General features: G+C 65.0%; 57 protein-coding genes, 1 tRNA gene, 1 other RNA gene and 1 pseudogene (2 of these 60 only partly in view). 28 read left to right on the top strand and 32 right to left on the bottom strand.

All coding sequences use genetic code 11. The annotated features are described in order from the left end of the window. Positions 1-423, top strand: partial view of an MFS transporter gene (locus ACVISU_RS18810; protein WP_456707912.1) — the end only. Its footprint begins 807 nt before the window's first position; 423 of the gene's 1230 nt are visible here — the last part of the coding sequence; its start codon lies beyond the left edge, outside the window; it ends in the stop codon at positions 421-423. Between the two features lie 337 nt (positions 424-760). Here the strand turns inward: ACVISU_RS18810 and ACVISU_RS18805 are convergent. Both ACVISU_RS18805 and ACVISU_RS18800 read right to left on the bottom strand, forming a co-directional pair. Then, positions 761-1243 (bottom strand): annotated as a pseudogene (locus tag ACVISU_RS18805) (VOC family protein); the annotation flags it as partial. A gap of 135 nt (positions 1244-1378) precedes the next feature. Then, the gene (locus ACVISU_RS18800) at positions 1379-1924 is read right to left on the bottom strand and encodes a carboxymuconolactone decarboxylase family protein (RefSeq protein WP_456707911.1); all 546 of its coding nucleotides are present in this window, start codon (positions 1922-1924) and stop codon (positions 1379-1381) included. Positions 1925-2091: 167 nt separating this feature from the next. On the opposite strand from ACVISU_RS18800, the gene ACVISU_RS18795 reads away from it, so the two are divergent. Further along, positions 2092-3276, top strand: coding sequence for an acyl-CoA dehydrogenase family protein (locus tag ACVISU_RS18795; protein WP_456707910.1), 1185 nt, complete (start codon positions 2092-2094; stop codon positions 3274-3276). Between the two features lie 158 nt (positions 3277-3434). Next, complete coding sequence (locus ACVISU_RS18790) at positions 3435-4574, top strand: acyl-CoA dehydrogenase family protein (protein WP_456707909.1); 1140 nt, start codon at positions 3435-3437, stop codon at positions 4572-4574. A 115-nt stretch (positions 4575-4689) separates the two neighbouring features. Here ACVISU_RS18790 and ACVISU_RS18785 read toward each other — a convergent pair whose 3' ends face one another. The 9 genes from ACVISU_RS18785 to ACVISU_RS18745 form a co-directional block, all read right to left on the bottom strand. Next, positions 4690-5727, bottom strand: coding sequence for an amino acid ABC transporter substrate-binding protein (locus tag ACVISU_RS18785; protein ID WP_050406053.1), 1038 nt, complete (start codon positions 5725-5727; stop codon positions 4690-4692). Between the two features lie 64 nt (positions 5728-5791). Continuing rightward, positions 5792-6385: a L,D-transpeptidase gene (locus ACVISU_RS18780; protein WP_050406054.1), complete on the bottom strand. Its 594-nt coding sequence runs from the start codon at positions 6383-6385 to the stop codon at positions 5792-5794. A 223-nt stretch (positions 6386-6608) separates the two neighbouring features. Next, positions 6609-6737, bottom strand: a complete 129-nt coding sequence (locus ACVISU_RS18775) for a DUF2474 domain-containing protein (RefSeq protein WP_157113521.1) — start codon at positions 6735-6737, stop codon at positions 6609-6611. Beyond that, positions 6737-7738, bottom strand: a complete 1002-nt coding sequence (gene cydB, locus ACVISU_RS18770; protein ID WP_456707908.1) for a cytochrome d ubiquinol oxidase subunit II — start codon at positions 7736-7738, stop codon at positions 6737-6739. The genes ACVISU_RS18775 and cydB overlap by 1 nt, the downstream gene beginning before the upstream one ends. Then, the gene (locus tag ACVISU_RS18765; RefSeq protein ID WP_456707907.1) at positions 7735-9138 is read right to left on the bottom strand and encodes a cytochrome ubiquinol oxidase subunit I; all 1404 of its coding nucleotides are present in this window, start codon (positions 9136-9138) and stop codon (positions 7735-7737) included. Before ACVISU_RS18765 ends, cydB begins: the two co-directional genes overlap by 4 nt. 76 nt (positions 9139-9214) lie before the next feature. Next, complete coding sequence (locus ACVISU_RS18760; RefSeq protein WP_456707906.1) at positions 9215-9793, bottom strand: redoxin domain-containing protein; 579 nt, start codon at positions 9791-9793, stop codon at positions 9215-9217. Between the two features lie 17 nt (positions 9794-9810). Continuing rightward, on the bottom strand, positions 9811-10518 hold the full coding sequence (locus ACVISU_RS18755; RefSeq protein WP_456707905.1) for a cytochrome c biogenesis CcdA family protein: 708 nt from the start codon (positions 10516-10518) through the stop codon (positions 9811-9813). Between the two features lie 415 nt (positions 10519-10933). Then, positions 10934-11545 carry a sigma-70 family RNA polymerase sigma factor gene (locus tag ACVISU_RS18750; protein ID WP_050406060.1) on the bottom strand — a complete coding sequence of 204 codons (612 nt, stop codon included), beginning with the start codon at positions 11543-11545 and terminating at the stop codon, positions 10934-10936. 234 nt (positions 11546-11779) lie between these two features. After that, the gene (locus tag ACVISU_RS18745; RefSeq protein ID WP_456707904.1) at positions 11780-12847 is read right to left on the bottom strand and encodes an acyltransferase family protein; all 1068 of its coding nucleotides are present in this window, start codon (positions 12845-12847) and stop codon (positions 11780-11782) included. Between the two features lie 214 nt (positions 12848-13061). Between ACVISU_RS18745 and hrpB the strand changes: the two genes are divergently transcribed. The 4 genes from hrpB to ACVISU_RS18725 all read left to right on the top strand — a co-directional run bounded on the left by hrpB (position 13062) and on the right by ACVISU_RS18725 (position 18013). After that, a complete protein-coding gene (hrpB, locus tag ACVISU_RS18740; RefSeq protein WP_456707903.1) occupies positions 13062-15530 on the top strand; it encodes an ATP-dependent helicase HrpB in 2469 nt (822 codons plus the stop codon). 99 nt (positions 15531-15629) lie between these two features. Then, a complete protein-coding gene (locus ACVISU_RS18735) occupies positions 15630-15809 on the top strand; it encodes a hypothetical protein (protein ID WP_456707902.1) in 180 nt (59 codons plus the stop codon). A 47-nt stretch (positions 15810-15856) separates the two neighbouring features. Beyond that, a complete protein-coding gene (locus ACVISU_RS18730; protein ID WP_456707901.1) occupies positions 15857-17323 on the top strand; it encodes an NCS1 family nucleobase:cation symporter-1 in 1467 nt (488 codons plus the stop codon). Positions 17324-17500: 177 nt separating this feature from the next. Beyond that, entirely contained in the window at positions 17501-18013 is a 513-nt protein-coding gene (locus ACVISU_RS18725) for a TIGR02281 family clan AA aspartic protease (protein WP_157113523.1), read from the top strand. Positions 18014-18257: 244 nt separating this feature from the next. Here the strand turns inward: ACVISU_RS18725 and ACVISU_RS18720 are convergent, their stop codons facing one another. Continuing rightward, the gene (locus ACVISU_RS18720; RefSeq protein ID WP_456707900.1) at positions 18258-18545 is read right to left on the bottom strand and encodes a DUF6881 domain-containing protein; all 288 of its coding nucleotides are present in this window, start codon (positions 18543-18545) and stop codon (positions 18258-18260) included. After that, on the bottom strand, positions 18542-19162 hold the full coding sequence (locus ACVISU_RS18715; protein WP_456707899.1) for an HYD1 signature containing ADP-ribosyltransferase family protein: 621 nt from the start codon (positions 19160-19162) through the stop codon (positions 18542-18544). Before ACVISU_RS18715 ends, ACVISU_RS18720 begins: the two co-directional genes overlap by 4 nt. Before the next feature lie 87 nt (positions 19163-19249). Here ACVISU_RS18715 and ACVISU_RS18710 point away from each other — a divergent pair, with 87 nt between their 5' ends. Continuing rightward, the gene (locus ACVISU_RS18710) at positions 19250-20749 is read left to right on the top strand and encodes a phosphomannomutase/phosphoglucomutase (protein WP_456707898.1); all 1500 of its coding nucleotides are present in this window, start codon (positions 19250-19252) and stop codon (positions 20747-20749) included. A gap of 89 nt (positions 20750-20838) precedes the next feature. Here ACVISU_RS18710 and ACVISU_RS18705 read toward each other — a convergent pair whose 3' ends face one another. From ACVISU_RS18705 to ACVISU_RS18680, 6 genes are all read right to left on the bottom strand, one after another. After that, a complete protein-coding gene (locus ACVISU_RS18705; protein WP_456707897.1) occupies positions 20839-22305 on the bottom strand; it encodes a methyl-accepting chemotaxis protein in 1467 nt (488 codons plus the stop codon). After that, positions 22286-22597, bottom strand: coding sequence for a hypothetical protein (locus tag ACVISU_RS18700; RefSeq protein WP_456707896.1), 312 nt, complete (start codon positions 22595-22597; stop codon positions 22286-22288). The genes ACVISU_RS18705 and ACVISU_RS18700 overlap by 20 nt, the downstream gene beginning before the upstream one ends. A gap of 160 nt (positions 22598-22757) precedes the next feature. Further along, complete coding sequence (locus ACVISU_RS18695) at positions 22758-23258, bottom strand: Lrp/AsnC family transcriptional regulator (RefSeq protein WP_024578797.1); 501 nt, start codon at positions 23256-23258, stop codon at positions 22758-22760. A gap of 76 nt (positions 23259-23334) precedes the next feature. Then, positions 23335-24282 carry a sugar kinase gene (locus ACVISU_RS18690; RefSeq protein WP_063695481.1) on the bottom strand — a complete coding sequence of 316 codons (948 nt, stop codon included), beginning with the start codon at positions 24280-24282 and terminating at the stop codon, positions 23335-23337. A gap of 79 nt (positions 24283-24361) precedes the next feature. Then, positions 24362-25312 (bottom strand): NAD(+) diphosphatase, encoded by a 951-nt coding sequence (nudC, locus tag ACVISU_RS18685; protein WP_050406069.1) that lies wholly within the window; start codon positions 25310-25312, stop codon positions 24362-24364. Positions 25313-25318: 6 nt separating this feature from the next. Next, a complete protein-coding gene (locus ACVISU_RS18680) occupies positions 25319-25738 on the bottom strand; it encodes an HIT domain-containing protein (protein ID WP_050406070.1) in 420 nt (139 codons plus the stop codon). A 110-nt stretch (positions 25739-25848) separates the two neighbouring features. On the opposite strand from ACVISU_RS18680, the gene ffs reads away from it, so the two are divergent. From ffs to ACVISU_RS18655, 5 genes are all read left to right on the top strand, one after another. Beyond that, positions 25849-25945: signal recognition particle sRNA small type (gene ffs / locus ACVISU_RS18675), an RNA gene on the top strand. Between the two features lie 112 nt (positions 25946-26057). Then, positions 26058-27911, top strand: coding sequence for a DNA polymerase III subunit gamma/tau (locus ACVISU_RS18670; RefSeq protein ID WP_456707895.1), 1854 nt, complete (start codon positions 26058-26060; stop codon positions 27909-27911). Between the two features lie 21 nt (positions 27912-27932). Beyond that, positions 27933-28253: a YbaB/EbfC family nucleoid-associated protein gene (locus ACVISU_RS18665; RefSeq protein WP_456707894.1), complete on the top strand. Its 321-nt coding sequence runs from the start codon at positions 27933-27935 to the stop codon at positions 28251-28253. A 1-nt stretch (position 28254) separates the two neighbouring features. Then, positions 28255-28860, top strand: a complete 606-nt coding sequence (gene recR, locus ACVISU_RS18660) for a recombination mediator RecR (RefSeq protein ID WP_028335942.1) — start codon at positions 28255-28257, stop codon at positions 28858-28860. Between the two features lie 147 nt (positions 28861-29007). After that, complete coding sequence (locus ACVISU_RS18655; RefSeq protein ID WP_456707893.1) at positions 29008-29451, top strand: hypothetical protein; 444 nt, start codon at positions 29008-29010, stop codon at positions 29449-29451. Positions 29452-29656: 205 nt separating this feature from the next. Here ACVISU_RS18655 and ACVISU_RS18650 read toward each other — a convergent pair whose 3' ends face one another. Beyond that, on the bottom strand, positions 29657-31027 hold the full coding sequence (locus ACVISU_RS18650; RefSeq protein WP_456707892.1) for an AmpG family muropeptide MFS transporter: 1371 nt from the start codon (positions 31025-31027) through the stop codon (positions 29657-29659). Between the two features lie 53 nt (positions 31028-31080). Further along, the gene (locus tag ACVISU_RS18645; RefSeq protein ID WP_050406073.1) at positions 31081-32289 is read right to left on the bottom strand and encodes a DNA recombination protein RmuC; all 1209 of its coding nucleotides are present in this window, start codon (positions 32287-32289) and stop codon (positions 31081-31083) included. A 170-nt stretch (positions 32290-32459) separates the two neighbouring features. Between ACVISU_RS18645 and def the strand changes: the two genes are divergently transcribed. From def to truA, 3 genes are all read left to right on the top strand, one after another. Continuing rightward, positions 32460-32987, top strand: a complete 528-nt coding sequence (gene def, locus ACVISU_RS18640) for a peptide deformylase (RefSeq protein ID WP_076864526.1) — start codon at positions 32460-32462, stop codon at positions 32985-32987. A 154-nt stretch (positions 32988-33141) separates the two neighbouring features. Then, the gene (gene fmt, locus ACVISU_RS18635; protein WP_050406139.1) at positions 33142-34077 is read left to right on the top strand and encodes a methionyl-tRNA formyltransferase; all 936 of its coding nucleotides are present in this window, start codon (positions 33142-33144) and stop codon (positions 34075-34077) included. Next, complete coding sequence (gene truA / locus ACVISU_RS18630; protein ID WP_050406075.1) at positions 34077-34814, top strand: tRNA pseudouridine(38-40) synthase TruA; 738 nt, start codon at positions 34077-34079, stop codon at positions 34812-34814. The genes fmt and truA overlap by 1 nt, the downstream gene beginning before the upstream one ends. Before the next feature lie 107 nt (positions 34815-34921). Here truA and dapE read toward each other — a convergent pair whose 3' ends face one another. The 10 genes from dapE to rpmH all read right to left on the bottom strand — a co-directional run bounded on the left by dapE (position 34922) and on the right by rpmH (position 43739). Further along, entirely contained in the window at positions 34922-36076 is a 1155-nt protein-coding gene (gene dapE, locus ACVISU_RS18625; RefSeq protein WP_456707891.1) for a succinyl-diaminopimelate desuccinylase, read from the bottom strand. Positions 36077-36246: 170 nt separating this feature from the next. Next, entirely contained in the window at positions 36247-37092 is an 846-nt protein-coding gene (gene dapD / locus ACVISU_RS18620) for a 2,3,4,5-tetrahydropyridine-2,6-dicarboxylate N-succinyltransferase (protein ID WP_021079579.1), read from the bottom strand. Positions 37093-37234: 142 nt separating this feature from the next. Next, positions 37235-37927: a pyrimidine 5'-nucleotidase gene (locus ACVISU_RS18615; protein WP_050406077.1), complete on the bottom strand. Its 693-nt coding sequence runs from the start codon at positions 37925-37927 to the stop codon at positions 37235-37237. A 161-nt stretch (positions 37928-38088) separates the two neighbouring features. After that, on the bottom strand, positions 38089-39075 hold the full coding sequence (locus ACVISU_RS18610; protein ID WP_456707890.1) for a DUF1036 domain-containing protein: 987 nt from the start codon (positions 39073-39075) through the stop codon (positions 38089-38091). Between the two features lie 59 nt (positions 39076-39134). Next, positions 39135-40028 (bottom strand): acetylglutamate kinase, encoded by an 894-nt coding sequence (gene argB / locus ACVISU_RS18605; RefSeq protein ID WP_456707889.1) that lies wholly within the window; start codon positions 40026-40028, stop codon positions 39135-39137. A 92-nt stretch (positions 40029-40120) separates the two neighbouring features. Continuing rightward, on the bottom strand, positions 40121-40489 hold the full coding sequence (locus ACVISU_RS18600; protein ID WP_456707888.1) for a DUF423 domain-containing protein: 369 nt from the start codon (positions 40487-40489) through the stop codon (positions 40121-40123). Beyond that, on the bottom strand, positions 40486-41139 hold the full coding sequence (yihA, locus tag ACVISU_RS18595; protein WP_063695482.1) for a ribosome biogenesis GTP-binding protein YihA/YsxC: 654 nt from the start codon (positions 41137-41139) through the stop codon (positions 40486-40488). The genes ACVISU_RS18600 and yihA overlap by 4 nt, the downstream gene beginning before the upstream one ends. A 174-nt stretch (positions 41140-41313) precedes the next feature. Continuing rightward, positions 41314-43185: a membrane protein insertase YidC gene (gene yidC, locus ACVISU_RS18590; RefSeq protein WP_456707887.1), complete on the bottom strand. Its 1872-nt coding sequence runs from the start codon at positions 43183-43185 to the stop codon at positions 41314-41316. 3 nt (positions 43186-43188) lie between these two features. Next, positions 43189-43572 (bottom strand): ribonuclease P protein component, encoded by a 384-nt coding sequence (gene rnpA, locus ACVISU_RS18585; protein WP_456707886.1) that lies wholly within the window; start codon positions 43570-43572, stop codon positions 43189-43191. A 32-nt stretch (positions 43573-43604) separates the two neighbouring features. Beyond that, a complete protein-coding gene (rpmH, locus tag ACVISU_RS18580; protein ID WP_008542748.1) occupies positions 43605-43739 on the bottom strand; it encodes a 50S ribosomal protein L34 in 135 nt (44 codons plus the stop codon). Between the two features lie 365 nt (positions 43740-44104). Between rpmH and ACVISU_RS18575 the strand changes: the two genes are divergently transcribed. From ACVISU_RS18575 to ACVISU_RS18535, 9 genes are all read left to right on the top strand, one after another. Beyond that, positions 44105-45583, top strand: coding sequence for a sensor histidine kinase (locus tag ACVISU_RS18575; RefSeq protein ID WP_050406083.1), 1479 nt, complete (start codon positions 44105-44107; stop codon positions 45581-45583). A gap of 148 nt (positions 45584-45731) precedes the next feature. Next, positions 45732-45808, top strand: a tRNA-Arg gene (locus ACVISU_RS18570). A 160-nt stretch (positions 45809-45968) separates the two neighbouring features. Continuing rightward, a complete protein-coding gene (locus ACVISU_RS18565; RefSeq protein ID WP_456707885.1) occupies positions 45969-46235 on the top strand; it encodes a hypothetical protein in 267 nt (88 codons plus the stop codon). A gap of 477 nt (positions 46236-46712) precedes the next feature. Beyond that, the gene (locus ACVISU_RS18560) at positions 46713-47372 is read left to right on the top strand and encodes a sterol desaturase family protein (RefSeq protein ID WP_456707884.1); all 660 of its coding nucleotides are present in this window, start codon (positions 46713-46715) and stop codon (positions 47370-47372) included. Then, a complete protein-coding gene (locus ACVISU_RS18555) occupies positions 47359-47646 on the top strand; it encodes a DUF5658 family protein (protein WP_244522063.1) in 288 nt (95 codons plus the stop codon). Before ACVISU_RS18560 ends, ACVISU_RS18555 begins: the two co-directional genes overlap by 14 nt. Before the next feature lie 138 nt (positions 47647-47784). After that, positions 47785-48723 (top strand): phosphatase PAP2 family protein, encoded by a 939-nt coding sequence (locus ACVISU_RS18550; protein WP_456707883.1) that lies wholly within the window; start codon positions 47785-47787, stop codon positions 48721-48723. A 125-nt stretch (positions 48724-48848) separates the two neighbouring features. Next, positions 48849-49223 carry a hypothetical protein gene (locus tag ACVISU_RS18545; protein ID WP_456707882.1) on the top strand — a complete coding sequence of 125 codons (375 nt, stop codon included), beginning with the start codon at positions 48849-48851 and terminating at the stop codon, positions 49221-49223. A 392-nt stretch (positions 49224-49615) separates the two neighbouring features. Continuing rightward, on the top strand, positions 49616-50749 hold the full coding sequence (locus ACVISU_RS18540) for a GNAT family N-acetyltransferase (protein WP_456707881.1): 1134 nt from the start codon (positions 49616-49618) through the stop codon (positions 50747-50749). A 13-nt stretch (positions 50750-50762) separates the two neighbouring features. Further along, positions 50763-51761: a glycosyltransferase family 2 protein gene (locus ACVISU_RS18535; protein WP_456707880.1), complete on the top strand. Its 999-nt coding sequence runs from the start codon at positions 50763-50765 to the stop codon at positions 51759-51761. On the opposite strand, the gene ACVISU_RS18530 is transcribed toward ACVISU_RS18535, so the two are convergent. Next, entirely contained in the window at positions 51684-53030 is a 1347-nt protein-coding gene (locus ACVISU_RS18530) for a lipopolysaccharide biosynthesis protein (RefSeq protein ID WP_456707879.1), read from the bottom strand. The two genes, ACVISU_RS18535 and ACVISU_RS18530, sit on opposite strands and share 78 nt — an antisense overlap. 551 nt (positions 53031-53581) lie before the next feature. Between ACVISU_RS18530 and ACVISU_RS18525 the strand changes: the two genes are divergently transcribed. The 3 genes in view from ACVISU_RS18525 to ACVISU_RS18515 are tightly spaced (at most 45 nt apart) and all read left to right on the top strand, a layout consistent with a single transcriptional unit that may run on beyond the window. Beyond that, positions 53582-53752 carry a hypothetical protein gene (locus ACVISU_RS18525; RefSeq protein WP_456707878.1) on the top strand — a complete coding sequence of 57 codons (171 nt, stop codon included), beginning with the start codon at positions 53582-53584 and terminating at the stop codon, positions 53750-53752. 45 nt (positions 53753-53797) lie between these two features. Then, positions 53798-55237 carry a GumC family protein gene (locus ACVISU_RS18520; RefSeq protein ID WP_456707877.1) on the top strand — a complete coding sequence of 480 codons (1440 nt, stop codon included), beginning with the start codon at positions 53798-53800 and terminating at the stop codon, positions 55235-55237. Then, positions 55234-55779: the 5' portion of an O-antigen ligase family protein gene (locus ACVISU_RS18515; RefSeq protein WP_050406090.1), read on the top strand. 780 nt of this gene lie beyond the right edge of the window; the window shows 546 of its 1326 coding nt (coding positions 1-546); the start codon lies at positions 55234-55236; its stop codon lies off the right edge, out of view. Before ACVISU_RS18520 ends, ACVISU_RS18515 begins: the two co-directional genes overlap by 4 nt.

Here is a 55779-nt window from a genome sequence, read left to right as displayed (position 1 = left end):
CTGACCGCGATGGCGGTGGTCGGCCGGGTTTCGTTTTCCTTCGTGATCGACCGGCTCAACCAGCGGCTGGCGTCGGCGCTGTCCTTTGTCAGCCAGGCGATCGCGCTCGTCGTCATCATCAACGTGCACAACGACATCGCGCAGATCGCCGCCTGCGCGCTGTTCGGCTTCTCGGTCGGCAATCTGATCACGCTGCCGGCGCTGATCGTGCAGCGCGAGTTCGATTCGCGCGCGTTTGGCGTGCTGGTCAGCCTGATCACCGCGATCAACCAGATCACCTACGCGTTCGGCCCCGGCGTGATCGGTCTGCTGCACGATCTCTCCGGCGGCTACGCGCTGCCGTTCTACGGCTGCATCTGCCTTGAGCTGATCGCGGCGGCGACGATCATGGCGAAGGGGAAATCGCTTCCGACCTCCCCTTGAAAAGGGGAGGTCGCTTTGCTCGCAGAGCAAAGCGGGTGGGGATCCGCTCTCTCCACTTGCAGCGGAGCCCGCGGCTGAACCCCCATCCCGGCCTTCCCCTTTCAGGGGGAAGGGGAATAAAACCTGTAGCCCGGATCAAGCGAAGCGCAATTCGGGAACAGTATCACCATGGCGCAACCCCGGATTTCATTGCGCTTCATCCGGGCTAAAGCGCGATGCGATTAGGTTGAATCGTCATCGCGCTTTAGCTCTTTGACTGAGCATGATCTTTTCGGAAAACCGCTTCGCACTTTTCCGGATCATGCTTTAGAATCCGCGCTGCGGAATTACGCGGCCCCTGCTTCAGCAGGTCCTCCAGGTCCAGTCGCCGCGTGAACATCGACAGCTTGCCGTCCGCGCTGCGCGGCCATTCGGCTTCGGGGCGGTCCCAATAGAGCTCGACGCCGTTCTCGTCAGGATCGCGCAAATACAGCGCCTGGCTGACGCCGTGATCGCTGGCGCCGTCGAGCTGGATGCCGGCCGACAGCACCCGGTGCAGCGCATCGGCGAGCGCCGGGCGGGTCGGGTAGAGGATGGCGGTGTGGAACAGGCCGGTGGTGCCCGGCGGCGGCGGATGGCCGCCCTTGCTCTCCCAGGTGTTGAGGCCGATATGGTGGTGATAGCCGCCGGCCGAGATGAAGGCCGCGTCCGTCCCCAAGCGCTGCTGCAGTTCGAAGCCGAGCACGCCGCAATAGAAGCCGAGCGCGCGCTCGAGATCGGCGACCTTGAGGTGCACATGCCCGATCCGCGTGCCCGCGATGATGGGAGGATTTTGCGGCATGAGCTGGCTCCGTTGGCATCAACGCCGTGCCGTCGGCGGCAGGGCTCCGCCTTCTGATATAGTCCGGATTTGCGGGAGCGAGAGCAACCCATCCAGAAACGCAGCGTTTCCGAATGGCGCCACGGCCCGCCGAGCCTAGCAGAGCTCCGACAACTCGCCGCCGGGCAGCTGGAACTCGAACGTGTTCAGCGTCATCGATACCATGGTGTAGTAGCCGCAGAGGCCGATCACCTCGACTAGGCCGCGCAGGCTCAGCACCTCGACCGCCTCGTCATACAGCGCCTTCGGCAGGCCGTGACCTTCGTGCAGCGCCTTGGCGACGTCGTAGATCATCCTGGCCTTGGGGTCGTCGAAAGTCGGCGTCCGGCGCACGCGAATGTCCTCGATGATCTTCGGGTCGAGGCCGCCCTTCAGCGCGAGGCGCTTGTGGGCATACCATTCGTAATGCGCGGTCCAGTGCCGCGCGGTGACGAGGATCGCGATTTCCGACAGTTTTGCCGGGAAGACCGTGTCGAAGCGCAGCACCTCGCCGAGCCGCGTGGCGTGCCGTGCCATCTCCGGGCTGTTCAGCCAGGCCATCATCGGCGCCGGTGGCGCGCCGCGCTTGCCGGCGATCGACTCGTCGTAGGTTTCTTTCTGGGCGGCGTTCATTTCGCTAGGCGAAAGCAGCTTCAGCCGCATGTCCGTTTCCTCTTGTTTTTCAAGCGTTACCCATCTCGGCGATACACCCGATCGCGCAAGCTGAGTAGCGACGCCAGAGCATGGCGCGGTCGCGAGGCATATTGAATTCGGCGGCTGCGCAGGTCTAAGGTCGAATCCAATCCGACGATTTTGACTGGAAACGCACCATGGCTGACCTTGAGACATTCCGCGCCGAGACCCGCGCCTGGCTGGAGCAGAACTGCCCGGCGGAGATGCGCAAACCGATGACCTCGGATGGCGACACCTTCTGGGGTGGCCGCAATGCGAAATTCTCCTCCGAAGCGCAGCGCGTCTGGTTCGAGCGGATGCGCGACAAGGGCTGGACCGTGCCGCATTGGCCCAAGGAATACGGTGGCGGAGGCCTCGACGGCGAGGAGGCCAAGATCGTGCGCCAGGAGATGGCGGCGATCGGCGCGCGGGCGCCGCTGACCTCGTTCGGCATCTCGATGCTCGGACCGGCGCTTTTGAAATACGGCACCGAGGAGCAGAAGAAGGAGCATCTGCCGAAGATCACCGCGGGCTTGATCCGCTGGTGCCAGGGCTATTCCGAGCCAAACGCCGGCTCCGACCTCGCCTCGCTGCAGACCCGCGCTGTCGCCGACGGCGACGATTACATCATCAACGGCCAGAAGATATGGACCTCCTACGCCAACTATGCCGACTGGATCTTCTGCCTGGTGCGCACTGATCCCGCGGCGAAGAAGCACGACGGCATCAGCTTCATCCTCTTCGACATGACCTCGAAGGGCGTGTCGACCAAGCCGATCCTCTTGATCTCCGGCTATTCGCCGTTCTGCGAGACCTTCTTCGACAATGTCCGGGTGCCGAAGTCGCATGTCGTGGGTACCGTCAATCGCGGCTGGGACGTCGCAAAATACCTGCTGCAGCACGAGCGCGCGATGATCTCGGGCATGGGCGAGCGCGGCGTCGGCCGTCCGCTCGGCCAGATCGCCGCCGACTCGGTCGGCGCGGACGCGCAAGGGAAGCTCGACGACGCGCAGCTGCGCAGCCAGATCGCGAGCTTCGAGGTTGACGAGGCCGCGCTCGCCGCGGCGGCGGAGCGCGCGGTCGATCTCGCCAAGGCCGGGCAGTCGCATCCGGCGTTCTCCTCGGCGATGAAATATTACGGCACCGAGCTCAACAAGCGCCGCTACGAGATCCTGATGTCGGCGGGCGGCATCGACGCGCTGGAATGGGAGAGCGACCGCTCCCGGGGCGGCGCCCGTCCGCGCGCCTGGCTGCGCACCAAGGCCAACTCGATCGAGGGCGGCACCTCGGAGGTGATGCTCGGAATCGTCGCCAAGCGCATCCTCGATCTGCCTGGGGCGTGAGGCACGATCTCTCCACCCGTCATTCCGGGGCGCGACGCAGTCGCGAGCCCGGAATCCATACTCCCGATCGTGGTTATGGATTCCGGGCCTGGCCCTTCGGGCCATCCCGGAATGACGAACTCAATATCGTTTGATTTATCGAAGAGCGGAATCCATCCATGGCCCTCGTCCTCACCGAAGAACAATCCATGCTGCGCGACAGTGCGCGCGGTCTCATCAGCGACAAGGCGCCGGTGGCGCATCTGCGCGCCTTGCGCGACAGCAAGGACTCGACCGGCTTCTCGCGCGAGCTCTGGAAGACCTTTGCCGAGATGGGCTTCTCCGGCCTGTTGGTGCCGGACCAGTTCGGCGGCAGCGGCCTCGGCTGCGTCGAGGCCGGCATCGTCATGGAAGAGATCGGTCGCACCTTGATGCCGTCGCCATTCCTCGCGACCTCGGTGCTCGCGGCCTCGGCGCTGTCGCGCGGCGGCAGCGAGGCGCAGAAGGCGCAGCATCTGCCTGGCATTGCCGGCGGCTCGCTGCTGGCTGCGCTGGCGATCGATGAGGGCGCCAAGCATCGCCCGCTGCAGACCAAGTTGCAGGCCGCGCGTTCCGGCAACGGCTTCAAGCTGTCCGGCGACAAGGCCTTCGTGGTCGACGGCCACACCGCCGATCTGTTGATCGTCGCGGCGCGCACGGCGGGCAGCGCAGGCGACGAGAGCGGGCTGACGCTGTTCCTGGTCGATCCGAAGGCCAAGGGTCTCGCGGTCGAGCGCACCGCGATGGTCGATTCGCACAACGCGGCGCGCATCGTGTTCGACAATGTCGAGGTCAATGCCGACAGCGTGCTCGGCGAGGTCGATCAGGGCTTTGGGCTGCTCGAGGGCGTGCTCAATATCGGCCGCGGCGCGGTCGCCTCCGAAATGGTCGGCCTCTCCGACGAGGTGTTCGGCCGCACCGTGGCCTATCTGAAGGAGCGCAAGCAGTTCGGCAAGGCGATCGGCGAATTCCAGGCGCTGCAGCACCGGGCCGCCCAGCTCTATATCGACATCGAGATCACCCGCGCCGCTGTGCTGAAGGCGCTGCAGGCGCTCGACGCCGATCTCGGCAAGGCGGGCAATGCGGTCGCCGTCGCCAAGGCGCGCGCCGGCACGACCGCGACGCTCGCCGTCCAGGAAGGCGTGCAGATGCACGGCGGCATGGGCATGACCGACCAGTTCGACATCGGCTTCTTCATGAAGCGCGCCCGCGTCTGCCAGGAGCTGTTCGGCGACAGCAATTTCCACACCGACCAGCTCGCGCGCGGCAAGGGCTACTGATTGTCATTCCGGGGCGCGCGAAGCGCGAGCCCGGAATCCATTGCGCCACCGTTCTTGTCGCCGATGGATTCCGGGCCTGCGCCTATGGCGCATCTCGGAATGACGACATCTGTGATCACCGGATCGGCGGGGCGTACTGGACGCCGCCGGCGTTCCAGAGCTGGTTCATGCCGCGTGGAATCTTCAGCTTGGAATCGGCGCCGACGTTGCGGTCGTAGACCTCGCCGTAATTGCCGACATGGCGAATGATGCGCACCGCCCAGTCCTTGGTCAGCCCGAGATCCTCGCCATAGGAACCCTCGGTGCCGACCAGCCGCATCACCTCCGGCTTCTTCGACTTCAGCGCCTCGTCGATATTCTTCGAGGTGATGCCGAGCTCCTCGGCGTTGATCATGGCGTACAGCGTCCATTTCACGATCATCATCCAGTCGTCGTCGCGCAAGCGGACCACCGGCGCCAGCGGCTCCTTGGAGATGATGTCGGCCAGGATCATGTGGTCGTTCGGCTTGGACAGATTGAGCCGCAGCGCATAGAGCTGCGAGGCGTCCGACGTCAGCGTGTCGCACTGGCCGCTGTCATAGGCCTTCACGACGTCGTCCAGCTTGTCGAACTTCATCTCCGTGTACTTCATGTTGTTGGCACGGAAATAGTCGGAGAGGTTGAGCTGCGTCGTCGTGTTGGCCTGCACGCAGACCTTGCTGCCGTTGAGGTCGAGCGCGGAATCGATGTTTCGCGCGCGGGGAATCATGAAGCCCTGGCCGTCATAATAGGCGACCGCCGGGAAATAGAGATCGTAATTGGTCTCGCGCGACATGCTCCAGGTGGAGTTGCGCGAGAGGATGTCGACCTTGCGGTTCTGCAGCTCCTTGAAGCGCTCGCTGGCGTCGAGCGGGACGAACTTCGCCTTCGACGGATCGTCGAAGATCGCCGAGGCCACCGCGCGGCAGAAGTCGACGTCGAAGCCGGTCCAGTTGCCCTTGTCGTCCGGGTTCGAGAAGCCCGGCAGGCCCTTGTTGACGCCGCACAGCACCTCGCCGCGGCGGATGGTGCGCTTCAGGGTGCGGGTGTCGTAACGCTCATAGGTGACGGCGGCGGCCGCAACCAGGGCGGCGACCGCGAGCCCGATCGTCAGGCCGCCTCGAAATGTACGCATGGGTTCTCTCTCGCGAATGATCGGGGGAAAAGCGGGTCGATATCGAAGGCGGGGCAGGTGGAGATTACAGTTCGGGCTTCTGGCGGATGATCACCTTGGTGCCGACGGGAACGCGGTTGTAGAGATCGGCGACGTCGGCGTTGACCAGGCGGAAGCAGCCGGACGAGATCGCGGTGCCGATGGTGTCGGGCCGGTTGGTGCCGTGGATGCGGTACACCGTGGTGCCCAAATACATCGCGCGCGCGCCGAGCGGGTTGCCCGGGCCGCCCGCCATGAAGCGCGGCAGATAAGGCTGGCGGGCGATCATTTCCGGCGGCGGGGTCCAGTCCGGCCACTCGGCCTTGCGGGTGATGGTCACCAGGCCCTGCCACGTGAAGCCATCGCGGCCGACACCGATGCCGTAGCGGAGCGCGCGGCCGTTACCTTGCACGAGGTAAAGATGGCGTTCGGCGGTCGAGACGATGATGGTGCCCGGCGCCTCGTTGGTCCGGTAGTAGACGACCTGCTTCTGCCATTCCGGATCGAGCTCGTAGCTGTCGTCGGCGATCAGGCCCGGCTCGTCGGCATCCGGGCGGCTCTGGGCGAAGCCCTGCGACGTCGACAACACGAGCGCGCCCGTGGCGATCGCCATCCAGACCAGGTGACGAAGTTTCGTCATGCAAAGCTCTCCTTGTTGGCGCGCGGCCAAATGGTTGCTCCACCCAAATGCGCATGATCCGCCAAAGTGTGAGCGGTTTGGCGATCAGATCATGCGCCACTTTTAACTTGGGCATCAAATCTCAGCGGCAGCTTGATGGCAAGTTTAGGGCGGGCATCACACTATATCACTGTAATGCTTCTGTTTTTTGTCAAGGGCCTTGTGGCACGCCGGGTGGGCGGCCTTATTTCGGCGCAATCCAGAGTCGCAGCGCGAAAGAGACCAGGGTCACGGTGCCGACGCCGCCGAGCCAGAGCGCTGCGAACCACAGCAGGCGCTGGCTGAGCGGCCGCTGATTCGGACGGGGTTGCATCAGTGGTATCCGTGGCCGGGGCGCACCTTGCCGCGGAACACCCAATAGGCCCAGGCGGTGTAGCCGAGGATCAGCGGCACCAGGATCGAGACCCCGAACAGCATGAAGATCTGGCTGTTGGCGGGCGCTGCCGCCTGCCAGATCGTGATGCTCTGCGGCACGATGTACGGATACATGCTGATGCCGAGCCCGGCATAGGACAGGGCGAACAGGGCGAGCACCAGGAAGAACGGCTGATGATCGTTCTTGTTGCCGAGCGCGCGCAGCAACAGCGCGGTGACGGCGGCGACCGCGATCGGCACCGGCGCGGTGAGGATGATGTTGGGCCAGGCGAACCAGCGCTGGGTGTATTGCACGGCGAGGAAGGGCGTTGCGATGCTGACGGCGCCGATCGCGCACAGCATCGCGACCAGCAGTATCCAGCTCAGGTGATAGGCGCGCTCGCGCAGCTCGCCTTCGGTCTTCATCACCAGCCAGGTCGCCCCCAGCAGCGCATAGCCGATCACCAGCGCGATGCCGGTCAGCACGCTGAACGCCGTCAGCCAATCCCACCAGCCGCCGGCATAGTGGCGTCCCTCGACATGGATGCCCTGCAGGATGGCGCCGAGCGCGATGCCCTGCGCCAGCGTCGCGACCAGTGAGCCGCCGGCGAAGGCGAGATCCCATTTGTTGCGCGCCTTCTGGGTGCGCCAGCGGAATTCGAAGGCGACGCCGCGGAACACGAGGCCGAGCAGCATCGCGATCATCGGCGTGTAGAGCGCCGGCATCAGCACCGCATAGGCCAGCGGAAACGCCGCCATCATGCCGCCGCCGCCGAGCACCAGCCAGGTCTCGTTGCCGTCCCACACCGGCGCCACCGTGTTCATGATGACGTCGCGGTCGGCCTTTTGCGGAAACAGCGGAAACAGGATGCCGAGGCCGAGATCGAAGCCGTCCATCACGACATAGACGAACACGGCAAAGGCGATGATGAAGGCCCAGATGATGGTGAGATCGATCATCGCGCGCCCTCCACGGCGCCGGCCGCCGGCGTGATGCCGGCCGCGCGGGCGGGAAGGTCCTTGGTCGGGCCTTGCTCGCCGGGGTGCGGCGGCTGCGCCATCAGCCGCAGGATGTAGGTCACGCCCGCGATGAACACGACGAAGTAAACGATGATGAAGGCGATCAGCGACGAGCCGACGGCGGGCGCTGCCAGCGGCGATACCGAATCGACGGTGCGCAATAGCCCGTAGACGGTGAAGGGTTGCCGCCCGGTCTCGGTGGTGATCCAGCCCGCGAGCACGGCGATGAAGCCGGCCGGGCCCATCGTCACCGCGAAGCGGTGCAGCAGCGGCGACTGGTACAGCAGGCCGCGCCAGCGCATCAGCAGGCTGAACAGGCCGAGCCCCATGATCAGGAAGCCGAGCCCGACCATGATGCGGAACGACCAGAAGGTGATCGGCACCGGCGGCCAGTTTTCACGCGGCACGGTATCCAGGCCGGCGAGCGGCGCGTCGAGCGAATGCTTCAGGATCAGCGACGACAGCTTCGGCACCTCGATCGCGTATTTCACCCTGGCCTCGCGCTGGTCGGGCCAGCCGAACAGGATCAGCGGCGCGCCATCCTTGTGGCTCTGGTAATGGCCTTCCATCGCCATCACCTTGGCCGGCTGATGCTCCAGCGTGTTGAGGCCGTGCTGGTCGCCGGCAAGGATCTGGATCGGCGCCACCAGGGTGGCCATCCACATCGCCATCGAGAACATCACCCGCGCGCCCGCCAGATGCTGGTCGCGCAACAGGTGCCAGGCGCCGACCGCGCCGACCACCAGCGAGGTGGTGAGATAGGCCGCCAGCACCATGTGCACCAGGCGATAGGGGAACGACGGATTGAAGATCACCTTGAGCCAGTCTGCGGCGACGAACTGGCCGTCGGCATTGACGGCATGACCGGCCGGCGTCTGCATCCAGGAATTGGCCGACAAAATCCAGAACGCCGAGATCAGCGTGCCGATCGCCACCATCAAGGTCGCCAGGAAGTGCAGCCGCGGGCCGACCCGCGACAGCCCGAACAGCATCACGCCGAGGAAGCCGGCCTCGAGGAAGAACGCGGTCAACACCTCATAGGCCATTAGCGGGCCGATCACCGGCCCGGTCTTGTCGGCAAAGGACGACCAGTTGGTGCCGAACTGGTAGGACATCACGATGCCCGACACCACGCCCATGCCGAACGCGACCGCGAAGATCTTCAGCCAGTAATTGAACAGGTTGATGAAGACCTCGCGCCTGGTGATCAGCCATAGCGCTTCCAGCACCGCGAGATAGCTCGCAAGCCCGATCGAGAATGCGGGAAACACGATGTGGAACGACATCGTGAAAGCGAATTGCGCGCGGGCGAGTACGACCGCATCCCAGCCTTCGAACATGATCCACCACCTGCCGTCGAGCTGACGTGGAGCTTACCACGTCAGGTGTGACGACAACACAGGGCGGATTGTCCGATCAGCTGTTGGCGTTGAGCAGGCGCGCGACGGTGCGGTCGATTTCGTCGTACTGGCCCTCGCCGGCGTGCTGGAACACGATCTTGCCGTTCTGGTCGATGATGTATTGCGCCGGCCAATACTGGTTGCCGTAGGCGTTCCAGGTCTGCGAATTGTTGTCCTGCGCCACCGGATAGAGGATGCCGTGCCGCTTCAGCGCCGCCTGCACGTTGGTGGCGGAATGCTCGAACGGGAATTCCGGCGTGTGAACCCCGATCACGACGAGGCCGCGATCCCGGTACTTTGAATAAAGTTGGGTGACGTGCGGCAGCGTATTGACGCAGTTGACGCAGCCATAGGTCCAGAAATCCACCAGTACGACCTTGCCGCGCAGGTCGGCGAGCTTCAGCGGCTGCGAATTGAACCAGTTGCTGATCCCGGCAAATTCAGGCGCGGCCTGGCTCTGTCCGGTGGTCATGGCGACGGCCCGCGGCACCGGCACGGCCGGCGCGTCGGACTCGGTGCAGAGACCAGGGATGACGGCGCCGCCGAGACCAAGGGCCGCAACCACGGCGGATACAGCAATCAAGCGCAGGGACATCGAACTCTCCTTATGGCTCACAGGCCGATCTGGCCGTTGGGATAGAACTGGGTCAGCCACGCCACGATCAGCGTGTCGTATTGCAGATAGGACACAGCGGCGAAGCCGATGATCACGACGCCGAAGCCTTGCTGCAGGCGCGGCGCGATCCGCGCCAGGCCGCGCACGCGTGTGGTGACGGCTTGCCCGCCATAGGCAATGGCCAGCATCGGGATCGCAGCACCGATCGCGTAGGTCACGAGTTGCAGGCTCGCCCATGCGGTATCCTTCGAGGTCGCGACGATGGTCAGGATCGAGCCGAGCACCGGACCGGCGCAGGGCGTCCACACCAGGCCGAGCGTCGAGCCGAGCACGAAGCCACCGAACAGGCTCTGCGATGGGACGGCCTGGCCGAGGCTGCCGGCGGCACCGCCAAGCCGGATCGCCAGCCATTCGAACGGCGCCGGCCAGATCATCAGCAGGCCGGAGCCCGCGAGCAGCACGGCCGCGCCGGTCCGCAGCAGGTTCGGATCGAAGTCGAAGGCGCGGGTGATCGCGCTCAGCAGCAATGCCACCGCGGAGAATGACATCACGAAGCCGAGCGCGATCATCGCGGGCCGCGCCTTGCCGGTCTGGCCTATCGATACCCCGAGCAGGATCGGCAGCATCGGCAGGGTGCAAGGGGCGGCGACGGTGGCGACACCGGCAAGCAGGGCCAGGGTAAGGGCAGGGGCAAGGCTGAGCATCGTCGTCCGTCCATCAGAAGTCCCGGCGCGCCAGAGGGCCGTGCCGGGGTCGCCTGATGTTCTTCGCGAGGGCGGCGTGGCCGTTACTGCCGCCCGGTCGCCGATGACGTCACGTCAGCGTGAGGCGAATCGCGTGCGTCCTCACGACCGCGCGCCAAAAACAGAGCGACCCGGCTGGGGGGCATCCCGGCCGGGTCGTTGGAGGCTACTTGGGAGGTTAGAACTTAAGGAGGTATCGAAACCTGGGTCAGCGAATTGGGGTTGGGGTTGCGTCGTTGGGCATGGGTATAGAGATCGCGTTTTTCCGGGTGATGTCGTCGATTGTTTCAATTGTTTCGTCGCCGAACCTTTTTGGCTTCGTGGACAATTGCCCGGGTTACTTGATCTCCTTCTAAATCGCTGAATTTGCTTTGCTTTAGGCCGCAACGCTGTCCACGCCGGCGCCCCTCAGGAGGTCGGCGAGCTGCTTGCGGGCATAGAACATGCGGGTCTTCACCGTGCTTTGCGGGATGCCGATGATCTGGCCGGCCTCCTCGACCGACTTCTCATGGTAGTAGACCAGATTGATGATCTCGCGGTGGGCCGGCGACAGCTTGGCGACGCAGGCACGCAGGATTTCGCTGGTGGTGGCGCGATCGAGCGAGGTTTCCGGCGTGTCGGCGCCGTCCGCGATCTCCAGCACGTCGTCCTGGTCGATGTCCTCGTGCCGGCGCTGGCGCAGCGCGGTGAGCGCCTTGAAGCGGGCGATCGACAGCAGCCAGGTCGAGACCTGCGAGCGGCCCTCGAACTGGGTCGCGGTACGCCAGACGTCCAGGAACACCTGGCTGACCAGGTCCTCGGCCATCGTGGTGTCGCGCACCATGCGGAGCACGAAGCGGTAGACCCGGACGTTGTGACGGGCATAGAGCGTGTGCATCGAGGTGCGGTCATGCTTGGCGATATGCGCGAGCAGCATTTCATCCGAGGTCGCGCGTGCAGCTTCGATGTGCTTGTTGGCTGCAGAGTTGATGGCGATGACGTTCGGCATGACAGGCTCCCAGTTCGCCGTTGGGCGGCGGTTCGTTGGGAGAATTGTTAGTTAGCGCCGGTTTCCGGATGTCTGCGCGAAAAGCGGAAAATGGTTTCGTGACCGGGAGAATTGTTTCGTCGCGGCGCCGGCGACGAAACATTCGGGTCCAAAAAGCCAGTTATTTCAATGGGCGGAAATTTGAACGAGCCGGTTCGCTGTCGGTGAAACGGATCCGGGCCGTGACTTTTGGCACTATTCGGCCGCCTGCATAGAGGGCGCTGCCTTTTTCGGGGCAATCCACAACGCGTCGGGCCGCTCGAACAGGAAATTGGCCCGACCCGCCAGCGCCAGCCGCCAGATCAGGAGGGAGCCGGCGACGCCGACCGCAGTGACGATCAGCGAGACCCAGCCGATGTCGTGGATGACGTCGAACCGCAGCAGCAGGGTGCGTGATGCTGCCATCGGCAGGAAGAAGGCGAGGTAGATCACGATCGAGTGCTCGCCGCAGAAGCGCAGGAGGCCGAGCCAATGCGCGCGCGCCAAGAGCGTGCCGGTCACGATGATCGCGCAGGCGCCGGCGAGGCCGAGTGCCAGCGAGACCACCGGCCATTCACTGATATCGAGCGCGACCAGGCCGCCATTGACCAGCGCCCAGAGCCCGAGCCCGAGCAGTGCAAATGCAGGCCGCGCCCGCGCGCGGTCCGACAGCGCGAACACGTAAGCAGCGAGCACGTAGCCGGTGAAGAAGTAGACGAAGCGGGCGCAGAACTCGTCGATCACGGTCCAGCCGGTCACGACATGCGCGCTCTCCAGTGCCGCCGCGATCAGCCAGATCGCGAGCGGATGCACCTTGCGCGTGAGCTTGGTGACGACGAAGAAGATCGGCAGCAGATAGATGAACCACAGCGTGCCGAACGGCTCGACGAAGGCCTCGAGATATTGCAGACCGACTGAGGCCCAGCCTGCCTCGGCGGCCAGCGACGGCGCCTTGAAGCCGAACTGGATCGTCACCCACAGCACGTAGAAATAGGCGAAGTGCATCACCTTGCGGTCGAGATAGGTGCGCCAGTCGCGATCGATCACGACCGAGAGGAACAGCCCCGAGATCAGGAAGAAGTCCGGCATCCGGAACGGTTTTGCGAACATCACGACATAGTGCATGAAGCCGGTCTCTCCGGCGGCCTTCTCGACCCCCAGCACCGAATGCATCATCACCACCATGACGATGCAGATGCCCTTGGCATAGTCGACCCAATCGACGCGCGCGCCCGCGTTCCCGCTGGAACGATCTGGTGCAGCTGCTGTGCCGTTTGTGGTCATCCCTGTCCTGTTCCGGCGTGATCGGGCTCATCATCGGCCCGATCTGTTGCTTTCTCCTTTACCCATACAAAGGATGTGCCGCCGAAGCCGGCCCTATCCCCCGTTCCCTGTCACCGGCGAATGGTCTAAGAGGCCCGGAAATCCTAGAAGTAACCGTGCTTTGTTAACCACAGGACGCAAGGCTGGCCGAGCGCCGCTGCCGCGATGAGACCGCTTGCCGCACCATTTCGATAGCCCGCTGCCGATCGACGTCGTGCTCGACGAGCTCGACCGCACGCTCGATCGCCACAATGCCGCCGTGCTGGTCGCGCCGCCGGGCGCCGGCAAGACCACGCGCGTGCCGCTGGCGTTGCTCGATGCGCCCTGGGCGAGGGGCAAGAAGATCATCGTGCTGGAGCCGCGCCGCATCGCCGCGCGCGCCAGCGCCGAGCGGATGGCGAAGACGCTCGGCGAGCGTCCCGGCGAGACCGTCGGCTACCGGGTGCGCTTCGGCTCGAAAGTGTCGCGCGAGACGCGGATCGAGGTCGTCACCGAGGGCATCTTCTCGCGCCAGATCCTCGACGATCCCGAGCTCAACGGCGTTGCCGCGGTGCTGTTCGACGAATTCCACGAGCGCTCGCTCGATGCCGATCTCGGGCTGGCGCTGGCGCGTGACGCCCAGACCGGCCTGCGCGAGGATCTGCGCATCCTCGTGATGTCGGCGACTCTCGACGGTGCGCGCGTCGCTCGGCTGCTCGGCGACGCGCCTGTGGTCGAGAGCGAGGGCCGCGCCTTTCCGGTCGAGACCCGCTATGTCGGCCGCAAGGTCGATGCGCCGCTGGAGCGGCAGATGGCCGAGACGATCGCGGCCGCGCTGCGCGCCGATGCCGGCTCGGTGCTCGCCTTCCTGCCGGGCGCGGCCGAGATCCGCCGCACCCAGGCTTTCTTGGCCGAGCGCGTGCACGATGCGTCGGTCGAGATCGTGCCGCTGTTCGGCGCGCTCGATGCGAGCGTGCAGGATCGCGCCATCGCGCCGGCGCCGAAGGGCATCCGCAAGGTGGTGCTGGCGACCTCGATCGCCGAGACCTCGCTGACCATCGAGGGCGTGCGCATCGTGGTCGACTCGGGCCTGGCGCGGGTGCCGCGCTACGAGCCTGACATCGCCCTGACCCGGCTCGAGACGGTGCGGGCCTCGCGCGCCGCGGTCGATCAGCGGCGCGGCCGCGCCGGCCGCATCGAGCCCGGCGTCTGCTACCGTCTCTGGGACGAGCCGCAGACCGCCTCGCTCCCCGCCTACACCGCGCCCGAGATCCTCTCCGCCGATCTGTCTTCGCTGGTGCTCGACCTCGCGCAATGGGGCGTCAGCGATCCCGCTGGGCTTGCCTTCCTCGATCCGCCGCCCGGGCCGGCGCTGAAGGAAGCAAAATCGCTGCTGTCGGAACTCGGCGCGCTCGACCACGACGGCCGCATCACCGAGGAGGGCAAGAGCCTGCGCGCGCTGGCGTTGCCGCCGCGGCTGGCGCGCATGATCGTGGATTCCGCGCGGTTTGGCGCCGGCGAGGAGGCGGCCGAGATTGCCGCGGTGCTGACCGAGCGTGGGCTCGGCGGCGACAGCGTCGATCTCGACCACAGGCTCGACCAGTTCCGCCGTGACCGCTCGCAGCGCGCATCGAGCGCGCGCAGCATGGCCGCGCGCTGGGCTGCGCAGGTGAAGGTAACGCCGAGCGAGCAGAAGGATCTCTCGACCGGCGTCATGCTGGCCTTCGCATTTCCGGATCGGGTCGCGAAGAACCGCGGCAATGGCAGTTTCGTGCTGGCCAATGGTCGCGGTGCCGCCGTGGAGCAGACCGCGGCACTGGCGCGGCTGCCTTACATCGCGGTCGCCGAACTGACCGGCACCGCCGCGAGCGGCCGCATCTTGCTGGCGGCGCCGATCACCCAGGACGAGATCGAGCAGCGTTTCGCCGACCAGATCGAGACCATCGAAGAGGTGACGTTCGACCGCGGCGCGATGGCGCTGCGCGCGCGCCGCCGGCGTTCGCTGCATGCGATCACGCTGTCGGAGGCGCCGATGCCGCTCAAGCCATCGGCCGAGACCGCGCGCGTGTTCGCCGACGGCCTGATCGCAGCCGGCCTCGACCGGTTGCCCTGGTCGAAGCATTCCAAGCAGTGGCGCGATCGAATCATGTTCCTGCGCAAGGCCGAGGACGAGAGCTGGCCCGATCTGTCGGACGCGGCACTTGCCGAACGCGCCGACGACTGGCTGGTGGGAGCGCTGTACGACAAGACCGCGCTGAAGGATCTCTCCGCCGGTGACTTGTCGGACGCGTTGATGGCGCTGCTGCCGTGGGAGTTGCGCGCGCGGCTCGATCGGGAGGCGCCGACGCATTTCGAGGCGCCGACCGGCACGCAGCTTGCGATCGATTACGAGGCCGAGCAGGGCCCGACCATTGCAGTCCGGCTGCAGGAGCTGTTCGGGCTCACCACCCATCCCTCGATCGCCAAGGGCGCGGTGCCGCTGGTGCTGGAACTGCTGTCGCCGGCGCAGCGGCCGGTGCAGGTGACGCGCGACCTGCCCGGCTTCTGGCGTGGCAGTTACGCCGCGGTGCGTTCCGACCTCCGGGGCCGCTATCCGCGCCATCCCTGGCCGGAAGATCCGGCCAGCGCGATGCCGACCAGGCGCGTGAAGCCCCGCGGCACTTGAAGCTGGCGCAAACGTTTCGCGTGTTGCGCCAGCTGGACTGGACCACCGCTATTGCAGCACTCTCGACTGTCATCACCCGGCCCGTGCGCAATTGCGCACATGGACCGGGTGATCCAGTACGCCGCGGCCTCTCGGCTCGAGCACAAGCTGCTCTGGAGTACCGATCGTCCGGTCGAGCCGGGCGATGACGGTGTGTTGTGCGGCGACAAGGGCGCCGGTCTCCGTTTTCCCGATCATGCCTATCGGTTGCGCTGGCGAGCGTCGGCAAACGGTGGTTAGACTTGCGGGCTGGGATGGGATCACGGGCTCGCATTGGGGAGGCCGGCATGGACTTCAAGAACCTGGAGATCAGGAACGCATCGCCGTCGCTGTACAATGAAGATCTGGCGCCGGCCAGGGAACGCAACTGGGGCGCCTTCAGCATCTTCAACGTCTGGACCTCGGACGTGCATAGCCTGTGGGGCTATTATCTCGCCGCCAGCCTGTTCCTGCTCTGTGGCAGCTTCGTCAACTTCATCATCGCGATCGGCGCCGGCTCGCTGGTGATCTTCGTGCTGATGAGCCTGATCGGCAATGCCGGGGTGCGGACCGGCATGCCCTATCCGGTGCTGGCGCGGGCCTCGTTCGGGATCTGGGGCGCCAACATTCCGGCGCTGGTGCGCGCCGTGGTCGCCTGCTTCTGGTACGGCGCGCAGACCGCGGCGGCCTCGAGCGCGATCGTCGCGCTCTTGACCCGCATCGACGGCTTCAAGGCGTTCCACCAGTCGAGCCACATGCTCGGCCACTCCACCCTCGAGGTGATCTGCTTCGTCGTGATCTGGGCCTTGCAACTGCTGATCATCCAGCGCGGCATGGAGACGGTGCGCCGCTTCCAGGACTGGGCGGGCCCCGCGGTGTGGCTGATGATGCTGATCCTTGCGGTCTATCTCTGCATCGCGGCCGGCGGCATCTCGCTGACCGCGCCGATCCCGCAGGACGTGCTGCTGGAGAAGACCAAGGAGGCCGGCGTGCCCGGGGTACCGGGCTCGTTACCGGCGCTGTGCGCCGTCGCCGCGACCTGGATCACCTATTTCGCTGCGCTCTATCTCAACTTCTGCGACTTCTCGCGCTATGCGCCTGACGTCAACGCGCTGCGCAAGGGCAATATCTGGGGTCTGCCGGTCAACCTGATCCTGTTCTCGCTGGTCGCCGGCGTCACCACGATCGCAGCCTTCAACGTCTATCACGAGGTGCTGCTGCATCCCGACCAGATCTCTGCGAAGTTCGACTCTTGGTTCCTGGCGCTGCTCGCCGCGGTCACCTTTGCGGTGGCGACGCTCGGCATCAACGTGGTCGCCAATTTCGTCTCGCCGGCGTTCGATTTCTCCAACGTGTTTCCGCGCCATATCGACTTCAAGAAAGGCGGCTACATCGCGGCGCTGATCGCGCTGGCGCTGTATCCGTTCGCGCCCTGGGAGGGCAGCGCCGCCTCGTTCGTCGGATTGATCGGCGCCACCATGGGGCCGATCTTCGGCATCATGATGGTCGACTATTATCTGATCGCCAAAGGTCGCGTGAACGTGCCGGCGCTCTATCAGGAGGACGGCGAATATCGCTTCCAGAACGGCTGGAACGTCAGCGCGCTGATCGCAGCTGCGATCGGCGCCCTGTTCTCGTCGGTGCTGCCGAACTTCACCTCGCTCCTGCCGGCCTGGTGGGCGGTCTACGGCTGGTTCTTCGGCGTCGCCATCGCGGGCGCGGTCTATTATGCGCTGCGCGTTGCGATGCCGAGCCCGGTCGCCAAAACCGCCTGAGTGCCGGCAAATTCCGGCTTTGTGAGGCGGCCGACGACATTCGGCCGCCTCAGCGGGCTCGCATTAACTCTTCGCTCATCCTTTTCGCCAAAATGGCAGGCTCGCGCTGCCGCCCTCGCTCGCGGCGGGGCCCCCGGCGTGGTGAAATTGCGTGTTCGGCTTTCCGAGTATGGTGTCATGCGTAACCTGATGATTTTCGCGGCCATCCTGATCGGGCTGGGCACCTTCATGGCCCAGATGGCCAGCAAGATGGCCCCCGCCGCCGCGACCACCACCAAGCAGACCATCGCCCCCGCCGTCACGGTGGCGCAGGCCAGCGCCCGCACGCTCAGCATCGCGCCCGATCCGCGCGGTCACTTCGCCACCGACGGCCGCATCGACGGCCAGCGCATCAATTTCATGGTCGACACCGGCGCCTCCGTGGTGGCGCTGAACGAGACCTCGGCCGCGCGCTTCGGCCTGCGCCCGGTGCCGGGCGATTACACCTCGCGCGTCACCACCGCCAACGGCACCATCAAGGCGGCGCGCGCCCGCCTCGCGATGATCGAGATCGGCGGCCTCACCGTGCGCGACGTCGACGCTCTGGTGCTGCCGGACGAGGCGCTGTCGGAAAACCTGCTCGGCCTGTCCTTCCTGTCGAAGCTGAAGCGCTTCGAATACGCCAACGGCAAATTGTTGCTGGAGCAATAGGCAGCACTTTCGCACTGAGGGAATTCAGTGCGCTGCTTGTTCACATTTTGGGAATGAGAGGGTGGTCGAGTCGATCCTCGCGACGACGCGGCATTTGCGCCAGATGTTCGCGGGGCCCGTCAGACCTGAGGCGCTTTCGCAGAGTGCCGAGCCGGTCTCCCGGCGTACTCACCGTGAATCCACTTCACCTTGAGGTAGGTCATTGGTCGGATACCTTTCCGCTGCGGCGATGCATTCGCTAAAGCTAGCGGCGTTGCGAAGCCGTCGCCATTGCCCAGATTTTTTCGAACTCGGCCTTTGAGATCACTTCCGGCTCGAACTTGGGATTGGCGGCGATCTCCTCAACGGACGGCAATGGCATTTGACCCAGGCCCGTGTCCCCGACCTCAACTTTATCATTGGCATACCCGATCCTTCCGTCGGGAAAGATTTCGACCTTGCGGAGCTCCCAATGTTCGTGATCCAACTCGCTGTAGATAAGCACTGGTTCATCGGCGTACGCGTGAATCCATCTCACCTTGAGGTAGGTCATTGGTCAGATACCTTTCCGCTGCTGATAATCCTGTTGTTCAAATCCAACGGTCCCTCATTTGGGATAACATAAACACCGGACCGGCCCTTGATCACATTTAGACCGGCCGGGTTGATTTCGAGGTAGTGCGTGAATTTTTCCGCTTGGTGGTGATTGTTCACAAGGGCTTTCGAAAGATCCGTGGTCCACCGGCACCAGAGAGTAATCGGGCATTGATCATCACCTACGGATATTGCGCACGCCTCCGGGCGCGCCCGTGCGTGACCGCACCTCGCGGAGAGGGCTGGGTTGGCGTTATGCGTTGAAGTGCTTGAGTGACGGCTTGCGCGAGGGCGCGGAAGTGTCGCTTCCGGTTCGGCTTGCCGATCGTCGTTGCCGGGCGCCCGTCTGCCGGAGCGAGCGGCCCTGGCCGTCAGCCGGTTCGGTTCGCTGCGGTGGCCAATTTCGGCGCGCTCGGCAGTATATTGGCCGACAGCGTCCCGTCCGATTCGAAAAGCCCGCAGCGGATTTTCCGGTGCGGGCTCCAATGATTTCTGATTTTCAGATTGTGCCGGTGAGTTGCCCGACATGTCAACCGATATTTCGCCGACGCCAAATCTGCCGTAATTATTGGTCACAAGCCGTCAATCCTGCCTTCCGCTGCGGCGATGCATTCGCTAAAGCCAGCGGCATTGTTGCTCCGCATTTCCACGAGGCCATTTCTGATGTTTCCCAAGCCGAAACCCGCGCTGGTCCCCAACACCTACGCCTTCGAATCCGAGCCGATGGTGAAGCCGACCGGGTTTCGCGAATACGACGCGCGCTGGCTGTTCAACAAGGAAATCAACTTGATGGGCGTGCAGGCGCTGGGCATGGGGCTCGGCGCGCTGATCGCGGAGCTCGGCGTCAGACAGGAGATCGTTACCGGTCACGATTTCCGCGGCTATTCGGCGTCGATCAAATACGCGCTGATCTCGGGCCTGATGGCGGCGGGCTGCAAGGTGCACGACATCGGGCTCGCGGTGACGCCGATGGCCTATTTCGCGCAATTCGATCTCGACGTGCCGTGTGTGGCGATGGTCACCGCCTCGCACAACGACAATGGCTGGACCGGCGTCAAGATGGGCGCCAACCGTCCGCTCACCTTCGGTCCCGACGAGATGACGCGGCTGAAGGAGATCGTTCTGAACGCTGCGTTCGACAACAAGGCCGGCGGCTCCTATCAATTCCATGAAAACTATCCGGCGCGCTACATCGCCGACCTCACCAGCCGGCCGAAGCTGACGCGCAAGCTCAAGGTGGTGGCGGCCTGCGGCAACGGCACCGCGGGCGCGTTCGCGCCGCAGGTCTTGGAGGCGATCGGCTGCGAGGTGATCCCGCTCGACACCGAGCTCGACCACACCTTCCCGAAATACAATCCGAATCCGGAAGACATGGAGATGCTGCACGCGATCCGCGATGCGGTGCTGGCGCACAAGGCCGATGTCGGCCTCGGCTTCGATGGCGACGGCGACCGCTGCGGCGTGGTCGACAACACCGGCGAGGAGATCTTTGCCGACAAGGTCGGCGTCATGCTGGCGCGCGACATGTCGGCGATCAACGCCAATGCGCAGTTTGTCGTCGACGTGAAGTCGACCGGGCTGTTCGTGACCGATCCGGTGTTGCAGAAGCAGGGCGCCAACACCGTCTACTGGAAGACCGGGCATTCCTACATGAAGCGCCGCACCAACGAGCTCGGCGCGCTCGCCGGCTTCGAGAAATCCGGCCACTTCTTCTTCAACAGGCCGTTCGGCCGCGGCTATGACGACGGCCTGGTGTCGGCGATCGCGATCTGCGAGATGCTCGACCGCGCGCCCGGCAAGTCGATGGCCGACCTGAAGGACGCGCTGCCCAAGACCTGGTCGTCGCCGACCATGTCGCCGCATTGCGCCGACGAGGCGAAATACGGCGTGGTCGACGCGGTCGTGAAGCACTTCGAGACGCTGCAACGGACCGGCGCGCAGGTCGCGGGTCAGAACATCCGCGATCTCGTCACCGTCAACGGCGTGCGCGTCACGGTCGCGGACGGCAGCTGGGGCCTGGTGCGCGCGTCCTCGAACAAGCCGGAGCTCGTGGTCGTGGTGGAAAGCCCGGTCAGCGAGCAGCGCATGCGCGACATGTTCGAGGCGATGGATTCGGTGCTGCGCACCCATCCCGAGGTCGGCGCGTATAATCAAAAGATTTGAGCGCGCTGCTCGCGGCAGATCAGGCTGTCATCACCCGCGCATGCCCTTGCGGGCGATGACAGCGTTGGACGCGGCGTGAGCGGCGCGCCTCACGCCGCCCGCAGCGAGGCGAGGAAACGGTCGAGCTCGGTCTTCAGCCACTCCGACTGCGACGACAGGCCGTTGGCCGCGTCGAGCAATTGCGCGGTCGCGCCGCCGGCCTGCTCGGACGCGCGGTTGACGTTGAGGATGCCCTTGTTGACGTCCCGGGTGCGATCGGCCGCCTGCTGCAGATTGCTGGAGATCTCGCGGGTCGCCGCGCCCTGCTGATCGACGGCGGCTGCGATCTCGCCGGAGACCTGGTCGATTTCCGCGATGGTGGTCCCGATGGTGCCGATCGCGTCGACGGCGGCACCGGTCGCATTCTGGATATCCTGGATCTGAACCGAGATCTCCTCGGTTGCCTTGGCGGTCTGGTTGGCCAGCGCCTTGACCTCGCTCGCGACGACCGCGAACCCGCGGCCGTGTTCGCCGGCGCGCGCCGCTTCGATGGTTGCGTTCAGGGCGAGTAAATTGGTCTGGCTGGCGATGTTCTGGATCAAGGTCACCACCTCGCCGATCTTCTGCGTGCCGGCGGCAAGACCTTGCACGACGCCGTTGGTGCGGCGCGCCTCGTCGGCGGCCTTGGCGGCGATCCGCGCCGAGCGCGTCACCTGCTCGGCGATGTTGTTGATCGAGGCCGTCAGCTCCTCGGTCGCCGACGCCACGGTTTCGACGTTGCTCGACGCCAGCGTCGATGCGGTGGCGGCGGCGGTGGCCTGGCGAATGGTTTCCGTGTTGCTGCCGTTCATCGTTGCCGACAGGCCCTGCATCGCGTGCGCCGCCACCGCGACGGCCTCGACGACCTCGCCGATCTTGCGCTCGAAGCCGGCCGCAAGCTCACGCCGCGCGGCATCACGCTCGCGCTTGGCCCGTTCGGCCTCGATGCGTTCGGCATTGGCGCGCGCCTCGGCGGCGCTGGCGGCCTCGGCTTCGGCCGCCTTCAGCGCCGACGTCCTGAACAGCTCGGCAAGCGTGTGCGCGAGCCAGATCAGCACGCCGGCTTCGATCAGCAGGATCACGGCGTGGAGAACGACGCGGCCGAAATCGGCGCCGCCGGGATAGATCGCGGCCGGCAGGATGAAGTTCAGCGTCAGGTGGTGCAGGGCGACCGCAACCGTGCCGGCGATGATCGGCCGGTAGTCGCAATAGGCGACCAGGCACGCCAGCGCGGCGAAGAAATACATGTGCATGTCGACCTGCCAGCGGTGGCCCGCGAACTGGTAGACCAGCATCGATACGCCGGCCATCAAGGCCACCGCAACGATCAGCTGCGTTGAAGCGCCATTCCCGGACATGCGCCACGAGGCCGTCGCGGTGAGCGCCATCGCGACCATGAAGCCGGCCGGGACCAGCCAGTCGCTGTGCAGCGCCATGCCGACGACGATCGCGATCGGAACGTGCAGCCACAGCACCACGAGCAAGATCTTGCTGGCCGTCTCGCGCAGGGCGGCCATTTCATCGCCTTCGAAGGTCATCCCCACCCCCCAGATCGTCGTCAGCCCTGAAGCAGCCGGCGATCGCCTGCGGATCCATGGTCAGCAGGGCGCCGGCCGCGTACAGCCGGCTCAGCCCGCCATCGCGGTCGGGCCGCACCACCAGCAGGGCCGGTATGGCAGTCATCCGAACGATCGACGCGTTGGCGGATGCAGCTGCCGCCACCGCGCGCTCGGCGCGCCACCACGGCGGAAACGCCACGGCCACCACCTCAGCGCCCGCACGCACCTGCAGCGACAGCATCACGATCGCGATCCAGCTCGCAATCAGCAATGCAGCCGCGCCTGGCCATGCGGGCCGTCGCCTCGCTGGGATGATCTCCCCCGGCTCCATCGCGGCATAATAAAACTGGTGGCGCTAACTTACGGTAAATACCGGGCAGCCGGACTACCTGAGGGCGTATCGACTATCGTATGGGATTGTGCGGCGGCGCTTACGCCGCCGGCACCGGCAGCGCCGTCACCGACTTGATCTTCTCCATCGCAAAGCGCGAGGTGACATTCTTCAGCGGCACGGCGGAGATCAGCTTCTTGTAGAACACGTCATAGGCCTGCATGTCGGCGACCACGACGCGCAGCATGTAGTCGACGTCGCCGGCCATCCGGTAGAACTCCATCACTTCCGGCATCGCGCTGACGGCGTCGGCGAATTTGCGCAGCCATGCTTCCGAATGGTCGGCGCTCTCGACCGACACGAACACCGAGATCCCGAGACCGATCTTGTTCTGATCGACCAGCGCCACGCGGCGCAGGATCACGCCGTCGGCCTCGAGCCGCTGGATGCGCTTCCAGCACGGCGTCGACGACAGCCCGACCCGGTCGCCGATTTCGGCGACGGAGAGCGAGGCATCCTCCTGCAGCACGGTCAGGATCTTGCGATCGATCGCGTCGAGGCGGCGGTTATTGTCATGAAGCTGAATGGCGACATCGGTCATAGAAGAAAGTTCCACATGAAGGTTCAAACTCCCTCATATAGAGAAAAATCTTCCAAATCAAGCGGGTCGTGACCGATCAGGCCGGCCGCGCGTCGGCGTGTTCGCCCAAAAACGCTTCAACTTCAGTACGTTGCGGTGCGGCATAAGCGCCCCCGAACCGGGTGCATTTCAGCGCTGCAGCGGCCGAGGCAAAGCGCAGCGCCTGCCGCAACTCCTGCTTCTCGGTGATGGCGAGGGCAAAGGCCCCGTGGAAGACGTCGCCGGCGCCCAGCGTGTCGACGGTATGGACCGGGAAGGCCGGCGTCTCCTCGAGCCCACCCTTCTCGTTCAGCCAGATCGTGCCCTGCGGGCCGCGGGTGCCGGCCAGGAAGGAGGGGGTGAGCTTGGCGAGCTTCTGCAGCGCCTGGCCGTCGTCGGTGACGTCGGCGGTCTGCTGCAGCGGCTCGCTGGAGAACACCAGGTGCGAGGAGGCGGTCAGCAGCCCTTCCCGCATCGACATCGCGCGGTCGACGTCGACCACCACGGGAATGCCGCGCTTGACCGCCTCGGCGCACAGCTCGGTGCAGAACGGCGCGCAGCGGCTCTCGGTCAGGATCGCCGCGCAATCCTCCAGCAATAGCTCGGTCGGCGGCAGCTTGACCTTCCAGAGCTCGGGATCGCGGAAGGTGACGATGGTCCGCTCTCCGGTGTCGTCGATCATGATCGCCGAGATCGGGGTGACCAGGTCCGGCATGTGGATCAGGTGGTTGGTCTCGATGCCTTCTTCGGCCATCTTGTCGAAGATGTAGCGGCTCGAGGTCTCCCGCGAATCGCCCATCGGTCCGCAGATCGAGGCGCGGCCGCCGAGCCGGACGATGCCGATCGCGGCATTCAGCGCGTTGCCGCCGCAGATCTCGTCGAAATGGGTCGCGTTCTCCTTGGAGCCGCGCGCCGGAACATTGACGCGGAAAGTCAGGTCGCGCACCGGCAACCCGATGCAGAGGATGCGGGGCGGGACTTTCGGGGCGCCGTCTTGAAAATTCATGCAGGGGTCCGTCGCAATGGTTCCGTCAGCTGCTTCAAACTTGTCCGGAATAAATCGACAGAACGATGTCCGGTTCCCGCTATTGGTCCAATGGATTTCGGTGGTGCACCCAGCGGCCGAGCAAATGATGGGCAATCGCGAACGGATGCGGGCCGGCGAGGCCATCGGGATGCTGGCGCTTGAGCATCAGCGTCGCCTCCGCATGGTCGAACCAGCGTGCATCCTCGAGCTCGGTGCGGTCGACCACGATGTCCTCGTTGGTCGCACGCGCCGTGCAGCCGATCATCAGCGATGACGGATAGGGCCAGGGCTGCGTCATGTAGTAATTGACGTCGGTGCAGCGGATGCCGGACTCCTCGAAAATCTCGCGCCGCACCGCGTCCTCGATGGTCTCGGCGGCCTCGACGAAGCCGGCGAGGCAGGAATACATCCCGGGCATGAACTGCTTCTGCCGGCCGAGCAGCACCTTGTCGCCCGAGGTGACCAGCATGATCACGACCGGATCGGTGCGCGGAAAATGCTCGGCCTTGCAGCTCGGGCATTCACGCTTCCAGCCGCCGTCCTTCATCGCCGTGCGGGTGCCGCAGTTCGGGCAGAAGCCGTGGCGCTGATGCCAGGTCACCATCGATTTCGCCATCGCAATGGCCGACAGCTGCTCCGGCGGCACCACGCCCTGCATCGCCATGCCGCGCAATTCGGTGATGGCAACGTCGCTGCGTCCGACCAGCTTCTCGGCGGCCTGCGGCGCAATTCCCATGCCGAAGATCGGCGCGGCATCGCGGAGCCCCAGGAAGATCGTGCCGGGATTGGCGCCGAAGCCGCGCGCCTCCTCCAGCGAGAGCAGGGCGCGAGCCCCGCCATCCTCCTGCTTCACGACCAGCGAGTCGCGGTAGATCACATAGGCGCGCGCCTCGCGATGGCCTTCGAGCGCGAACAGTTTTTCGTCATTGCTGCGCAGATGTGCGGCGCGGTCCAGCGCATGGGTGACGAAGGCCGGCTGGCCGAGCGGAAATGAATCGGATGCGGACATTGAAATTCAACCCAACCAGATCTTGCGGCGAAGCGCGCTGATGAAATTCTGCACTTCCTCGGCGTCATGCGCCAGCGGCGGCATCACGCCCCAAACGGGACGCGGCCATGCAGCGTCGCTGGTACGGCGCGCGATGATGTGGACGTGAAGCTGCGGGACGAGGTTGCCGAGGGCGGCGACATTCAGCTTGTCGCATTTGGTGACCTCTTTCAGGGCCCGCGAGACGCGGGTGATCTCGGTCATCAGCTGCGCCTGCTCGACCTCGTCGAGGTCGATGATCTCGACCGCGCCGTCGCGCCGCGGCACCAGCAGCAGCCAGGGATAATGCGCATCCTTGATGACGAGCACCTTGCACAGCGGCAGGTCGCCGATGTCGATGGTGTCTTTGTTGAGCTGCGAATGCAGCGACCAGTTGGAGGCGGGCATGGAGGGCAAATAATGCCTTTCCCTGTTCCCAGACAAGCCCCACAAAGCCAGCCCTACAAAGCCGGTCAGGCCGCTTGCTTTCCGGCGGTTTTGGCCCCAAATAGGGACCGGGAGATTGGCGGTGGACGAGCCACTCGCCAACCGGGTCAGGTCCGGAAGGAAGCAGCCCTAACGAGGTCCGGATCGGGTCGCTCGTCAGTCTCCTACCTGTTTTTCCGAGCGAATCGTGCTGGAATGGCGGTCTCCGCGCCCGGCGCTCGATTTCGGCTCCTATCCGCACGCCGGCCGAAGAGACAATTCCCAAGTTGCGGATCGATGCATGAATGACGCTGGCGACCCCTCCCAACCGTCCGACGGCGCAGGCAAGGCAAGCCTTGACGGCGGTTTTGACTTGGGCGGCGCGCCGGATGCGGCCAAGCCGTACCGGGTTCTCGCCCGCAAATACCGCCCCTCCAGCTTTGAGGATCTGATCGGCCAGGAGGCCATGGTGCGCACCGTCTCGAACGCGTTCGAGACCGGGCGGATTCCGCAGGCCTGGATCCTGACCGGCGTCCGCGGGGTCGGCAAGACCACCACCGCCCGCATTCTCGCCCGCGCGCTGAACTACGAAAAGCCGGACGGCTCGGTGAAGGGGCCGACCATCCACATGCCCGACCTCGGCGTGCACTGCCAGGCGATCATGGAAAGCCGGCACATGGACGTGCTGGAGATGGACGCAGCGTCCCACACCGGCGTCGACGATGTCCGCCAGATCAATGACAGCGTGCGCTACGCGCCGGCCAGCGCGCGCTACAAGGTCTACATCATCGACGAAGTCCACATGCTGTCGACGGCGGCCTTCAACGCCTTCCTGAAGACGCTGGAGGAGCCGCCGGAGCACGCCAAGTTCGTGTTCGCCACCACCGAAATCCGCAAGGTTCCGATCACGGTGCTGTCGCGCTGCCAGCGCTTCGACCTGCGCCGCGTCGAGGCCGACGTGCTGATGCAGCATCTCGGCAACATCGCAGCCAAGGAAGGCGTCGAGGTCGAGCCCGAGGCGCTCGGTATCATCGCGCGCGCGGCCGAAGGATCGGTGCGTGACTCGCTGTCGCTGTTCGACCAGGCGATCGCGCATGCCGCAGGCAATGTGAAGGCCGATGCGGTCAGGCAGATGCTCGGCCTTGCCGACCGCACCCGCGTCATCGACCTCTTTGATTCGCTGGCGCGGGGCGATATCGCCAGCGCCTTTGCCGAATTCCGCGCGCAATATGACGTCGGCGCCGATCCGGTCGTGGTGCTGTCGGATCTCGCCGAGTTCGTCAATTTCGTCACCCGCGTGAAGTTCGTGCCGGCAACGGCCGACAATGTCGCGTTCGGCGAGACCGAGCGGGTGCGGGGGCGTGAATACGCCGCAAAACTGTCGACGCGGGTGCTGTCGCGGATGTGGCAGATGCTGCTCAAGGGCATTGCCGAGGTGCAGACCGCGACGCGCCCGGCCGCCGCCGCCGAGATGGTGCTGGTGCGGATCGCCTATGTCGCCGACCTGCCGACGCCGGATGAGGTGATCCGGATGATCGAGCAGAACGGCGGCGGCGCGGCCCTCGCGACGTCGGGCTCCGCCGCATCGTCAGCGCCGCGTGGCGCACCTGGCTCGACGATGTCGGCGATGCCCTCAGTGCCGGCGCGCGCGCCGCAGGCGGCACCGCGTGCCGATCTCGCCGCGCGCCCGCAGATGGCGGCTCCGGTCGCCGATGCCGCGCCGGCGCTGCGGATATCAAGCTTTCCACAATTGATCGCGCTCGCCGGCGAGAAGCGCGACATCATGACCAAGAGCGCGCTGGAGGCCGACGTGCGGCTGGTCCGCATCGAGGACGGCCAGCTCGAGATCGCACTCGAGCCGAAGGCGCAGCGCGCGCTCGTCACCGATCTGCCCCGCAAGCTCGAACTATGGACCGGGCGGCGCTGGACCGTGATCATCTCCAACGCGGCCGGCCAGCCGACCGTGCGTTCGCAGAACGAACTGGCGCGTAGCGAGCACCAGCGCGCTGCGGAGGCCGATCCGCGCGTGCAGGAGGTGCTGGCGCGCTTCCCCGGCACCAAGGTGGTCGAGGTTCGCCGCCTTGCCGCCGAGGTTCCGGTGGCGGATGGGACCGGCGAAGATCCGATTGAAACTTCCGACAGCGACGACGATTGATCTGATCATAAGGATGCACGCATGGCTGATTTTCTCGGCATGATGAAGCAGGCAGCGCAGCTGCAATCCAAGATGCAGGAGATGCAGGAGCAACTCGGCAATGTCGAGGTCGAGGGCATTTCCGGCGGCGGCCTGGTCGCGGTGCGCATGACCGCGAAGATGGAAGTCAAGAGCATCAAGATCGATCCGTCGCTGATGAAGCCGGAGGAGCGCGAGGTGCTCGAGGATCTCTTGGTCACCGCGCATGGCGATGCCCGCCGCAAGGCCGAAACCGCGATGCAGGAAAAGATGATGGCGCTCACCGGCGGGCTCGGCCTGCCGCCGGGATTTGGTCCGACCTAAAATGGCTGCAAGCGTTGCCGGCCCCGAAATCGAACGCCTGATCCAGCTGCTGGCGCGGCTGCCGGGCTTAGGGCCTCGTTCGGCGCGGCGCGCGGCGCTGCATCTGATCAAGAAGCGCGAAGCGCTGATGACGCCGCTCACCGCGGCGCTGCAGGTCGCGATCGACAAGATCCAGGTCTGCAAGACCTGCGGAAACATCGATACACAAAACCCCTGCACGGTGTGCACCGATCCGCGCCGCGATCCCTCGATCATCGTCGTGGTCGCCGATGTCGCCGATCTCTGGGCGCTGGAACGCGCCAATGCGACCAATGGCCGCTATCACGTGCTCGGCGCAACGCTATCGCCGCTCGACGGCGTCGGTCCGCAGGATCTCACCATCGATCAGTTGGTGGCGCGCGCGCATGCGCCTGAGGTCAGCGAGATCATCCTCGCCTTGAATGCGACCGTCGATGGCCAGACCACCGCGCACTACATCACCGACCTGTTGTCGGAGGCCAATGTGCGGGTGACGCGGCTGGCGCATGGCGTGCCTGTTGGCGGCGAGCTTGATTACCTCGATGAAGGTACGCTATCGGCAGCCATGCGGCAGCGGACGCTGTTCTAGCACGCGATCCGGCTGCCGGACGCGGCGGTGTTCGCCAGGCGATCCGTCACAAGTCGAAAAGATCGCATTGAGACAAAATGATAGGGTGGATGACGATTCGGGGACGGTGATCCACGCTCTGACGAATTAAATACGGAACCACTGCAAATGACGACACACCGATTCGGCGTACGCTCGGGCTTTGCGTTCTCGGGCATTGCGTTTCTTGCGGCGATCTTCGCCGCGTCCGGCGCGCTCGCGCAGCAGAGCGACGCGCCACAGAAGCCCGGCAAGATGATCCACGCCGGCGACGTGCTGTCGGGGGAACTCGGCGTCATGAAGGTGCGCGACAACAAGAACCGCGGCAAGCGCGTCGCCACCTACCAGATCACCAGCGAGCCGCGCCGCCTGCCGCCGCCGAACGGCCTGTGCAATCTCGAAACCGGCCCTGAAACCTTCCAGCTCGTTCCAACCAACGACGCCCAGGCCGCGCAGCTCAAGAGCCTCTCCGGCAAGGCGATCTCGGTGAAGGTCGACGAGGTCACCTGCGCCAAGGACGCCGGCGAGATGAGCGAAGCCATCGTCACCAAGTGGAGCGTGGTGGCGAAGTAGGACCGCGCCTGTAGCCCGGATGGGAGCGCAGCGACGTTTCTTCTCCTTCCCCCTGCAAGGGGGAAGGTCGGGATGGGGGGCCGCCGCGAGCGACGCTGGGCGTGGAGAGACAAGATCCCCACCCGCTTTGCTCTGCGAGCAAAGCGACCTCCCCTTCAAGGGGAGGTTTGAGAGACTGCAATCCTGCGGCCGTTCCGTAGCCCGGCTAAACCCTCACCGGCCCCAGCTCATCGAAATGTCCGCGCCGCTGCAGCCAGGCGAGCAGGACCAGGCTCGGGATCGCGACCAGCACGCAGATCACGAAGAACATCTGCCAGCCGACCGCCTTCGCCACATAGCCCGCGCCCGACGACATATAGGTTCGGCCGACCGCTGCGAGCGCGGTGAGCAGCGCGTACTGGGTCGCGGTGTGCAGCGGATTGCGGCACAGCGCCGACAGATAGGCGACGAAGATCACGGTGCCGATCGCGCTGGTGAAATTCTCCGCGGTGATCGCAAGTGCCAGCGCCCATTGATCGACGCCGACATGCGCAAGCCAGGAGAACGAGAGGTTGGCGACCGCCTGCAGCACGCCGCCGATCCAGAGGCTGGTCGCCAGCGAATAGCGCCGCGCCACGAAGCCGCCGGCGAAGCCGCCGATCAGGGTCGCGGCAAGCCCGACGCCCTTCACGATCGCCGCGTAATCGACCTTGGAAAAGCCGATGTCGATCACGAACGGCGCGGTCATGGTGCCTGAAAATGCGTCGGTGAACTTGAACAGCACTACGAAGGCGAGCGCCGCGAAGGCGTCCTTGCGGCTGAGGAATTCGGAGAACGCACCGAGCGCCGCGTGCACCACGCGCTCCGCAGCGTTCTGCGCATGCGTCGCCGCCTCCGCGCCCTTCGATTGCGCCGGCTCTGTGGCCGCCAGCGCGGTGACGATGCCGATCACCACCAGCGCGGCCATCACCACATAGCCCCACATCCAGGCCGACGGGCGCGCCACGCCGGCGGACTCGAAACCGCTGACGATGAACAGCGCGCCGGCGGTCGAGACCAGCATGCCGATGCGATAGGCCGCGACATAGGACGCCATGCCGGCGGCCTGCTCGCTTTCCGGCAGGCTCTCGACGCGGAAGGCATCGACCACGATGTCCTGCGTCGACGAGGCCGCGGCGACCAGCAGCGCGGCGAACGCCGCGAACCATGGTGATCGCGCCGGGTCGGCCATCGCCAGCACCAGGATCGCCGCGATCAGGAGCAGCTGCGAGAACAGCAGCCAGCCGCGGCGGCGCCCGAAGACCTGCGTGAACAGCGGCACGTGCAGCGCATCGACCAGCGGCGCCCACAGGAACTTCAGCGTATAGGGCGTGCCGATCAGCGCCAGCAGCCCGATGGTGCCGAGATCGACCCCGGCCTCCTTCATCCACACCTGCAGCGTCGAGCCCGACAGCGCCAGCGGCAAGCCGGACGAGAAGCCGAGCAGCAGCACGATCAGCACCCGCGGCTGCAGGTACACCGCGAAGCTGTCGCGCCAGGAGGTGGGGGGCGGAGCGGCCTTTTCCGGTGGGGGCGCAGTCGCTTCGGGTGCGGTCATGAACTTCTGTTAGCAGATTCGAGCCGCAAAGACGGTGTCAGCTGAGCTTATGCCTACTCCCCTGCCTGCAGCTTGCGCGGGGCGGGGAACAGCTCGGACGTGCTGCCCTTGACGAAGCGCGGCACCTCGATCGGGGTCTCGGACTTGCTGAAATCGAGTTCCTCGATGCGGCCGGCGCGCTTTTCGATCTTGTCGGCGGAGATCAGGATCTGCCTGACATCCTCGTTGACCTGGCCGAAATGGGTCTGCAGCTTGAGCACACGCTCGCGCAGGCGGCCGAGGTCGTCACCAAGGTGCATCACCTCGTTGCGGATCTGGTCGGCGGCGTCGCGGATGCGGGCGTCCTTGAGGATCTGCTGCATCACCTGGATCGCCAGCATCAGGAGCGAGGGCGATACCAGCACGACACGGGCGCGATAGGCCTTCTGGATCACGTCGTCGAAGCCGTCATGGATTTCGGCATAGACCGATTCCGACGGCACGAACATCAACGCGGTGTCCTGGGTCTCGCCCGGGATCAGATACTTCTCCGCGATGTCGCTGACATGCTTCAGCACGTCGGCGCGCAGCCGCTGGCTGGCAAATTTGCGTTCCTCGTCGCTGCGCGCATCGTGCAGCGCGGTCATCGCTTCCAACGGAAATTTCGCGTCGATGCAGAGCGGGCGCTGGTCGGGCAGGAACACCACGCAATCCGGCCGCTTGCCCGACGACAACGTGTACTGGAACTCGAACGAGCCTTTCGGCATGCCGTCCTGCACGATCGCCTCCATCCGCGCCTGGCCGAACGCGCCGCGCGATTGCTTGTTGGCGAGCACGTCGCGCAACGTCGTCACCTGGGTGGTGAGCTCGTTGAGGTTCTTGTGGGCGTGGTCGATGATGCCGAGCCGCTCGTGCAGCACGCGCAGCGAATCCATCGTGTTGCGGGTGGTCTGTTCCATCGATTGGCCGACCCTGTGGGTCACCGAATCCAGCCGCTCATTGACCGCACGGGCCATCTCGGCCTGGCGGCCGGCCAGTGCCTGCCCCATTGCGTCGACTCGCCCGGAGGCCTCGCTCTGGGCCCGCAGCATGTCGGCCAGCCGCTCCTCCAACTCGTCGGCGCGAATGGCCTGTGCCATCGCGAGTTCCGCGCCGCGCCGGCTGGCGCGCGCGATCACTACGGCGATGGCAAGCAGCAGGATCAGCGCCAGCGCGCCAAGGCCGACCAATGCGTCGGAGACCCGGATCGGGAGGTCGCCAATCGTGAGCAGAATCTCGTTCATGCCGTCAGTTGTACCCGATTCGGCGCCACCATCGAACGAAAAGGGAACGTTTATGGTAAACACTCCCTCAAATCTCCTGGTTAACACCGCCTGAAGAAACGTGGTTGAGGCCGTCTTAACCGGTTCCCGAACGCATTGACCGCATCAGGCCCGCGGCTTAAATCGCCGCCATGGCATTACGAGAAATCATCATCCTGCCGGACAAGCAGTTGCGTCTGGTGTCGAAACCGATCGAGAAGGTGACGCCGGAGATCCGCAAGCTCGCCGACGACATGCTCGAGACCATGTATGACGCGCCCGGCATCGGGCTCGCGGCGATCCAGGTCGCGCAGCCGCTGCGGCTGATTACCATGGACCTCGCCAAGCGCGACGAGAACGGCGAGACCACGCCGCAGCCGCGGGTATTCATCAACCCGGAGATCATCTCGCATTCGGAAGAGCTGTCGGTCTACGAAGAGGGTTGCCTGTCGATCCCCGAATATTACGAGGAGGTCGAGCGCCCGGCGCGGGTGCGCCTGCGCTTCACCGACCTCGACGGCAAGCTGCACGAGGAGGATGCCGAGGGGCTCTACGCCACCTGCATCCAGCACGAGATCGACCATCTCAACGGCGTGCTGTTCGTGGACTATTTGTCGAAGCTGAAGCGCGACCGCGTCTTCAAGAAGTTCGAGAAGGCCGCCAAGCGCGCGGCGGAGTGAAGCCGATTATCAGTGCTGCCTCATACTCGATCGGCCCTCTCCCCCCTTGCGGGGGAGAGCTGGAGAGAGGGGTAGCCACGAGCACCGACCATGGGGCTCACCCCTCTCCCTAACCCTCCCCCGCAAGGGGGAGGGAACGCATCGAGTTCTGGTCATGCCTCTTCGCCTGATCTTCATGGGCACGCCCGATTTCGCGGTGCCGACGCTGCTGGAGCTGGTGGCCCATGGCCATGAGGTCGTGGCGGTGTATACCCGCGCGCCGAAGCCGGGCGGCCGGCGCGGCCTGCAATTGCAGCCGACGCCGGTCGAGCAGGAGGCGCGCCGCCTCGGCATTCCCGTGCTGACGCCGAAGACCCTCAAGACTCCGGAAGCGCTCGACGAATTTCGCGCGCACGACGCCGATGCCGCCGTCGTCGTCGCCTATGGCATGATCCTGCCGCAGGCGATCCTGGATGCGCCGAAGCTCGGTTGCTTCAACCTGCATGCTTCGCTGCTGCCGCGCTGGCGCGGCGCCGCGCCGATCAACCGCGCCATCATGGCGGGCGACGCCGAGAGCGGCGTGATGGTGATGAAGATGGATGTCGGCCTCGACACCGGCGACGTCGCGATGGCCGAGCGGCTGCCGATATCAGACAGCATGACGGCATCCGACCTGCACGACGCGCTGGCGCCGCTCGGCGCCGATCTGATGGTGCGTGCGATGGGCGGGCTGCAGCGCGGCGGCTTGCAGCTGACCAAGCAGAGCGAGCACGGTGTCACCTATGCCGCCAAGATCGAGAAGGCCGAGGCGCGGATCGACTGGACGCAGCCGGCGCGTGCGGTGCTGCGCCACATCCACGGGCTGTCACCGTTTCCGGGCGCCTGGTGCGAACTCGCGGGCGAGGGTGAGCCGGTGCGGCTGAAGATCCTGCGCTGCGAACTGGCGAAAGGCTCGGGCGCGCCGGGCGATGTGCTCGATGATAATCTTGCGATCGCCTGCGGCGACGGCGCGATCCGAATCCTCGAACTGCAGCGCGCTGGCAAGGCGCCGATGAAGGCGGCGGATTTTCTGCGCGGCACGCCGCTGAAGCCGCCTGCGCGGCTCGCCTGATGCCTCGCTACAAGCTCACCATCGAATATGACGGCACGCCGTTCTCCGGCTGGCAGATCCAGGATACCGCGCCGACCGTGCAGGGCGCGCTGGAGGCGGCGGTCAAGGCGATCTGCGGCGAGGACGTGCGCGTCCATGGCGCCGGGCGTACCGATGCCGGCGTGCACGCCCGCGGCCAGGTCGCGCATTGCGACATCGCCAAGCAGTTTCCGCCCGGCCGCTTTCGCGACGGGCTGAATGCGCATCTACGGCCGAATCCGATCGCCGTGCATGCAGCCGAGATCGTATCGGACGATTTCGAGGCGCGGTTCTCGGCGATCAAGCGGCACTATCTCTATCGCATCGCCAACACGCGGGCGAACCTCGCGCTCGACATCGGCCGGGTCTGGCGCGTGCCGCGCGCGCTCGATGCTGGCGCGATGCACGAGGCCGCGCAGCGGCTGCTCGGCAAGCACGATTTCACCACCTTCCGCGACACCGAATGCCAGGCCAGATCGCCGGAGAAGACGCTCGACCAGCTCGACGTCACGCGTGAGGGCGACGCCATCAACATCGTGACGTCGGCGCGCTCGTTCCTGCACAGCCAGGTGCGCTCGATGGTCGGATCGCTGGTCTGGGTCGGCGAGGGTCGCTGGAGCGCGGACGATCTCTTCGGTGCGCTCGCCGCCCGCAACCGCGCCGCCTGCGGCCCCGTCGCGCCGCCGGACGGGCTCTATCTGATGCGGGTGGATTATTAGGCGGTCGCCTTACACGCTGTATCTGGTGCGGATGGCCTGTTAGTGGCCCCAATCCCTACGGTGCATGGGGTTGTTTTCGATGTTTTGGTCCAGCCGGGCGGCTGGCCCTATGCAAAATACCGGTCCAGCACGCCGCGATAGATCTTGGTCAGCTTCTCGAGGTCGGCCACCGGCGTGCGCTCGTCGATCTGGTGCATGGTCTGGCCGACCAGGCCGAACTCGATCACCGGGCAGTAGCTCGAGATGAAGCGTGCGTCCGAGGTGCCGCCCGAGGTGGAGAGCTCCGGCTTGCGGCCGGTGACCTCCTCGATCGCGGCGACCGCGAGATCGGTGAACGGGCCGGGCTGGGTCACGAACACGTTCGAGTTCGACGGTTGCCAGTCGATGTGGGCGCGGATGCGGTTGCCGCAGGCTTTTGCCAGCCGCGCATCGACCAGCTGCCGCAGGCTCTCCTGGGTGTGGTTGTCGTTGTAGCGGATGTTGAACTTGGCCCGTGCCTGGCCCGGGATCACATTGCTCGCGGTGTTGCCGACATCGACCGTGGTGAATTCGAGGTTGCTGGCCTGGAATTGCGCGCTGCCGTGATCGAGCGGCTCGTCGCTCAGCGCCACGATCAGCCGCGAGATATCCGGCACCGGGTTCGAGGCGCGGTGCGGATAGGCGACATGGCCCTGCACACCGTCGACGACCAGTGTGCCGGATTGCGAGCCGCGCCGGCCGATCTTGATCATGTCGCCGAGCACCTCGACATTGGAGGGCTCGCCGAGCACGCAATGGTCGAACTTCTCGCCGCGCTCGGCGCACCATTTCAGCAGCTTGACGGTGCCGTTGATCGAGACGTCTTCCTCGTCGCCGGTGATCAGGAAGGAGATCGAGCCGTTTGGCTTGCCATCGTGGTCCTTGAGATACTGCAGCACCGCGGCGACACTGCAGGCGATGCCGCCCTTCATGTCGACGGCGCCGCGGCCGTAGAGATAGCCGTCCTTGACCTCGCCGGAGAACGCGCCGAGGGTCCACGCCGCCTCATCGCCGGGCGGCACCACGTCGGTGTGGCCGGCGAAGGTGATATGCGGCACTGATGAGCCGATGCGGGCATAGAGATTGTCGATGTCGGCGGTGCCGGGCTCGGAGAACGTCACGCGGTGGACGTCGAAGCCAGCGCTTTTCAGCAAATTTTCGAGCACGGCAAGCGCGCCGGCGTCGGCCGGGGTGACGGAGCGGCAGCGAACCAGATCGCGGGTAATCGAGACAGCATCACTCATGCGCCTCGCATAACACGTCACACCGCGGCTGGACCAGCGTTGTGCGGCATCATTCGAGCTCGCCCTGCTGATCCCAGCCCTGCGTGGAGTGCGACCCGCTGTCGCGGTCGCTGCCTCGCCGCACATGGATTATTCCAAGAGTGACGGGATAACGACTCGCCGTGGCGTTCTTAGTCCCGCAGCAGCTCGTTGATGCTGGTCTTGGCGCGGGTGCGCTCGTCGACGCGCTTGACGATCACGGCGCAGGCGGTGGCGGGTCCGGGCTGGCCGTTCTTCAGCGGCTTGGCGGGCAGCGTGCCGGGAACGACGACGGCATATTCCGGGACCTCGCCGACGAAGATCTCGCCGGTCTCGCGATCGACGATCTTGGTCGAGGCGCCGAGGAACACGCCCATCGACAGCACCGCGCCCTTGCGCACGATGACGCCTTCGGCGACCTCGCTGCGCGCGCCGATGAAGCAGTCGTCCTCGACGATCACGGGCTCGGCCTGCAGCGGCTCGAGCACGCCGCCGATGCCGACGCCGCCGGAGATGTGCACGCGCTTTCCGATCTGGGCGCAGGAGCCGACCGTCGACCAGGTGTCGATCATGGTGGCTTCATCGACATAGGCGCCGAGATTGACGAAGGAGGGCATCAGCACGACGTTGCGGGCGATGAAGGCCGAGCGGCGCACGATCGCGCCGGGCACGGCGCGGAAGCCGGCGTCGCGGAAGCGGTTCTCGCCCCAGCCCTCGAACTTCGAGGGCACCTTGTCCCACCACGAAGCCTTGCCCGGGCCGCCGGCGATCTGGCCCATGTCGTTGAGGCGGAACGAGAGCAGCACCGCCTTCTTCAGCCACTGATTGACCTTCCACTTGCCGCTGGCCTCGCGCTCGGCGACGCGGGCCTCGCCCTTGTCGAGCAACTCCAGCGCGTGGTCGACGGCTTCGCGTACCTCGCCCTTGGTCGAGGTCGAGATGCCTTCGCGGGCGTCGAACGCGGTGTTGACGGTGGTTTCGAGGGCGGACAGCGACATCGGGACAATCCTTGGGCGTATCGGGGATATGACGGGAATTTTGCATGGCTTTTTCGGAATTTGGGGCCGCCGAGTCAAGGCATACTCGGCTGCCGGCGGAGCAGCCTCTCTGCGCCTTCGCCGGGACGGCGTGGGGGAGAGGTCAGGGCCTCAGCCGCTGCAAGAAGCCGGTGAGATCGTCCGTGACGTGGTCGACATGCGCCGCGTCGCGCCCCTCCAGCTCCCAGGTCTCGCGGACCACCTCCTGGCTGCCGTCGGGCACGACGAGCACGGTGGTCATGCCGAGCTCATGCGGCACCACCAGATTGCGCGCAAGGTCCTCGAACATCGCAGCCTTTGACGGATCGACGTCGTGCAGCTTCAGGAACTTCTGGTAGGTCTGCGGCGCCGGCTTCGGCTCGAGATCGGCGGCGATGATGTCGAACACGCCATCGAAATGATTGGAGATGCCGAGCCGGCCCAGCACAGCGTCGACGTGGTCGACCGAGCCGTTGGTCAGGATCAGCTTGCGCCCCGGCAGTTTTGCGATCGCAGCGCCCATCGCCGGATTCGGCTGCAGCGGCGAATGGTCGATCTTGTGCACATAAGCGAGATAGTCGTCGGCCTGCACGCCGTGCTCGGTCATCATGCCGCGCATCGTGGTGCCGTAGCGCAGGTAATAGTCCTTCTGCAGCCGCCGTGCCTCCTCGGGCGAGATCTTCAGCCAGTTGCCGACGAACTCGCCGATCCGCGCATCGACCTGCTGCCACAGATTGACGTGATGCGGATACAGCGTGTTGTCGAGGTCGAATACCCAAGTCTCGACATGGCCGAAGCTGCGGGGAGTTTTAGTCATGGCTTTCTCCGCGTGTCGTCCCTGCGAAGCAGGGACCCATACGCCGTGCCTGATATTGTTGAGCAAGACGGAAGTAACCTTCGCTTGCGGACGCAGACAACTACAAAACGCCGGCCTGTGGTTATGGGTCCCTGCTTTCGCAGGGACGACGAAAGAAACGATCACGGCATCGCAAAGCGCAGCGTCTTGCCGCCGCTGGTCATGTCGATGGTGGTGAAGCCGAGCGGGGTGAGGCCGCGCGTCGTGCAGTCGCCCTGCTCGTTGACCTCGAACTTGCTGTCGCGGGTGCAGAGCTGCACCGCGCCGCCCCAGTTCAGCGGCTTGTCCTTGATGCGGATGGCACGGTTGTCGCCATCGACGGCTTCCGCGAAGGAATAGATCTGTTTCGGCGTGCCCGATACGTCGGGATGCAGGCATTTGCCGGGGTCGATGCGATACCAGCCACGGCTGGTCACCACCTTGCCGTCATCGGTCGCAACCGCGGCCATCACCTTGTGCGGCGTGTCGTTGCACCAGGTCAGCCCGGTCGGCGACGGCTTCTGCACGGCATCGACCATGGTGGTGAAGAAGTTCGGCGACTGCACGATGTCGCTGCCGAGGCCGCGGCTCTTGAGGAATGCCGAGAGCGCGCTCTGGGTCTTCGGCCCGTCGACGCCGTCGATCGGCGCCGCGTCGTAGCCTGCGATCACCAGCAGACGCTGAATGCCGGCGAGCCGCGCCTGCTCGTCGTCATACTCGCTGTCTTCGGCGAGGTAGGCGACGAGATTGCCGTCATCGGTCTGGGTCGGCGTGATCTGGGTGAACTGCGCCGGTGTCTGGCCGGAGCGGCATTGGCGTGCGGCCGCGATCACGAAGTTGTCCTGCGCAACGCAGAGCATGTCGGTGCCGTTCTGCGGGATCGGCGAGGCGCCGTAGACGCCGAGCGCGCGGGCATTGAGCAGTACGCGGTCGGCGGTCAGCGCCCCCTGCACCACGACCCGGCAGGTCGCGGGATCGATGCGGAACCAGCCGCGCGTTGCGGTTGCGGCCTTGTCGTCGATACCGATCGCGGCCTCGATCACATAGCTCATGCGGTTGCAGAGCTTGAGGTCGGCATGCGCCGGCGCCGACGAGAACAGGAACGACATCAGCGCGGCCGGCAGCGACATCGCGAGCCGCGCCCCCGGCGACCGGCGAGGGATCCTCGCCGTGTGTCCCGCGTCTGCCATTACTTGTGGATCAGCGTGCCGGTGCCCTGGTTGGTGAAGAGTTCGAGCAGCACCGCGTGCTGGGTCTTGCCGTCGATGATGACGACGCCCTGCACGCCCTGTTCGAGCGCGTAGATGCAGGTCTCGACCTTCGGGATCATGCCGCCGGAAATCGTGCCGTCGGCGATCAGCTTGCGGGCTTCCTTGATCGACAGGTCCGAAATCAGCTTCTTGGACTTGTCGAGCACGCCGGGCACGTCGGTCAGCAGCAGCAGGCGCTTGGCCTTCAGCGCGCCCGCGATCGCGCCGGCAAAGGTGTCGGCGTTGATGTTGAGGGTCTGCCCATCCTTCGAGGTTGCGAGCGGCGCCAGCACCGGGATCAGCTCATAGCCGATCAGCTGGTTGAGCAGCGTGAGGTCGACCTTTTCGGGATCGCCGACGAAGCCGAGGTCGACCGCTTTCTCGATGTGGGAATCCGGATCGACCATGGTGCGCGTCGTCTTCGACGCCTTCACCATGTTGCCGTCCTTGCCGGAGAGGCCCACGGCCTTGCCGCCGGCCTCGTTGATGTAGCCGACGATCTGCTTGTTGACCGAGCCGGCCAGCACCATCTCGACGATCTCGATGGTCGCGGCGTCGGTGATGCGCAGGCCCGCGGCGAATTCCGACTGGATGCCGAGGCGCTTCAGCATGGTCGCGATCTGCGGTCCGCCGCCATGGACGACCACCGGATTGATCGCGGTCTGCTCGAGCAGCACGATGTCGCGCGCGAACGCCTTGGCGGTGTCCTCGGCCCCCATAGCATGGCCGCCGTACTTGATGACGATGGTTTCCTCGTCATATTCCTGCATGTGCGGCAACGCCTCGGACAGGATGCGGGCCTGATCGAGCGGGCTGATCTGCTGGTCGGTCATGGGGCTGGTCTCATCGTCAGCGGAGGGACGGGCGCGGTTCTATCTGATTGCCGGGCAGGGCGCAAAGCGGGAGGGGAATTCCGGGCTGCGGGTCACGGCTGCGGCCACATGGCCGAAACCGCCAGCACCAGCCAGCTCAGGATCAGCAGCGTTCCGCCTGATGGAGCGGCCATCGGAAACAAGCCGTGGCCTGCATACTGGCGCAGCACGAGGTCGCCGGCGAACAATGACGCTGCGATGACGAAGCCAGCCGCGGACACGACGGCGAGCTTTGTATGGATGATCGCGCGCTCAGCGACCGCAATGGTCGCGATGGCGGCAGGTGCATGGAACAGCAGCATCGACGACGCGGCCGCCAGCCGCGTGGCATCAGGCAGATGGGCTGCGGCCGCCGCCAGGATCACGCCGCAGGCGCCCATGATGGCGGCAAGGCCAATCAGGAGGCGGGATACGCGGTTCATCGGCGCCGCTCCTCGATCAGGCGTACCATGGCGGCGCGCAGCTCCGGCATCCCGTCGCCGGTGCGCGACGAGGTCACCAGCACCTCGGGGAACGCAGCGGGATGCTTTGCGAGCGTCGCAATGGTGTCGGCGATGACGGTCTTGAGTTCGCCGACCTTGACCTGGTCGGCCTTGGTCAGCACGACCTGGTAGCTGACTGCGGACTTGTCCAGCGTCTTCAGTACGTCGAGATCGACGTCTTTGATGCCGTGGCGGGCGTCGATCAGCACATAGACTCGCGCCAGCGTCGCGCGCCCGAGCAGGAATTTGTGGATCAGCGCGGTCCATGACGCGACCTTGGTCTTGGGCGCCGAGGCGTAGCCGTAGCCCGGCATGTCGACCAGGCGGAAGCCCGCCTTCTCCGGCCCCTCGAAGAAGATCAATTCCTGGGTGCGGCCGGGCGTATGCGAGGTGCGAGCCAGGTTGCTACGGCCGGTCAGTGCGTTGATCAGGCTCGACTTGCCGACATTGGAGCGGCCGGCAAAGGCGACCTCGAGGCCGGCCATCGGCGGCAGCGTCTCGATCGAGGGCGAAGCCCAGATGAAGCGCCAGTCGCCGGCGAACAGCTTTCGCCCCTGCTCGATCAGCTCCGCATCAGGTTCGGCGGTCATGCGAAGTATCCCGTTTCATCGTGGCCAGGCGAAAGCCCGAAGCGCAGCCTTGGCGTAAGACGACCCGGCCATCCGCGTCAACCGGCCATCCACGTCAACGCCTTGCTGCCCTCCAATACGTCAATGCCCGGCACGAGGCCGGGCATGACGCAGTGATAGATCGGGCGCGGGAAGCTATGTTGGCTTCTTGGCGAAGGTCGACTTCAGATTGTCGAACAACTCCACCTTCACGCCGTTCTTGCGCATGATGAAGCTCTGCTGCAGCACCGAGAGCGTGTTGTTCCAGGCCCAGTAGATCACGAGACCCGCCGGGAAGCCGGCCAGCATGAAGGTGAAGATCAGCGGCATCCAGTCGAAGATGATCTTCTGGGTCGGATCCGGCGGCGCCGGATTGAGCTTCATCTGCACCCACATCGTGATGCCCATGATGATCGGCCAGATGCCCATTACCAGGTACGAGCCGAAATGCGGTCCGAGCAGCGCGATCGGATCGAACGGGATCAGCCCGAACAGCGTGAACAGATTGGTCGGATCGGGCGCGGAGAGATCCTTGATCCAGCCGAAGAACGGCGCGTGCCGCATTTCGATGGTGATGAACAGCACCTTGTAGAGCGAGAAGAACACCGGGATCTGCAAGGCGACGGGAAGACAGCCGGCGATCGGGTTGATCTTCTCCTTCTTGTAGATCTCCATCATCTCCTGCTGCTGCTTCACGCGGTCGTCAGGATAGCGTTCCTTCAGCGCCTGAAGCTGCGGCTGCACCGACTTCATCTTCGCCATCGAGGCGTAGGACTTGTTGGCGAGCGGGAAGAACAGCAGCTTCACGATCACGGTCACCAAGAGGATCGCGATGCCGAAATTGCCGACCAGGCGATAGAACCAGTCGAGCGCCAGGAACATCGGCTTGGTGATGAAGTAGAAATGGCCCCAGTCGATCAGGAGATCGAAATGGTTGAGGCCGAGCTGCTTGTTGTAGCCGCCGAAACCGACCAGCGGGAAGTTGAGGCCGACGGTGGCGGCCTCCTTCGCGCCGGCGAACAGCCGTCCAGTGGCAACGCCGGTGCCGCCGATCGGAATGGTCTGCGCGGCGAGCATGTAGTCGGCCTGGTAGCGCTTGTCGCCGGCCGTGAACCTGGCGGTCTCGAGCGTTGCGTTGGTCTCGGGCAGCAGCGCCGCGGCCCAGTATTTGTCGGTGATGCCGAGCCAGCCGTCGGTGATCTTCGAGAACACGACGCCGCGCGAGTTTCCGCCGGTCGGGGTCTTGGCCTCGTCGAGGTTCTTGTAGGTGAATTCCTGCAGTCCCTGTTCGCCGAGATAGCCGATCGGACCTTCGTGCAGGATCGCGTAGCCGGAGACCGGCGGCTTGCCGCCGCGCGAGATCAGGCCGAACGGATACAGCGTCACCGGCGCGCTGCCTTGATTGATGACCTCGTCCTTGATGCTGAAGAGGTAGCGATCGTCGATCGAGATGGTGCGGCGGAAGGTCAGGCCCTGGCCGTTCTCATATTTCAGCGTCACCGGGGTGCTCGGCGACAGGCTGGTCGATCCCTCCTGCTCCCAGACGGTTTCGGCATTCGGCGTCTTCACCGACGAGCCGTTGGCGGTCAGCCACAGGAACTCGGCATAATAAGGTTCGGCGGTGCCTGACGGAGACAGCAGCACGACGGCCGGCGATTTGGGGTCGACCGTCTCGCGGAACTGAACCAGCGATATGTCGTCGATCCGGGCGCCCTTCAGCGCGATACTGCCGATGACGCGCGGGGTCTCGATCTTGATGCGCGGGCCGGCCGCGAGCACCGTCTCGCGGCTCGCTACCGGAGCATCGCCAGCCGGCGCGCCCGGTGCCAGGGAGGGCGTCGTTGCGCTTCCCGGAGCGGCGCCGGGAGCGGCACCCGGGGTCGCCTGCGGCGCAGGCTTCAGCAACTCGGCCTGGCGCTGCGCCTCGCGCTGCTTCTCCATCTGCGGCACGTTGTAGAAGTATTGCCAGGCGATCAGGACGAGGCCCGACAGAATGACGGCAAGGATCGTGTTGCGATTGTCGGACATCTCTTAGGGTCTCGTCATTCCATTCGGATTGGGCGCGCTTTTGTTACCCGCCGCTTTTGGGGCAGGTCGGTCGAGGCGGCGCAGCGCCGACCGCAGATCGTCAATCATGGTCGCAAAGTCGCGGGTCAGCGCGTCGCGCCGGCCGACTAGCACATAATCATGGTGCGGCCGCATGAATACGGCATCGACCCGTCTTATCACTTCGCGAAGCCGCCGGCGGATGCGGTTGCGCTCGGTCGCGGTGCCGTTCTTCTTGGTGACGGTATAGCCGACGCGGATCGGACCGTGATCGTCGCGACGGCGGCCTTGCAGCACAAAAGCGGCGGTATTCGCCCGCGCGCCATTGGCAACGGCGAGGAAATCCGCCCGCTGCCTCAGCCGATCCATAATGGGTATCTCCGGAGAGGAGACGTCCGGGCTCAGGCGCTCAGGCGCTTGCGGCCACGCGCGCGGCGCGCAGCGAGGACCTTGCGGCCGCCGGCCGTGGCGAGACGGGCGCGGAAGCCGTGACGGCGCTTGCGCACCAGTTTGCTGGGTTGATAAGTCCGCTTCACGGGTAATTCTCCGCTGACCGGGCAATTTGCCGTTATATTGAGATGGAGTCCGATGATGCTGGCGGGCCCAAGCGAGCCGTTTACGGCCCCAAATGAGCCGCCCCCGGTCAAGAACCGGGCCATCGCGGACAGTTGGCGCGGCTTATAAGGGAGCGCCCTGTTTTCGTCAATGTCACAGGGCGTCGCAAAGAGGCTTCTTTGAAACGTCGCAATTGGGGCGAATATAACTGTTTTCGCGGGGTTTTTGACGGTGAGGAGCGCCTTCGGGCGTTCGGGGAACCGCCGACATTAGCGATCCGTAATTTGACCGGCTTGGGGGCCGGGCCGCATCTTCCGAACCCCTAAGCCAAACAAGGCCTTATCTTGTGGCTCTAACTGACGATCAGGCGACCGCGCAGAAGCCGCGGCCCAAGCCGCCCGTTCGGCTCGGGTTGTCGGGCAAGCTGTTGCTGCTGACGATTCCCCTGGTGATGATCGCCGGGCTCCTGATCTACGTGCCGGCGATCGCCAACTTCCGGATGAACCGGCTCAACGACCGCCTGGCAGCCGCCAACACCGCGGCGCTGGTGCTCGATGCCGCCCCCTCCGGCCTGGTGCCGGATTCGCTGGCGCGGCAGATCCTGACCAGCATCGGCGCCCGCGCCGTCGCCATCAAGCTTGGCCAGCAGCGCCGCTTGCTCGCCAGCGCCGACCTGCCGGCCTCGATCGACCATGACGTCGACATGCGGGCCATGACGGTGTGGTCGGCGATCGTCGATGCGTTCGAGATCATGCTCGAACACGGTGATCAGACCATCCGCGTGGTCGGACCTGCGCCGGGCCAGGCGCAATTCATCGAGGTCGTGATCGACGAGAAGCCGCTCAGGCAGGCGATGTACCGCTTCTCGCGCAACGTGCTGGTCGTCGCGCTTTTGATTGCCGGTCTGACCGCCGGCCTGGTCTATCTGGCGCTGCATTATCTGTTCGTCCGGCCGATGCGGCGGCTGACCGCGAGCTTGGTCGGCTTCCACGAGAATCCGGAGAGTTCGGCGCGAATCATCGTGCCCAGCCAGCGCGGCGACGAGATCGGCGTCGCCGAGCGCGAGCTGTCGGACATGCAGCGCGACCTGGTCTCGATGCTGCACCAGAAGAGCAGGCTTGCCGCGCTCGGGCTCGCCGTCTCCAAGATCAATCACGATTTGCGCAATCTGCTGGCATCCTCGCAATTGCTGTCGGACCAGCTCGCCAGCGTGCCGGACCCGCGGGTGCAGCGCTTCGCGCCGAAACTGCTGCGCTCGCTGGAGCGGGCCATCGCGTTCTGCCAGTCGACCTTGTCCTATGGCCGCGCGCAGGAGGCGGCGCCGGACCGCCGCATCATCATGGTGGAGCCTGCGGTGGCCGAGGTGCGGGAATCGGCCGGGCTGGCGACCGATGTCTCGATCACCTGGATCAGCGCGATCGAGCGCGGCCTTACCATCGACGCCGATCCGGACCAGCTGTTCCGCGTGCTGCTCAATCTGGTGCGCAACGCGGCGCAGGCGCTGGAAAGCCGGCAGGACGGCGATGGCGGTGCCCAGCAGATCCGTATCACCGGCCGCCGCGAAGGGACGGTCGCGATCATCGAGGTCTCCGACACCGGCCCCGGCGTTCCGGCCAAGGCGCGCGAGCACCTGTTCGAGGCGTTCCAGACCTCCGGCCGCCCCGGCGGCAGCGGGCTGGGCCTTGCGATCGCCGCCGAGCTGATCCGCGCCCATGGCGGTCATATCCATCTGGTCGAAGGCACCATCGGCGCCACCTTCCGGATCTCGATCCCGGATCGCCCGGTGGAATTGCTGTCGATCCGCAGCGAGCGGGCGCGGGCGTAAGGCCCCGGTATTTCGGGGCGGCCAAACTGCGCCGAAATTGGCGCTTCCAGAGCTTGCCAACTGGATCGGGAGCCTGTAGCTAGAGCGCTCTTTCGCGACGTTCCGGGGCTCCCGGAACCATGCGGGCTTCAAGCCCACCTGCGAAAATGCGCCCGTAGCTCAGCTGGATAGAGCATCAGACTACGAATCTGAGGGTCGGACGTTCGAATCGTTCCGGGCGCGCCATTTCGGCTTTTTTCGTTGGATCTTCGCGCGCGCCTGCCAAGCCAAGCAGTGGCGTTACCGCTCGCGACGATCAAATACTTGTGCAGCGCGGCGAGATTTGTTGCGTCGCAACATAGGTCATCTACATCTGCTGCTCGATTCTCACCGAGGAGCCCTTCACGTGACCAAGATTTCCCTGTCCATCGTAGCCGCCACCCTCGGGATCGCGAGCGCGACGGTCGCATCCGCTGCCGAGCGTCCGACGTTCGAAGCCGCAGGCTTGCCGATCTCGCCGGTGCAGGCTGGTGTGCTTGGCGGCGCCAATGTCCACGAGCAGGCACCGGTAGCTGCGACGTCGGCCACGCCGCATCAGCTCAGTGTTCTGACACCGCGAAGCAAGATCACGACCGCGCGCGCTTCTGTCCGGACGGACCGCGCGTTGCACTGACCGGCATAGCTGCTGGTCTCCTTCCACAAAGCCCGCCACAACGTCACGGGCTTTCTCACGTGCGAGGTCTGCAACGGCTGCCTCCGGCGCGCTTGTCGGCGTCGCGCTAGCGGTCGTCAGCTTCGCGTCGAACTCGGTCGGACGCTTGAACAACTGCAAGGCCTCGACATTGCCGACTTGCGAACGCTGCCGACGCGGCTGATGGCGAGGCGCCGCCCCGTAAAAACCCTGCTTGCGCTCGTCCGACCGTTGAGAAAAAATAAGGTCTTTCAGCCTATAAGCGGCAGAACGTTTTATTCCTTTTGTCTGTCCATTTGAACCGGCGGGTCATTTCTCATGTCGAGTGAGATCTCAAACGCCATTTTGCTAGCGGCGATATTTCTGGGTGTCGTCTACGGCAGTCGCATCCTCGAGAAGAGGTGGCCCATTGCCGACGTTTCCCGCGCCGAGTTTCGCGATGATTGGCTGGCGGTTATCGTGAGCGTCGGGCTGGAGCACATGCTTGCGCCGATCGCGGCGATCAGCGCGGGCGCGATCGCGAGCTATGCCGGGGTTGGCTGGATCAAGCTGCCGACCGAAGGCTATTGGTGGTACGTCTCCCTCGCGATCGTCGTGGTGGCGCTCGATCTCTACAAGTACACATTCCATCGCCTCCAGCATGCGATCCCCTTTCTCTGGGCGATGCACTCGTTCCATCACAGCGCGAACGGCATTACGTTCATTACCGGCGCCAGGCATTTCTGGCTCGAGAGGGTGCTGTCCGACGCCTTCCTTCCCATTCTTGCGATCCTGTTTCGGATCCCGCCGGATATGGCGATTGCCGCGGGGTTCATCTTCTTCGTCCCGGATGCGTGCGCGCATCTCAACGTCCGCATCCCGCTCGGCCGGTTCGTGACATGGGTCAACAACCCGCAATGGCACCGGATCCACCACTCGATCCATCCCGAACATCGGGACAAAAATTTTGCCGCCTTCTTTCCGCTCCTGGACATTCTGTTCGGCACGGCGTGGGTGCCGAAGCCGGACGAGTATCCTGCGACAGGACTGGTGCCCGCGGAACGGGTGGACATCATCAACAGCGTGATCTGGCCGATCCGGCATCTTCGGCATGGGGGGTCGAGGAATGGACCGGGTTAAGGGCCTGTTGCTGTTCGTCGCGTTGCTGCTGGGGTACGCCGACCTCGTTTCGACGAATGTGATCCTCACTCTCGGGTTGGGCGAACTGAATCCGTTCATGCATCTGGCTCAGACATGGTTCGGCGTATGGTGGCTGGTCCCCAAGCTCGGTCTCACGTTTGTCCTCACGTGGTTACTTTGGCGCAGCAACAACGTTTACAATATCGCCCTCGTTGTCGCCTTCTGCTGTACGCCCGTCCTGAATAATCTCGTCATCATCGCGGGTACGAACTGAGCCGGCCGCTTCGTCTCGTTGCCGGAGCCGGCGAAGCGATGGTGTCGTCCGGCGCATGCTGCTGCAAGCGCGATGAAACAGAACCGCGTGCGGCGCGGGACATTGGTTCGGGTATTCTAGAACGATAAGAGCTGTTCCATGGGTGATATTGACGGAGTGCAACCTTGTGCGCCCGGCCCGATTTCAGCACTGGCCGCGCGCGTATCCCCTCACCAATATTCTGACGCCGCAGAGGCCAGGAACCTCTGGATCATCATCGCCGCGCTCACCGGAGTTGCCGCTGCCGGGCTCGTTCTGTCGGGACTTCGGGTCTCATTCAACCCTGTGATCGCCGTCGGCTTTCTGGCGTTGGTCGGCCTCAATGTGGTCTACACCAGGATCAGGCCTAACAGACGCATCGCGTCATTTGCCCTCACCTGCGCGCAGCTGGTTGCGTTCACCAATGTCGGGACCGTTCTCAGCTATCTTGCTGCGTCCGCCGCATTTCCTCTGGTCGACAACGCGCTCGCGGCGACCGATGCCGCGATCGGCTTCGATTGGCTCGCCTTCTTCAACTGGGTGAAACTGGAGCATCCCGACATCGGCTGGTCGCTCGATATCATCTACGATACCCTCTTCATTCAGTTCGGCATCCTGCTGGTCGTGCTGAACACCGTCGGAAAGCTCGAGGGGGCAAGAGAGCTCGCCTGGCTCTTTGTGATCACGCTGCTGATGATTCTTCCGTTGTCGATGGTGTTGCCTGCGGAGGGGGCCTGGGCACATTACGGTGTGGCGCATTTGACAAGCGCCTATTATTTGTCTGACTTCTATGCGATCCGCGATGGATCCATGAAGGTCATCGATCTGGCCAGGATCAACGGCATCATTCAATTTCCCTCGTTCCATGCAGCGCTTGCGCTGATCCTCATCCTGACGAGCCGGGGCACTTTCCTGTTTGCCGTCTTTCTCCCGCTCAACGTTCTCGTCATCATATCGGCGCTGAGCGCCGGCGGTCACCATTTGAGCGATATTGTCGTGGGGTTGGCCACCGTGCCTGCGGCCGTGCTCGTGCTGCGGACGCGCAGACTTTCGTCCTAGAGCCGACGCGAACCGGTATCCGCTTCGCTCGAAAACGTTCTGGCTCGCAGAACCTGACCGCCCCGTCCGGCGACAAACACTCTGGAATGACCGATGATCGCGTCCAGCAGTCTGGAGATCGGGTGATGTCGGACAGGACCGTGCTTGCCTGCATCGCCTGCAGCGCCGTGATCGTGGCGGCCCTGGGGGCGGCCGCGCACGCGCAGACGCCGTCGAGCTGCAAGGAGCCGCGGGCGGGCACCAGCCGCGTCCCGATGCTGTCGCCGCCGCTCGCCAATGTGGTGACGGGCAAGGGACGGCTGCAATTCTACTCGGCGCCGAATCTTCGCTGCCCGATCAGCGGCGTGTTCGTCATTCCGAATGACGAGCTCGTCGCCTATGCGCAAACCGATGATGGCTGGTCGTCGGTGATGTATCTCAATCCAGGGACCGGCAACGACGTCTCGGGTTGGGTGAGGTCGGCGAGACTGAAGGTAACTGGAACGATCGCTCCAAAGTAGCATGTGACCCGGATCGCAGCGGGCGCGGCTTCCCGCTCCCTCGCATGCTTGAGCGGTGCCGGAACGAATTGCGCAACCGGATCGCGCGGTCATGCCGACGTCATGGAACGCTGCCCGGCGCGCCCATTAACCTCCACTAGTTGAATTTCTTGACGGCTCCCGCGTGAAGTTGGAGGGTCGCCGCAGGACGAGCGCCTCGGTTGGCGCAATCGGGGTTAACACTCTCGATTTGCTTCGGCTCTTTGAAGATCATTGATACTGGCGTCCGGCGACGCCGCTGCGATTGGACACAGACCAAGTGGCGAAGCATGCTGAACTCGACGGCGCATATTGCTTTCCAGGCCAGCCACCCGCGTGACGCACGAGCGCGTCCGCCAATCTCGGTGGGCTAGATGCAGGCACCCGAGCAGCAAGCGGCGGTTGATGCGCGGCCACCGCGCAAGGGGGCGGTCCGGCCGATGACCGCTGCGGATGTACCTGCGGTCGCCCGACTCTTTATGAAGATTTACAGGGGCTCAGACCGGCCGGCGGATTTGGACCTTCAGAATTATCTGAAGGCGATCACCCTGGAGGCCCCGTCCTATAGCGAAGCGACGGGCGCGTATATCTACGAGCAGCTGGACGGGCGCATCCCAAGTGCGATGCTCGCGGTGCCGATGCGCTTCATCGCTTGCGGCACCGTCGTGCCTGGCCGATTGGTCTGTACACTGATGACGGACAAGGAGGCTGGCGGTGCGGCGCAGCTCGTTCTGACCTTGCGGCCGAGGCGTCCCGACATTCAATTCAGCGACACGGCTTCGCCCACCACCTTTAATCACTGGCAGGCAATCGGTGCAAAGCCGATCCCCGCACACAATCTGGAATGGACGCGTAGCTTTCGTCCCTTAGGTGCGCTGGCCGGCCGTCTTGGAGACCGGTTCTTTCGCGGCAGGAGCCTTGGTCTTGCGACGTTCGCGCGCCCCATCGACGCGTTGCTATTGCGCCGCTTCAGCGAAAAGAACGCAGTGGAGCACGGCGGTGCCAAGGTCACGGACATGTCCGTCAAGGCTTTTCTTGAGCAGGCGCCGGGGTTCATCGCCCACTATGCAGTTCGACCCCTGTGGTCGGAAGAGGAACTCGGCTGGCTGGTATCGCTCGCGGCGCAGAACACAACGCACGGCGCGTTCACGATTCGCGCGGTCGAAGACCGCGCGGGCACCTTGATCGGTTGTTTCGTCTACTACGCGGCACCAGGTCGGACAGCGCATGTTCTCAATGTGCTGTCGCACCGCGGCCAGGAGATCGTCGTGCTGAACGCGATGTTCCATTATCTCGAAAGCTCCGGCCACGTCGAAGCCCGCGGTCGCGCGCACCCCGCGTTGATGGCAGGACTGTCGCTGCAACGCTGGCTCGTCTTCCGGCACAAGGCCTTCGCGGTGGTGCTTACACGGCTGCCCGACGCAAACGATGCCGTCGCGCGCGGCGACATCTTCGTTGGTGGCCTCGCCAGCGAAGACTGGAGCCGGCTGATGTCCGATTTCCACTGAGGCCGCTGCTGAGATGTCGGTATCGGTCATCCTCAAGGCACTCAACGAAGAGGCGCGGATCGGCCCGGCGATCGAGAGCGTGCTGGCGGCGCTCGAGGGTATCGGCGGCGAAGTCATCGTGGCCGACGGCGGTTCACGCGACCGGACGGTCGCCGTCGCGGCCAGATACCCCGTCCGCATCGTGCAGCTTGAACCTGCGATCGCGCCGAGTTGCGGCATCGGTCCGCAGCTTGGCTTCCAGTACAGCCACGAGCCGTTCATCTGCCTGATGGACGGCGACATGTTGCTTGATCCCGGCTTCCTGCCCGACGCGCTCGCCTTTCTCGCGGACCATCCGGGCGTCGCCGGCGTTACGGGGCATGTCGTCGAGATGAACGACACCAGTCTAGAATATGTGCGGCGCGGCCGCAGGATCTCGCCGGAGAACCGGATCGGCGAAATCGACCGCATGAACGGCGGCGGTCTCTATCGACGGGCGGCCATCGAGCAGGTCGGATATCTGTCGGACCGTAACCTGCATGGCTATGAGGAGTTCGATCTCGGCGTGCGGTTGCGCGCGCGCGGCTGGACGCTGCACCGTCTCGACCGCAGCTTCGTCCGGCATTTTGGACATGCGATCAACGCCTATGCGCTGCTCGTCCGGCGCTGGAAGTCGGGTTATCTGCGCGGGATCGGGGAGCTCTTGCGGGCGGCGTTCGGCAAGCCGCAATGGAAGCAGCTGGTGCAGGAATTGCCCGAGCTGAAGCTGTGGGGCGCAGTCTATCTGTGGCTGGCCGTGATGGCCGTGCTGCCGTTCCTGACGTCGCATCCCGGATGGGGGCTCGCGATCGATGCGGCCATCATCGCAGGCGTCATGGCGTTGATGAGCGCGCGCCAACGCAGCCTATCACTTGGTCTCTATGCTGTCGTCGCGTGGCTGTTTCACGCCGCAGCGTTACCGCTCGGCTTCTTCCACGGCCGGGAGGCTCCGGCGGACTGGATCGACAGCCGCATCGTGCAGGACATTCCCTGACGGCGCAACGGTCGTGCCGGCTTTGTCCGCGTTATGGCCCATCTCCTGGCCGCTGCGGCCCGCCAGCCGTAGCAGAACCAGCCAGCCGGAGACGACCAGCGATCCTTCGATCACGTAGAGCGCGACGAACGTGCCGATCGGTGCGGCGATCCACGTCGCGGCTGCGATGAGGCCGCTGCCCACCATGTTGGTGCTGTTCAGGATCAGTGCGCGTACGCCCTGCCGTCCCGACGCTCCCAGCAAGTCCATCGCGACCGCCCAGCCACCGATCAGGACAACCGTGCCGGACAGGCAGCGCACGAAGAACGCGAGATCGCGGTACTCGCGGCCGAACAGCCGCGGCAGCTCGGGCGCCAGCACGAACAGGATGAGGAATGTCGCAACACCGAGGCCGATGGCCGCAATCAGGGCGCGCTTCGCTGCGGAGAGCGCCAGATGCAGGCCGTCGCGGCTGGCCCGCGCAAAGCGCGGATAGATCAGGCGGTTGAAAGCGTCGATCGAGAGATAACTGCTGTCCATGATGCGGCGGGCGACGCCGTAGCTGCCGACCGTCTCGATCGGCATGAACAGGCCGATCACGAACAGGTCGACGTTGGACCGGATCGCGCGAACGACGAATTGGGAGCTGAACAGAATGCCGTTGCGTAGCTCCTCGCGCACGATCCTGAACCGTGGCCGGCCAAGCGGCCGCAGCCACATCAGTCCCACCAGTGCATAGAGCAAGTGTCCGCAGAACTGCCACGCCGCCCATTCCGCCAAACTCGATGTATGGAACACGATGCAGGCAAGCGCGGCGGTGGCCGTGCGTGCGATTGCAAAACCCACCACCGAGCGATTTGCCGAGCGAACCTGGCCGAGACCAAGGAACACGGTCTCGACCAGAAGGATCAGGCGGACCAGCACGACGTTGCCGAGGAACAGCAGGGCAACGGTCGAGATGGCGATCGGGGAACCGGAGACCATGCGAATCCACGACGCCGTCGTCGCAACGCCGGCGAGCACAAGCACGGCGCCGGTGAGCCCGATCAGGAGAAGATTGTGGCCGAGCAGATCGGGATAGCTCGCGGGCTCGCGCGCCACCCTGCGCAGCAGGCAGTCGGAGGCGCCGAGGCCGCAGATCTGCACCGCGATCGCGGTCACCGCCGATATCTGCACGAACAGGCCGAATTCGGCCGGCCCGAGCGCACGTGCCAGGATCGCAAAGGTCACGAGCTGCGCAAGGCTCGCCGCCGCCAGCGATCCGCTCGACAGCAGATAGCTGACGATCATCGGCGTGGCCGTCGAGAATGTGCGGCTAACGGCACTGATGTGTCGCAATGATCCACGGCCTCTGGTTGGCGGTCGATCCCCACGGCACTCTATCAGGCTCGCATGCGCCACGTATCGTGAGCTGCGCGCCGTTCGAAGATTGACGTTAACGTCGGCGCGGCGGGTCGTTGGGTTGTCGTCGGCGACGCGCGAGTGACACTCGCGAAGGCGGCGATCTGCCGTGTGCGAAGTCTGATGCGGCGCGTTGATCGCGGACGCTCGGGCCTTCGACCGTCTCTCAGCTTCGTGACAGAAGCGATGTTCATCCGCGCACCGCGCCGTTTGCGAAGGCCGCGTGCTCATCGATTCAATTGAAGGTTGATTGTTGGATTTCCATAAGCAAGCCGTCGGCCATCATCTTTTATGAGCCCATCAGCTCGCATGCTTCCATTCAACAGATTGATAGTAAGGTTAACGCTAACACCTAACTCTAAAAGCCACTCAAGGTTGTCTCGACTTTCGAGAGGAGGATAGTGGGCCGAGCCGAGCGCAATCACTGCTCGGGACAGAACATGGAGGTCGCCATGAACGATTTGGCCCGGGTCGCTGCTCGAAACGTCGAGAGACTCATCAACGGACGCGTGCTGCATGACGACACGATCGATCCGTCCGGCTCCGCATTGCTCGCGCTGAACAATGGCAGCGTGGTTTCCGTCGGCGACGCCTCGTCCAGCCGCAACTAGGCCGAACCCGCTCGACCGGCAGCCCTCCCAGTGAAGTGACCTGATATGTACACAGCAACCGACAACAGCAGGTCACGGCGAAGCGATGCAGCCTATCGCAAGATGAGCGCAGCGGCTTCCGCTCCTGCGGTCGTGATCAGCGCGATGCAAGTGGCAGGCGTTCTGCTGCAGGGCTGGCGCTGGATTCTGGTTGCCGTTCTCGCCGGTGCGATCGCCGGCCTCGGTGCGACGCAACTCGTAACGCCCCGCTTCACCGCGATCACGGAGCTGACGATTTCGCCGTCCAATCTGCTGGTCACGCCGAACGATCTCTACGCGACGAACATCCAGACCGACAGCCAGATCCTGGACGTCGAGAGCAAGATGCGGACCATCACCTCCGGCAATGTCCTGCGCCGCGTCATCGACAAGCTCGGCCTCAGGAACGATCCGGAATTCGCCGACAAGATGCGCCTGCTCAATTTCAGCTGGCTGTTCGACCGCGGTGCATCCGACGCCGCCGAACGCAACGACCTGATGGGCTTGCTCGCCAAGCGCATCAAGGTGACGCGACAAGAGCGTTCCTATGTCGTGACGATGTCGGTCTGGGCGAGCGAGCCTGCGATGGCGGCACGACTTGCGAACGCCATCGCCACGACGTTCCGCGAAGAGGTCGTTCGCGCCGACGCCGAGCGGGCCGGGCGCGCGGCGGAGGGGCTGGCGGCGCGGCTGGGCGAGCTCAAAGCCGCGGCGGCCGAGGCCGAAGACCGCACCGAAGCCTTCCGTCGCGCTCACGGCCTGCAGCAAGGGCCGTCCGGGCAGCCGCTGAGCTCCGAAGCCATGGAGCGGATGAGCGGGAAGATGACCGATGCGAAGGCGCGGCTCGCCGAGGCGGAGGCCCGCTACAACGAGGTCTCGCGCGCAGTGTCGCTCTATGGCGTGCAGGCCGGAGCCGTGCAGTCGCAAACGTTGTCCGGCTTGCTCACCGACGAGGCGGCTCTGCGCCGGCAGATCGCGACCCTCACCCAGACCCTGGGTCCGCGCCATCCCGCCATGCTGAATGCGATGGCCGAATCCGATGCCCTCACCAAGGCGATCAAGTCCGAGACCGAGCGGCTGCGCAGTGCCGCCCGCTTTGAGGTCGACCAGGCCAAGGTGGCGCTCGACACGTTGAACGAAGAGACGCGCACCTTGCGGGGCAACGTGTCGGTCGACGACCAGGCCCAGGTCAAGCTGCGCGAACTCGAGCGCGAGGCAAGCGCCAAGACCGCGCTCTACCAGACCTTCCTGACGCGCTCAGGCGAGGCCGCCGAGCGGCAACAGATCGATGCAACCGACGTGCGTGTGATCTCCCCGGCCGTCGCGCCGCTGCGCCCGACCTGGCCACCGCGTCCGATCATCGCCACCGCCGCCGGCGCCGCGCTGGGCCTGCTGCTTTGCGCAGCGGCACTCGCCGGCATCTTCTATCTCGACGCACTTCGTTTCGCCAGGAGCAGGGCGGCATGACGACATCGGGCGATATGCGCGAGGGTGGAGCGATCGGGGTCTTGGGGCCACCGCTGTTCGTGGCGACGCTGTTGTTCTATCTGATCACGCTGACCCCATTCATCGACCTGTCGGCGGCCGATGCCGGCGATCCGGCGGCAGACAAGTCGAACACCATCAATCAGATCGTTTTCCTCGGATTGACCGCGAGCTTGTGGCTGACCGCCATCAGTTCACCGGCGCGTCATCTCGCGGTGCGTCCGCGCGGCGTCCTGATCATGACGTTGCTGTGGTTTGCGTTCGTCTCGGCGATTTCGGCGCATCCCGACCTTGCGTTGAAGCGCGTCGTGCTGGCGACGCTGACGATCGTCAACGCCGGCATCTTGCTGCTGCTGCCGCGCTCGGAGCGGCAGTTCGCCGGCATGCTGTCGATGTGCTGCCTCGGGACGCTGGCGTTCGCCTATATCGGCGTCGCGCTGTGGCCGCAGCTTGCGATCCACCAGGCGAGCGAGGTGCGCGAGCCGATGAACGCCGGGCTATGGCGCGGTCATTTCGCGCACAAG

This window comes from Bradyrhizobium sp. USDA 4452 (genome assembly GCF_054063575.1).
This window is presented reverse-complemented; position numbering and strand designations above follow the sequence as displayed.

Coding starts and splice junctions, on each gene's coding strand:
- ACVISU_RS18655 (WP_456707893.1), top strand. CDS start 29,008: ATGACGACACACCGATTCGGCGTACGCTCGGGCTTTGCGTTCTCGGGC.
- ACVISU_RS18755 (WP_456707905.1), bottom strand. CDS start 10,518: ATGCTCAGCCTTGCCCCTGCCCTTACCCTGGCCCTGCTTGCCGGTGTC.
- ACVISU_RS18795 (WP_456707910.1), top strand. CDS start 2,092: ATGGCTGACCTTGAGACATTCCGCGCCGAGACCCGCGCCTGGCTGGAG.
- ACVISU_RS18645 (WP_050406073.1), bottom strand. CDS start 32,289: ATGAACGAGATTCTGCTCACGATTGGCGACCTCCCGATCCGGGTCTCC.
- ACVISU_RS18540 (WP_456707881.1), top strand. CDS start 49,616: ATGCAGGCACCCGAGCAGCAAGCGGCGGTTGATGCGCGGCCACCGCGC.
- ACVISU_RS18520 (WP_456707877.1), top strand. CDS start 53,798: ATGTACACAGCAACCGACAACAGCAGGTCACGGCGAAGCGATGCAGCC.
- ACVISU_RS18725 (WP_157113523.1), top strand. CDS start 17,501: ATGCGTAACCTGATGATTTTCGCGGCCATCCTGATCGGGCTGGGCACC.
- ACVISU_RS18720 (WP_456707900.1), bottom strand. CDS start 18,545: ATGACCTACCTCAAGGTGAGATGGATTCACGCGTACGCCGATGAACCA.
- ACVISU_RS18615 (WP_050406077.1), bottom strand. CDS start 37,927: ATGACTAAAACTCCCCGCAGCTTCGGCCATGTCGAGACTTGGGTATTC.
- ACVISU_RS18530 (WP_456707879.1), bottom strand. CDS start 53,030: ATGATCGTCAGCTATCTGCTGTCGAGCGGATCGCTGGCGGCGGCGAGC.
- ACVISU_RS18750 (WP_050406060.1), bottom strand. CDS start 11,545: ATGCCGAACGTCATCGCCATCAACTCTGCAGCCAACAAGCACATCGAA.
- ACVISU_RS18610 (WP_456707890.1), bottom strand. CDS start 39,075: ATGTCGCTGCCGGCCGCGCTGATGTCGTTCCTGTTCTCGTCGGCGCCG.
- ACVISU_RS18680 (WP_050406070.1), bottom strand. CDS start 25,738: ATGCCCGCCTCCAACTGGTCGCTGCATTCGCAGCTCAACAAAGACACC.
- cydB (WP_456707908.1), bottom strand. CDS start 7,738: ATGATCGATCTCACCATCATCTGGGCCTTCATCATCGCCTTTGCCGTG.
- rnpA (WP_456707886.1), bottom strand. CDS start 43,572: ATGGATCGGCTGAGGCAGCGGGCGGATTTCCTCGCCGTTGCCAATGGC.
- ACVISU_RS18550 (WP_456707883.1), top strand. CDS start 47,785: ATGGGTGATATTGACGGAGTGCAACCTTGTGCGCCCGGCCCGATTTCA.
- ACVISU_RS18665 (WP_456707894.1), top strand. CDS start 27,933: ATGGCTGATTTTCTCGGCATGATGAAGCAGGCAGCGCAGCTGCAATCC.
- argB (WP_456707889.1), bottom strand. CDS start 40,028: ATGACCGACCAGCAGATCAGCCCGCTCGATCAGGCCCGCATCCTGTCC.
- ACVISU_RS18785 (WP_050406053.1), bottom strand. CDS start 5,727: ATGCGTACATTTCGAGGCGGCCTGACGATCGGGCTCGCGGTCGCCGCC.
- ACVISU_RS18545 (WP_456707882.1), top strand. CDS start 48,849: ATGTCGGACAGGACCGTGCTTGCCTGCATCGCCTGCAGCGCCGTGATC.
- truA (WP_050406075.1), top strand. CDS start 34,077: ATGCCTCGCTACAAGCTCACCATCGAATATGACGGCACGCCGTTCTCC.
- ACVISU_RS18555 (WP_244522063.1), top strand. CDS start 47,359: ATGGACCGGGTTAAGGGCCTGTTGCTGTTCGTCGCGTTGCTGCTGGGG.
- ACVISU_RS18690 (WP_063695481.1), bottom strand. CDS start 24,282: ATGAATTTTCAAGACGGCGCCCCGAAAGTCCCGCCCCGCATCCTCTGC.
- ACVISU_RS18760 (WP_456707906.1), bottom strand. CDS start 9,793: ATGTCCCTGCGCTTGATTGCTGTATCCGCCGTGGTTGCGGCCCTTGGT.
- ACVISU_RS18730 (WP_456707901.1), top strand. CDS start 15,857: ATGGACTTCAAGAACCTGGAGATCAGGAACGCATCGCCGTCGCTGTAC.
- nudC (WP_050406069.1), bottom strand. CDS start 25,312: ATGTCCGCATCCGATTCATTTCCGCTCGGCCAGCCGGCCTTCGTCACC.
- ACVISU_RS18800 (WP_456707911.1), bottom strand. CDS start 1,924: ATGCGGCTGAAGCTGCTTTCGCCTAGCGAAATGAACGCCGCCCAGAAA.
- ACVISU_RS18735 (WP_456707902.1), top strand. CDS start 15,630: ATGGACCGGGTGATCCAGTACGCCGCGGCCTCTCGGCTCGAGCACAAG.
- fmt (WP_050406139.1), top strand. CDS start 33,142: ATGCCTCTTCGCCTGATCTTCATGGGCACGCCCGATTTCGCGGTGCCG.
- ACVISU_RS18745 (WP_456707904.1), bottom strand. CDS start 12,847: ATGACCACAAACGGCACAGCAGCTGCACCAGATCGTTCCAGCGGGAAC.
- dapE (WP_456707891.1), bottom strand. CDS start 36,076: ATGAGTGATGCTGTCTCGATTACCCGCGATCTGGTTCGCTGCCGCTCC.
- ACVISU_RS18535 (WP_456707880.1), top strand. CDS start 50,763: ATGTCGGTATCGGTCATCCTCAAGGCACTCAACGAAGAGGCGCGGATC.
- yihA (WP_063695482.1), bottom strand. CDS start 41,139: ATGACCGCCGAACCTGATGCGGAGCTGATCGAGCAGGGGCGAAAGCTG.
- dapD (WP_021079579.1), bottom strand. CDS start 37,092: ATGTCGCTGTCCGCCCTCGAAACCACCGTCAACACCGCGTTCGACGCC.
- ACVISU_RS18670 (WP_456707895.1), top strand. CDS start 26,058: ATGAATGACGCTGGCGACCCCTCCCAACCGTCCGACGGCGCAGGCAAG.
- ACVISU_RS18790 (WP_456707909.1), top strand. CDS start 3,435: ATGGCCCTCGTCCTCACCGAAGAACAATCCATGCTGCGCGACAGTGCG.
- ACVISU_RS18710 (WP_456707898.1), top strand. CDS start 19,250: ATGTTTCCCAAGCCGAAACCCGCGCTGGTCCCCAACACCTACGCCTTC.
- ACVISU_RS18600 (WP_456707888.1), bottom strand. CDS start 40,489: ATGAACCGCGTATCCCGCCTCCTGATTGGCCTTGCCGCCATCATGGGC.
- yidC (WP_456707887.1), bottom strand. CDS start 43,185: ATGTCCGACAATCGCAACACGATCCTTGCCGTCATTCTGTCGGGCCTC.
- ACVISU_RS18765 (WP_456707907.1), bottom strand. CDS start 9,138: ATGTTCGAAGGCTGGGATGCGGTCGTACTCGCCCGCGCGCAATTCGCT.
- ACVISU_RS18780 (WP_050406054.1), bottom strand. CDS start 6,385: ATGACGAAACTTCGTCACCTGGTCTGGATGGCGATCGCCACGGGCGCG.
- ACVISU_RS18525 (WP_456707878.1), top strand. CDS start 53,582: ATGGAGGTCGCCATGAACGATTTGGCCCGGGTCGCTGCTCGAAACGTC.
- ACVISU_RS18650 (WP_456707892.1), bottom strand. CDS start 31,027: ATGACCGCACCCGAAGCGACTGCGCCCCCACCGGAAAAGGCCGCTCCG.
- def (WP_076864526.1), top strand. CDS start 32,460: ATGGCATTACGAGAAATCATCATCCTGCCGGACAAGCAGTTGCGTCTG.
- recR (WP_028335942.1), top strand. CDS start 28,255: ATGGCTGCAAGCGTTGCCGGCCCCGAAATCGAACGCCTGATCCAGCTG.
- ACVISU_RS18695 (WP_024578797.1), bottom strand. CDS start 23,258: ATGACCGATGTCGCCATTCAGCTTCATGACAATAACCGCCGCCTCGAC.
- ACVISU_RS18705 (WP_456707897.1), bottom strand. CDS start 22,305: ATGACCTTCGAAGGCGATGAAATGGCCGCCCTGCGCGAGACGGCCAGC.
- ACVISU_RS18775 (WP_157113521.1), bottom strand. CDS start 6,737: ATGCAACCCCGTCCGAATCAGCGGCCGCTCAGCCAGCGCCTGCTGTGG.